The organism is Neobacillus ginsengisoli (assembly GCF_030813055.1).
The window spans coordinates 173,015-229,548 of record NZ_JAUSTW010000007.1 but is presented as its reverse complement, the minus strand read 5'-3'; the positions used below and the strand labels follow the sequence as shown (position 1 = coordinate 229,548).

Genomic DNA, 56,534 nt, shown 5'->3' with positions numbered 1-56,534 from the left:
ACCGGGGTATTTTACGGCTGCATGGTTTATTGAAAAATTCGGGCGGAAATTCGTATTAGTTGTTTATTTAATCGGTACCGCTATCAGTGCCTATTTCTTTGGTACCGCTAATTCAACCTCTTTATTAATGGTAGCGGGAATTCTTTTGTCCTTCTTTAATTTAGGGGCCTGGGGCGGCTTGTACGCCTACACACCGGAGCAGTACCCGACCATGATCCGCGGTACCGGTGCCGGTTTGGCTGCCTCATTTGGACGTATTGGCGGCGTACTGGGACCGCTTGTAGTCGGTTATCTGGTAGCGCAAAAAACATCAATTTCTATCATTTTTACAATCTTTTGTATTTCCGTTCTGGTAGGAGCATTCACGGTTCTATTTTTAGGAAAAGAAACAAAAAGAAAAGAATTAGTATAATTTTTTTCATGCGGGATTCCTATTCAGGAATCTCTTTTTTTTCTTATCAATGTGAAAAAAATTTTTTTCACAAAAATGTTTTAAAATGTGAAAATCCTCAAGGTCAACCATTTTTTTACACTAACCCAGGATATATTCACTATAGGGGTAGTAAAAAACGAAATATTTATTTTTTTCTAAATTATATTAAAATAGTGGAGAATACTACTAGACGAATAGGAAAATAATTTGGTACAATGTTTTCAGAATATTATCTTTTTTTAAAACAGTAAAATAATTGGAAGCAGATTTTACTGTAAAATCTATTAAAAACAAACAGGGGGTTAAACATGAGAAAGAAGAAGGTAGCTAGTATCTTTGCATCACTTTTGGTTACAGCTGGTGTAATGGCAGGATGTAGTTCTGCGACAAGCGGAAGCAGCAGTAGCAGCGGTAAGGATGGCGGAACGATTAAAATCGGGGAAGATCTTGAACTTTCCGGCGGGGTTGCTTCTTACGGACAATCCATTGAAGAAGGAGTCCAACTGGCTTTGGATGAAATCAATAAAAAAGGTATTAACGGAAAGAAAATAGAATTGGTCAAAGTTGACAATAAGTCAGATGCAGCCGAAGCAACAAACGGTGCAATCAAGCTTGTCAGCCAGGATAAAGTTTCAGCGATTATCGGTGCCGCTACAAGTACAAACACATTGGCACAGGTGCAAATTGCTCAAGATAACAAGGTTCCTTTATTGACTCCAACAGGAACAAACCCGACAGTAACAGTTAAAGACGGCAAGTTAAATGATTATGTTTTCCGTACTTGCTTCATTGACCCGTTCCAAGGTACGGTTGCAGCTAACTTTGCAACAAATAAATTAAATGTTAAGACTGCTGCAGTATTAATTGACAGCTCAAGCGACTATGCGAAAGGTCTTGCAGCTTCTTTTAAATCTGCATTTAAGAAAAACGGCGGAAGCATCGTTTCTGAAGAAGCATATGTTGCGAAGGATACTGATTTCCATGCAACGTTAACACGTATTAAGGCGCAAAATCCTGCGTTTGTGTACCTACCGGGATATTACGAAGAAGTAGGCTTAATTCTTAAGCAAGCCCGTGAAATCGGCTTAAACGTTCCATTTATGGGCGGCGACGGCTGGGATTCTCCTAAACTGGTAGAAATCGCCGGTAATGCACCATTAAATAACACCTATATCACGAACCACTATTCTTCAGGAGACTCCGATCAAAAGGTACAAGATTTCGTAAAAGCTTTCAAAGCGAAATACAGCGATAAATCACCGGATGCGTTCAATGCTTTAGGTTATGATTCCGCTTACTTACTTGCAGATGCAATCAAACGTGCAGGTTCAAGCGATCCGAAGAAAATTCAAGAAGCTCTTGCGAAAACAGATGGTCTTCAACTTGTTTCTGGAACGATGAAACTTGACAAAAACCATGACCCGATTAAATCTGCTGTAATTCTTGAATACAAAGACGGCAAACAAGTATTTAACACAAAGGTAAACCCTTAAATTTTATAGCGGACAAAATGAATAGGGAGAATCTATGTCTCCCTATTCCAATTTATAGAAAAAGGTTAAGCGCTCCGGTCGATGGAGAGCTTAAGCCGAATAATGATCAAAGTTAAAGATGTAAACATCTTTTTCAGCCCTTTCATAAGGAGTGTAGGACATGGAACTGATACAGCAGCTAGTCAACGGGGTTTCCCTTGGCAGTATTTATGCGTTAATTGCCCTTGGTTATACAATGGTTTACGGTATTGTAAAATTGATCAACTTTGCCCATGGAGACGTCTTCATGGTTGGTGCATTTATAGGCTTTTATTGTATTTCTGCATTACATTTGAATTTTTTCCTGGCTTTAATCATCTCGATGGTAGTTTGTGCCTTATTAGGGGTTCTGATTGAGAGGATTGCCTATAAGCCTTTACGGAATGCAACTAGGATTGCTGCTTTGATTACGGCAATTGGCGTTTCATTATTTATCGAATATGGAACCATTTATGTTCGCGGTGCGCAGCCAAATGCTTACCCAAGCAATGTTGTTCCCGATACAAGCTTAAATCTTTTTGGGGTAAAAATTAGCAGCCAATCGTTATTGATTTTAGGGATTTCTGTTTTCTTAATGATTTTACTGCAGTTTATTGTTCATAAAACAAAAATCGGAAAAGCAATGCGCGCCGTATCACACGATATGGATGCAGCGAGATTAATGGGAATTAACGTAAATAATACGATTTCTGCAACATTTGCAATTGGTTCCTCCCTTGCAGGCGCAGCTGGAGTTATATTTGGAATGTACTATACGAAAATTGAACCGTTAATGGGAATTATTCCGGGGCTTAAAGCCTTCGTTGCCGCTGTTCTAGGCGGTATCGGTATCATTCCGGGCGCAATGGTAGGCGGCCTGGTATTAGGTGTCATTGAGTCCCTTGTCAGTGCACTGGGCTACTCGCTATGGCGTGATGGCGTAGCGTTTGTTGTACTGATCTTAATTTTAATTTTCCGCCCGGCAGGATTATTCGGTAAAAATGTCAGGGAAAAGGTGTAGGGGAGGCTTAAGCGATGACTATTATCAAAAAAGCAAAAGGGTTTTGGGGCTCAATCGTTTTAGCCGTTATTTTTTCAGTAGTGGTGCAATTTCTAATCACAGGAGAAATACTGAACCCCTTTTATGTAAATACGCTGATTTTTATCGGAATTAATATTATTCTTGCTGCCAGTCTTCATTTAATTATTGGAATTACAGGGCAATTTTCAATTGGACATGCAGGCTTTCTCGCCGTTGGGGCATATGCCTCCGCTATAATGACAATGAAATTGCAGCTGCCCTTTCCGGTGGCATTATTGGCAGGCGGGGTAGCAGCTGCGGTTGCAGGTCTTATCATCGGGATCCCATCCCTTCGTCTAAAAGGAGATTATCTTGCCATTGCTACTCTTGGCTTTGGAGAGATTGTTAGAATTGTATTTTTAAATATTGATTATGTAGGCGGAGCCAGCGGTATGACGGTATCCCATCTAACTACATGGCCATGGCTCATTGCATGTGTAATCATAACCCTCGTTGTAATTGTGAACTTTACGAATTCAACACATGGACGCGCCTGTATCTCGATCCGTGAGAATGAAATTGCGGCAGATGCCATGGGAATCAACACGACGTATTATAAAGTAGCAGCCTTTGCGATCGGCGCATTTTTTGCCGGGATTGCGGGCGCCTTATATGCACATAACTTTTATATTATTCAACCGACAAACTTTGGCTTCTTAAAATCATTTGATATTTTGATTTTTGTTGTCCTTGGCGGTTTAGGAAGTATGTCAGGTGCAGTTATTGCTGCTATTCTATTAACAATTATTTCAACGTACCTGCAGGATTTCCCTGGATTACGGATGATAATCTACAGCCTTGTGCTGATTGTTATGATGCTTTACCGTCCGCAAGGATTGTTAGGGACAAAAGAATTGACCTCATTCTTTAAAGGTGGTAAATCCGTTAAAGGAGGAGCGCAAAATGAAAGCAAACAAACCGTTGCTTAAAGTTGACAATGTTGGAATTCGCTTTGGCGGATTAAAGGCTGTCTCTGATGTAAATCTTCATTTAAATCAAGGGGAATTGATTGGCCTTATCGGTCCGAATGGTGCCGGTAAGACGACATTTTTCAATTTACTAACAGGTGTTTATGTACCTACTGAGGGAAGCATTGAGTTAGACAATGAAAGATTAAACGGCTTGGCACCATACAAAATTACCAAAAAAGGAATTAGCCGTACGTTCCAAAACATTCGTTTGTTCAGTGAATTATCTGTTCTTGATAATGTAAAGGTTGCTTACCATTCTCTTGCTAAGCATTCAATGATTAGTTCCATTTTTCGCCTTCCTCCTCACTTTTCCGGTGAAAAGGAAATGGAGGAAAAGGCAATTGAATTCCTGAAAATTTTCAAGCTCGAGCCATTCATGCATGAAAAGGCGAAAAACCTGCCATATGGACAGCAGCGCCGTCTTGAAATTGCCAGAGCCCTTGCAGCAAACCCTAAATTGTTGCTGCTGGATGAACCTGCAGCAGGGATGAATCCGCAGGAAACAGAAGAATTAATGAACTTAATTGCGTTAATTCGTGAAAGATTCTCCTTAACGATTCTTTTAATTGAACATGACATGCCTCTGGTTATGGGAGTGTGTGAACGAATATATGTACTTGATTCCGGCCAGTTGATTGCCGAGGGTACTCCGGAGCAGATTAGGAATAATCCAAAAGTCATCAAAGCGTACCTTGGCGAGGAGGTCTCATAATGCTAAAAATAAATGATATCAATGTCTACTATGGAAATATTCATGCATTGAAGGGTGTTTCCCTTGAGATAAATGAAGGTGAAATTGTTACCCTTATCGGTGCGAATGGTGCCGGTAAAAGTACGCTGTTACAAACAATCTCCGGATTACTTAAACCGAAGAATGGCGAAATTACCTTTGAAGGACAATCGATTTCCGGAAAGGTTGCACAGGCAATTGTAAAACAGGGATTATCCCATGTTCCTGAAGGCCGCCGTGTTTTTTCCAATATGACGGTTGAGGAAAACCTTGAATTAGGGGCTTATTTACGAAAAGATAAGCAAGGCATCCGTGAGGATTTTGAAAAGGTCTATCAGCTCTTTCCGCGCCTTCTTGAGCGAAAGAAGCAGTTATCAGGTACTCTATCAGGCGGTGAACAGCAAATGCTTGCTATGGGCCGTGCCTTGATGGCACGCCCGCGGTTATTGCTGTTAGACGAGCCTTCAATGGGTCTTGCGCCGCTTTTGGTTAAAACTATTTTTCGGATTATTGAAGAAATCAATAAAAGCGGAACAACGATTCTTTTAGTGGAGCAAAACGCAAACATGGCACTATCGATTGCCGACCGTGCCTATGTCATTGAAACCGGAAAAATTGTGTTATCCGGAACATCAGAAGAGCTTAATCAAAGCGACCAGATTAGAAGTGCATATCTGGGCGGGCATTAAAAAAAGAGGCTGCATACAGCAGCTTCAGATTGTCGAGAAAGGATATTTTTCTCGGCAATTTTTTATTTTGTCTGAATCTAAATTATGGAATTTTTATTAATTTATTGTCTCTGCTAACTGGCCTGTTGAAAACTATATATTAATAATATTATAACAAATTAACGCGGTGAATTATTATAGAAAATGGATAAAATAAAAGGCTATCGAAAGTTTTTCGACAGCCTGAGGCTGCATACTGCAGCTTCTTTTTTTGTTCAAAAATCCAGTTTTGAATCTCCTTAGAACATCACTCGGGTTCATCCTTTTTGAGTTTATCTTGTTATAATTAGTGGAGATAATCTTTTTGTGAAGGATGATGGACATGGCACAAATCAAAACGAATGCAATACGAATTCTTGATGCAAAAAAGATCTCATATGAGGTGCTTACATACGATAACAAGGATGGAAAAATTGATGGAATTTCTGTTGCCGGGAAAATCGGCAGGAATCCAAAAGAAGTTTATAAAACGCTGGTTGCTCAAGGGGCGAGCAAAAACCTATTTGTCTTTGTTATCCCTGTGGAGGCGGAATTGGATTTAAAAAAAGCAGCCAAAGCCGCCAGTGAAAAGAAAGTCGAAATGATTGCCGTCAAGGATATCCAAAAATGGACGGGGTACATCCGCGGCGGCTGCTCCCCCATCGGCATGAAAAAGGAATATCAAACCTTTCTTGATGAAAGCAGCCTGCAGCTTGATTCAATCGTCGTCAGCGCCGGGAAAATTGGCATTCAAATGGTTATTAACCCTGAGCATTTAAAAGAACTTACCAAAGCTGAATTCGCCGACCTCCTAAAGTAAGATGTTCCATGGGCATTCACCTATGAAAGACAGTTGCATATGATAGGGAAACCTCACCAATTTAGGCGTTTTGCATACATTAGAGGGATAACATATAGAAGGAGGATTTTTTCCTTGGCTTATTACAATTATCCTTATGGTTATGTATGGACGCCTGAATTAGCATCTGAAAATTATCTGCGGCAAATGCAGCATGGACCTCCGGCGCAACATGGTGGAGGAATGCAGCACGGAACACCGCCGCAACACGGTGGTGGAATGCAGCATGGTGGAGGACAACATCATGGATATCCGCCGCCGCCCCCGCACGGTTATCCGGGAGATCACGATCACCATGGGTATCCGCCATATGGAGGGGGACAGTACCACGGAGGTCCGCCAACCGTGCCGCCGCCATCCATTATACCGCATGAGACTGTAGGGTTATATGCGGTAGACCCTGGAGGAATTCGCCACTGCCTTTATCGATACACCTATATTTGGTTAAATAATGGCAGGAGCTTCTGGTATTATCCAACCTATGTCGGTAGAACATCTGTGGCAGGTTACCGTTGGCGGGGATACAACTGGGAATATTACGGTATGGACTTAAGCAGGATCCGTTCCTTTAGCTGTCATTAAAGAAGTCAAAGGGTATAATTAAGATAATGTCAGTAAAAAAACACCATTGAGAAATGGTGTTTTTTGGTGATAATTTACCTAATTACTGTTCCATTAGGCTTGAAATAGAAACATTTTGTTTCTTATTTGGTTCATCGAGTGGATGAATGGTAGCAGTCCCATTTTGTTGATCTATATGCTCAATGTAAATCCTTGTTCCATTACACATCACATTCGCCATTGTCGATGAATTAGCAATTTCCTGTGCTCGTTGAGCGTCCATATTCACAACTCCCTTTTTAGTTAATAACAATTACATTATTTGCTTTGAATTTCATAATATACATTCGCTTTAGACATTAGGAAGAGGAACTCCAAAAAATATGAAGAGTGCCGCAATTTTTATGAAACCCCCTTTTTGATTACAAAAGAAGGCAAAGGGAACAATATACATAATAAATATGGAAGGGGTATGTTGAATGGGAAATGAAAAGGAATTTTCAAATGATACCGTCGAAGCAAATATAAAAATTAATAAGCAGCTGGAGGATGGAAAGGTTCATGCCTCAACACGGGGACGCTCTGAAGCCGAAAGTGCCAATCTTGAAATGCAGGACCGATTCAGAGGTGAGAATGCCCAGCCTGCTGAAGGAATTTCATCGGCATTTGTTTATGCTCCGGCTATCGATTTAACTTCAGAAAATAAAGATTAACAAACGGAGACTGACTGTTAGCCTCCGTTTGTTATGCGTTTTACTTTTTACCTTTCTGAGTCCGATTGTGTTTATTCCCCTTGCTATTATCACCGCTTACAAACTCACTGGCAAATTCAGCTTCTGCATTTCCTGATTGTGGTGAATTTTGATTTCGGCTTCCTTTGTTAAACTTTTTTGTCATGGATTTAGCTCCTTTCCTCTATGCTGTCTTTAGTTTGGCAAAGTCTTAATTCTTTATACAAAATCACAATTCAGTGGAAACTCCTTTTTCAACCAACTAAAATAAAAAAATGAAGTACTGAAGGGGCTGTTTCCGTGCAAGAAAAAATAGCAAAATTAACGAAGCTATTCGAAGAAAACCGTAACGAGGCAAATGCAGGACCGATGGAAAAGTATATGAAAGATCAATTTCCTTTTTTAGGGATTAAAACCCCATTAAGAAGAGAGCTTGAAAAGCGATTTTTCAATGAAACCGGCATTTTAAAAGATCCCTTTAATCAAGAATTTGTTTCAGGACTTTGGGAGAAGAAAGAACGGGAATATCAGTATACGGCCTTGGATTATCTAGAAAAATCGCTAAAAAAACTTGAAAAAAGTGACTTACCGTTCCTGGAGTCCTTACTCACAACGAAATCATGGTGGGATACCGTTGATGCGCTGGCTCCAAAGCCGGTCGGGCAAATTGCTCAAAAATACCCTGAAGTAATTGGCGAGACAATTGAGAATTGGGCAAATCATGATAATTTGTGGCTGCGAAGAGCAGCGATACTTTTTCAGCTGAAATATAAACAAGAAACGAATGAAGAGATTTTGTTTCAATACATACTAAAAAATGCCGATAGCAAGGAATTTTTTATCCAAAAGGCAATTGGCTGGGCATTGCGGGAATATTCGAAGACAAGTCCGACTTCAGTAAAGGGTTTTATCAGGAATTCTCCATTGGCCCCATTAAGCATTCGCGAAGGCAGCAAGTATTTAACATGAGCAAATTGGCAATAATGTCCCAACAATCATGTTAAAATAGCATAATAACAAGAAAGAGAAGGTAAATAACATGATTAAGTGTATTGCGACAGATATGGATGGAACATTATTAAATTCGATTCAGCAAGTCAGTAAGGAAAACAAAGATGCAATAGTAAAAGCGCAAGCACAAGGAATTGAGGTTGTCGTGGCTACGGGACGGTCGTATCAGGAAGCAACCTATGCACTAGCCGGAGCGGGGTTAAAATGCCCGGTAATTGGTGTCAACGGAGCGGAAGTTCGAACTAAAGAGGGAGACGTCATTTCTGCTATTTCCATCGATAAACAAATGGCAAGAAACGCGGCGAAAAAACTGCTTGAAGAGGAAGTCTATTTTGAAGTCTATACCAATGATGGTGCCTATACGATTGATGGCGATAAAGCCGTTTCGATTATCGTAGACATTATCGTAAGTGCCAATCCGGATGTAAATGTAGAAGCGGCAGCAACGGCAGCGGAAAAGAGAGTTCACGAGGGCAGGATACATATCATCGACAATTATGACATTCTCTTTGATGATGAAAACTATCAAATATACAAATTCCTAGCGTTCTCCTTTGATTCAGAAAGACTTGACGCGGCAAGCAAGGCGCTTAGCGATTTCACGGATTTAAACATAACCGCTTCAGGTCATGAAAATTTGGAAATTACCCATAAGAATGCGCAAAAGGGAATCGCCCTTGAAGCATTTGTTAAAGCAAAAGGGATTGATTTATCTGAGACGATGGCAATTGGTGACAATTTTAACGATGTCTCAATGTTTGAGCGGGTCGGCAGGGCCGTTGCCATGGGAAATGCCGGTTTTACAATCAAGTCTCTGTGTGATGTCGTTACGGACACAAACGACGAGAGCGGCGTGGCAAAGGCAATTTTAGAAGTCCTATAAAATGGATAAAGCAGTGTGCGTTGTTATATAATTTTTTTAAAAAGGCAGGTAAAGGATGAGTACAAAAAGTAACCCGTTACAAAATGGATGGACTCTGATTGCACACACATCGTACCAAATTTACGCTAATAAACATTCTTATATCCTAATCGATGACGAAAGTGATGTCGTTCTTCGCTTTGCCGTACAAGAAAATGAAATTGAGATTTTCAGCAGTAACTGGAATTTAAACTATAAAGTAAATCTTGGCTTTAAAACGATTAAGGTGATGAACTCACCTGAGGAATAAAAAAGGCGCTGAGCATCAGCGCTCAGATTGTCGAGAAAGGATATTTTTCTCGGCAATTTTTTATTTTGTCAGAATCATACCAAATTTATTGATTGTCCCTGCAAATGGGCCTGTTGAAAAGCCTATATATCAATAGTATTATAACAAATTAACGCGGTGAATTATTGAAGTAAACGAATAAAATAAGAGGCTGTCGAGGGTTTTTCGACAGCCTGGGCGCTGAGCATCAGCGCTTTTCTTAGGTTATAGGAAAGTATAAATTTTGACTTTGAGAATTGTCCAGCTCCAGCGCCCAGCGACTAGTGTACTTCGCGCATCTCCCTACGATAAGTCAACATCGAATCGCAAAAAACGCGATTCGTGTTTCCTTTATCTCAGTCGAAGCGCTCCAGTCCTGTCGTGCGCTAAACAGGGGCTTGCGCTTTTCCTATAAAATTTCAACCTTTAATGAATTCATTTGGGAAACAAGTAAATCCTCAAACGATTGTTGGGCTAAATAGTTAACTTCTTGAATACCGACAGTGGGATTTTCTTTTTTCGCTTGGGCAACCAGGTCTGCTAAGATTTGATTAGAAAGAATGATATAAGGATATTCCTTTTTTTCCAACTCATGAAACTTCGATTCTCCAAACGCTTGGATCAGTTTTTTAGTTGAATCATATTGATTATACTGGTCATGGTCTTTATTAATCGCATTCTGGATTGTCTCAGCAGTAGCTTTATGTTCCTTTTCTTCAGCGAGCAGCGCCATCGCGCGAATTCTAATGATTTGGGTCAATAATCGGTTTTTGTCTTTAGCCGTTTTTTCTTGGGAGTCTAAGTAGGATAATTCCTCTTCGAGCTGTGGACCGCTGTACTTTTTTTGGGCAGCTTCACGGTCAATCGTAAGCTGCAGCTTACTGATGAGCTCATAAAACTTTAAGTCCTCGTTTTTAATCCATTTGCCATTAATTATCGCAACGCCTGCCGCTTTTTTGACGGTGTAATCAATGGTATTCTCCGATTTTTTTCCATCCTTTTGGATCGTAACGTTTATTTCATATTTGCCTTCCATCGGAAGTTTCACTTTCCCGCTATAGGCGCCATTTTGTCCCTCTGCTAATTTCACCTGAGAGGTGCCATGATCCATATTCGCCATCGATAGCTCAGCGGAAATCGTTAGACCCTTAACGGGCTTGTTCTTTTCAGTGACCTTTATTTCAAAGGGGACGGCAGTATCCTTTTGGAAATAGAGCGGTTTTGAAATGTTTACCTTATAGTCAGAGCCGTTGCTGCAGCCTGCGAGCACGATAGCAAGTATAAAGAACATGGCCATTAAACATTTTTTAATCATGATCCAAATCCTCCTAAATTTTGCGTTTGTAAAAAGCTTTCAACCGTGTATTTTTCCATTTTTCCATTCGTTAAGTAAGCCACATGCGTACAGATTTGTTTGATTTCATCCAGATGATGGGAAGAAAGCAGGATAGTTTTATTTTCAAGGAATTTCAGCACTTCTAAAATTTCCTTCCTCCCTATGGGGTCAATGCCGCTTGTGGGCTCATCTAAAATTAAAATCGTTGAATCCTGATAAAGCGTAATCGCTAAGCCTAACCGTTGGAGCATCCCCTTTGAATACTTTTTAACCTGAACATCGCGGTCATCCCATAATCGAACAGCTGTAAGAATCTGTTCGATTCGTTCTTGATCGGCCGTTTTCGAAACAGCTTCGGCAAAGAATACGATATTTTCATAACCTGTCAGCATCGGATAGAGCATGAATTTTTCCGGCAGGTAGGCAATCTCTTTCTTCCATTCATGATTGTTTTTTGTTACTTCATGGCCATTTATCGAGATGGTACCTTGTTTAATCGGTAGAAGACCTAAAAGACTATTAATAAAAGTCGATTTTCCGGCACCGTTTCTTCCGACAAGGGCGCAGATTTCATTTTTATTGATTTCGATGTCAATATTATCTAAAACGGTCTTTTTCCCGAAGGATTGGTTTAAATTCGTCACCTTAATCATTCGTAACCCTCCTTACGATGGAAAACTACAGCGGCTAAAATCGATACAAGCAACCAGAATGCTACATTCCCAAAAAGAAAGAATGCGGGTTTTGTCCACATAAATTCCTGTAAGAGCCGTGACATATGACCGAAGGAGTATACGCCCATGCCTGTTTCTAAAAACATCCTTACCGCTTCAAGCGGATTTAAAAAATAGGCAATCGAAAACACCTGGACATTATCGGTAGTGACATTGGGAAGAAACGATAGCAAAATAAAGTCGTGCATAAAAAACAAGTAGAACCAGATAAAAATCGTATAGCCGATAATTTGCATTCTTGAGCGGCTAAAGCTGCCGATTGCCGCTCCCATTTGTAAGAAAATCAGCGAAAGGCAAATGAGTGCGAAAACAAATAGAGAATAGCTTTTGGCATCAATCTGAAAATAAAATTTGAGCATCAGCAAATAGATGAAAAACCAGACAATCAGCGGCAGGAGCACGACTGTATACAAACCAAGGCTTTTCTTGAACAAAAAGCTTGAATAACGATCCCTCTTTGTCAGCAGCATGATTAAGGTTTTTTGTTCTTTCTCTTGGAATATGGAAAAGGCACCGATAAACAAGCAAAGAATCGGGATAAAATAGCTAACCGTATCGAATAAGTTAATCAAGAGGACTAGGAAGCCTTTGTCAAAAGAAAGAACAGAAGAGCGAAATAAAATGCTGACAGAAATCAAAACGATAATGCTGAGTGATAGCCACAAGCCTTTTCCTCTTATATTTTCCTTCCATTCTTTCCAAATGTAATGCATAGTCGTTGTCTCCCTTTTAATAGAATCAGCACGGCCAGAATTCCAACCCCAATGAGGACGTCCTCTCGTGTTTGCCGGCCATTTTTGCTAACCAATGGATGCGGATCGTTAAACATGACTTCATCGTGTTCAAGCAGGGCATTCATTTTTTCATAAATTTTAATCGCAGGGCTTTTTAAAAATAGATTCGTTAATTCTTGATCCTCAATCAATTGATGGAGGGAAGAATGATAGGTTACAGGAAAATCGCCAATCCCGTCTTGGTTTAAATCGGTGAGCGGGAAGGCGCTGCCCCAATCATTTCCTTTGCCATTTTTACTCCAGGCATTGCCTTCTCCCTTACCGCCAATAGTAACGGCAGGAATCGTATTTTCGGTAATTTGGTTTAATGAAAAGGTTTGTTGGTTGGAGCTGGCCCAAAGCTCAATCCCGATTTGGTTCTGAATGATTTTGTTATTCTGATAGGTATTTCTCGTTGCTTGGTCAATATAAATCCCGCGCTGGTTCATATAAAACGTATTATTTTCTATATTGTTGTCATTGGCTTGCAGTAGTAAGAGGCCAAATGATTGATTTCCATAGTTAAAAATAAATTGATTATCTTTTAGTTTGAGATGATTGGAGTTCATTATGGCGGCACCGCCGGCATTCATCGTAAAGATATTTTTTTCAAACGTATTATTGTCAGAATACATGTAATGGAGCCCGTATCTTGTATTGCTAATCTTATTACTGTGACTATAGTTATTATTGGCGTAGTCGAAGAACATCCCGTCGCGGGTTCCTTCAATCGTATTGTTTTCTAAAAGATTATCATTGGCATAAAAAACATGAAGGCCATTTCCTTGGGAAGCAATTTCCCCCTTACCCAGGCCTTTAATGTTATTGTCGCGAATCGTATTATGGTGTGCCTGGCTTAAATAGATACCGTGAAAAGAGTCACGGATCGTAACGTGGTCCACAACATTATCATTTGTATAAATTTTAATGGCTGCATATTCTTCGGCAGAGTCCCGGTTCATACTGCTGTGCGTTACGGTCAGATGGCTTAAGGTTACATGCGCGGCCTTAATGGATATCACGTTTCCTGTTCCGTCCCCTTTAATCACGGTTTTACCGGAGCCAATAATCGTTATCCGTTTATGAATAACGATATTACCCTCATACGTTTGATTTCCAAGCTTCAATACCGCTCCCTCTTTCATGGAGTCGATCATTGATTGCAAGTTTTCGGCTGCCATATTTTTCTCAGGACAAATGATGAAAAAAAGAGAAAAAACTAAAGAAAAGAGCGTCCACTTTTTCATTTTTTTCGATCCTTCCATAACGGAATCAATAGTAAAATAAAGGCGGCAATTAGAAAATAGGCGCCGGTGCCAAGAAGGCTGTGCGTCGTAAAATTGGCGACCCGATTTTGCCCAAGAATCGGCGGTACAAATGGTGCAATTTTTATCGGTGCATGCGGATCTAAATGAGTTCCATAATCATGCAGTGCCCGGTGAAGGTCATAGATGCCGAGTAATCCGCCAAGAGTAATCAGGCCGATTAGCCCGTAAAGAACTGCTTTTTTTCGGATAATCGCGGTCAAGAGTGTAATGAAAACTAAACCAACCACAATATATTTAAGGTAGGATAATTCAGAAAAATTGCTTTCACCGAAATTGGCCATTCCGATATAGTGGTTCAGTCCGTTGATAATATCCAGCTGTCCTTCAAGCTTATTCGGGTAGACAATAATATTTAAGCCTTCAGGATACTGGGGTGCATAAAAGACCATTTTCCACCAAGGGAATAAGACCGAGATGCCCATTAAAACTGCTGATAACGTGATAAGTAAAGAAGATCCGAGAGATAGATTTTTACTTTTCAAATTAAACAAGACCTTTCGTTTGAATTAGATGGCGGGGCCGTCTCATTGTTTTTGAGAAGGCCCCTGTTACCATTTATTAATTCTTAGGTTTTACTAGGAGGTAACCAGTCATCTCCTGATGCAGTGCTGAACAGAAATTCGTACAATAAAGCGGATAGGTACCTGCTTTATTGGCAATAAAATCAATCGTATTGGTTTGGCCCGGCTGAACTTCCATGTTTAGATTGTAGCTATTGATCGCAAAGCCATGGGTAATGTCTTCATCAAAGTCAATATTGGTTAAATGGATAAAGACATGATCACCTTGATTTACTTCAATCGAGTCAGGGCGTTTTGCCGTATGATCGAAGGTGAATCTAGAACGCACGGCTGTTCCATAAACATGAACCTCGTTACCATTACGGACAATTCTCGTGTCAGTCTGTTTATAGACGGCATCAGGATTTTTAGGATCTTTCGGATAAACGTTAATGGTATGGATTTTATCCGCTTTAATCATTTGTGCATAGTGAGGCTCTGGGTTCACTGGAACGGTATCCAGTACATGCATTTTCTTGCCGCTGATATCAATTAGCTGCATCGTTTCCGGATGGGACGGACCGACAGATAAGAAGTTGTCCTTCGACATTTTGTTTAACGACACAAGGTATTTCCCTTGCGGTGAAGCTGTGTCGCCTTCAGCGGCAACAGAGTGACCGGGTGCATATTGAACAGGGACGCGATCTAATACTTCCCCGGTTTTATAATTCCATCTCACGACCTCAGAAGAGATAAACATCGTTGTATAGGCATAGCCTTTTTCATCAAATTGGGTATGAAGCGGACCAAGCGCATTTTCAGGGTTTACTTCTCTTTCGACGACAGATTTGTATTTAAGAATTGGAATCCCATTTCTTTCCCCTGCGAAATCTTTATTTTCGATCGCTTTAAAGGCTTTTTCAAATGAGAAAACCGTCATCATAGGAGCTAACTTTCCGGAAGCAATGAAATATTTGCCATCCGGAGTCACGTCAACACCATGCGGCGACTTTGCAACCGGCACTAAGTAAATTCCGCCTTTTTGTTTTTCAGGGAAAATCATTTTTTGGCCGTTCACATTTTCATACTTACCGTCCTTAACCATTTGCGCAAGCTCTTTCCAGTTAAATAAAACGATATAGTCACGGTCAGCCTGTGAGGCATTGATTTCAAGGGTAGTGGTTGCTTCTTCGGTATTATAGGAAGTTAAAACCGCCCAGTCCCCGGAACTCTTTTTACCGGCATCTGATAAGTCATAGGACCATGGCGGCAGGGCAACCTGATATGCGATGTTTAATTTTTCCTTGCTTTCATTAAAAGTCAGCGCTGACATTACACCGCGATATTTCGTGCTGTATTGGTCTAATGGCTGGTATTCCTGGCCTAACGGCACAGCAAAGCGCGTCGGTAAAAATAAATACTCCGTATTTTGGGTAACGAACGCCGCACAGTGCGGGCCGCTTGTATTTGGAACATTAATAATATCCTTTGTTGTAAAGGTACTGAGGTTTACGACGGCAGCCCGGCTGTTTCCTACATCGGTAGCAAATAAGTACTTGCCGTTGTAGTTCCCGTTTGTTTCGGATATCGCCGGGTGATGGAGGTCACCCCATGTATAGCCGCCAAGCATTTTTTTCGATTCGGTATCAAAACCATATCCTGTTGCCGGGTCCGGTGAGAAGACCGGAATCGTACGAATTTCCCTCATTGAAGGAACACCGTAGACAAATAGCTGCCCCGAATGTCCGCCGGAATCAAATAAGTAGTATTCATCCTTTTGTCCATAAGGGACATAAACTTTTTCGGCATCGCTTTTCGTATTGCTATTCGCCGCTTGGGTACTCGAGCTGGACGAAAAGTTTCCGAAGGCAATTGTTGCCGCCACAAAACCGGCTGCTAAACCGGTAGCAATGGGAATCCATTTCTTCATTCGTTTGCACCACCTTATTTTTTATTTTGTTTCAGATGCTTTTTTTAGTAGATCCAACACTTGTTTGCGTTGATCATCTGTTAATGGGTTATTGCCAAGGACGCCTGACATAACCGCTGAATTTGGTTTTTTCAAAAATTCCTCAATGGGCATGCTGTGTTTACTTTCTACTTCAACAAAGGCATGCGATAAATCGGGACCGACCTGTCCGCCCTTCAGGTTTAAAGCTGATACAGAGTGACAGCCAAGGCAGCCTCTTTTTGAAAGGATGTTGTCTGATTCAGCAGGAGTCGTCGCTGGTGTCGCTGTTGCTGATGCTTGTTTGGAATCAGTTTTTTGGTCTTTTGTTGCTGCTGTTGTATCGGTGGCTTGTGCAGTTTGCGGCTGCTTGCCGGAATCATGCATAATCACTTCAAACACTAAGTAACCAAGACCAAAGCCAAGTACTGCACTTATTGCAAAGCTGATTATTGCCTTCTTCATACTTACCCTCCTTTTAATCTCTATTGAACAATTTAATCCTAATTGGAGAAGGACTCTAAAAATGTGATGAAATGCACACCCTTATACTTGTTCTGTGAACGTTCTGTGAAGCGACTTGTCACCGTGCGGTTTTGAAAAATGAACGTTTTGTGAATCTCGTCACTGCTTTCGATTGGGAAGTTGTTTACAATGAGTAAAAGGGAAATTTGCCAAGCGGGCATTAAAATTTTGCTTAAGGCGGTGGAAAAGTGATTCGCGTCGATTGTTTAAAAGATCCGCATTTAATGGTGTTACAAGAGGTAAAAACGGAGGATTTTTTGCGGAAGATTGTGATTTTCAAAGATTTGTCGCAACAGTCCCTCGATGTGATTGAAAAACGGATTCAAACATTTTCTTTTAAGAAAGGGGATCGGGTCATATCAGAGGAAGCGGTGGCAGGAGGCGTTTTCTTTGTTCATTCCGGAGCGGTGAAGCTGACAAAGAAAGATGATAGCTGCAATGAAATCATTGTTTGTATCAAACAAAAAGGGGACATTTTTGCCGAAGCCTGTTTGTTTACGCAAAAAACAGAGAACTATCCGGCAACAGCCACGATGCTACAGGACGGCACGATCTTATTTTTAGACAAAATGGACCTTGAGAGGGATTTATATGAGTATCCTGAACTCGCCATTCAAATGATTCGTTACATGAGTGATTCATTGCGGGAAATGACGTCCCAATTACGAGATGTGGCCCTGCTTGATGTCTATGCGAAAACCGTTAAAACACTCGAACGCCTTGGGAAAAAATTCAATACCGGTCAAAATAGATGGGATATTGAAATCCCCTTGACAATTCAAGAGTTTGCCACGGTTGTAGGGACTACACGGGAAAGTGTAAGCCGTGTTTTTTCGAAATTAAAAAAGCAGGAAATGATCGATATGAAGTCAAGGAAAATTATTATCCTCGATTGGTGTAGGTTTTGTACGTTGCTGCATCCGCACATTTAAAAGCGGAAGCGCCCGTTTAGCGACGTACGCGCCGGAACTAGCTAGTTATCTAGGTTCAAAAAAAGCCCATCATCGCGAAGGGCTTTTCGTCTATTTTTCAAATCTATACGTCCAAAAGCGTTCGTTGGTGATCCACTTCATGACTTGCGGATCCTTACTTTTCAGTTTTTCTGCCATATTATTAAACATTTGCTCCGTTTGCGAACGGTGCGCCCTAATAGCCGCAAGCTTTTTCTCTGCTACCGGGCTGATATTGTTGAGAATGTTTGGTTCGCCGATCTCCTGCTCGCAATTATTGGAAAAAGCAACACAGTGTAAGGCAGGCCGCGCGGCAGCAGGGATTTTTTCCACCGCACGAACGACGGCCGCACCGGTCGCATCATGGTCGGGATGGACGCTGTAGCCCGGATAAAAAGTAATAATAAGTGAAGGATTTAACTCATTAATTAAACCGGAAATCACATTCGTAAGTTTTTCCTCATCCTCAAATTCGATCGTTTTATCGCGAAAACCAAGCATTCTTAAATCCTGGATTCCTAACACGCCGGCAGCTTCCTTTAATTCTTCTTTTCTTATTTTAGGCAGGTTTTCTCGAGTGGTAAATGGGGGATTCCCCATGTTACGTCCCATTTCCCCTAAAGTTAAACAAGCATAGGTGACAGGAGTTCCATTCTTTACATGGGAAGCGATTGTCCCCGATACACCGAATGCTTCGTCATCCGGATGGGGAAAAACAACCAATACATGGCGTTCTTTTTCCATTATTCATGCTCCTTTCCAATCTTTTCTTTACTTTGAGAATTGTCCAGCTCCAGCGCCCAGTGTACTTCGCTCTTCTCCCTACGATAAGTCAACATCGAATTGCTATCGCTCTTCGTGTTTCCTTTATCTCAGTCGAAGCGCTCCAGTCCATACGCCGCTAAACGGGGCGCTTGCGCTTTTCTTATTCGAACGGGCTTGTGCTAATTTCTAAAGCAACAGCCAGTTTACCATTATGATCATGTCCTGCCATTAGCAGGCGGTTTTGTTCATCAATTTCAAAATGGGTGATGCCTTCTGCATATACCCATCCAAGGTTTATTTTCAAGCCAACCCGGTAAGGGCCATTTCCTGTTATTTTTCCTAACTCATAGCGCACAAGGGCATTGCGGATATACGCACCTGCTGAAAAGAAGGATTGATCATTATGTGAGGCGTAGGCACCGTTTGTGGTCTCAAGGTGAATGTAAACATCTTTATTGGCAAAGCGGTTAATAGCTTCTTGAACGTTTTTTATATCAATTGCTTCCATAGACACAGTCTCCTTTCCATTCATATAAAATATATGATATCTAAAGTACTAGTGTAATTAATAATGTAATAATCATACTAAAATCGTTTCGAAAAAGCGAAAGCAATGCTTAATACTTAAAATGGCGAGGTTTATCTGAATACTAACGGCTGTTCGTGGTAAGATGAACGGAGGGGGTGCTTCTTGTGAAAGCAGCGGCAATTATCTTATCTGGTGGAAACTCGAGAAGAATGGGAACGAATAAAGCTCTTCTCAAAATAAACGAAAAAACGACGATTGAAAGAATTGCGGGGGAGCTAAGGGGATTTTTTGATGATATCCTTCTTGTTACTAATGAACCTGAAGTCTATCGTTTTCTAGGTTTGAAAATGGTTCCCGACCATTATCCCGGCAGGGGTCCGCTTGCAGGGGTCCATGCAGGTCTCACGGCTTCAGAGTGTGAAGTGAATTTCGTTGTCGCATGTGATATGCCGTTTGTTTCCGGGCAGCTTGCAGCGTCCCTTGTAAACAAAGTACGTGAGTATGATGCGGTCGTCCCAGTCATTTCAGGAAAGCAGCATCCATTATATGCAGTATATAATAAGAAGATTGCCGGACGGGCATCACAATGCATTGTGAATGGGCAGCTTCGGATGAAGAAAGTGCTTGACCAGCTAAATGTTCTTTTTGTAACAGAAGAAGATTTACAAACAGACAGTTCAATTACTCTTGATCATTGTTTTTTCAATATGAATCATCCCGAAGAATACGAAGAGGCAAAAAAATGGGCAGAGTTTACATAGCGATACTAGCTGAAGAGGTGAAAAAATGAATTACGCAATATCAAAAGAACCAATCGATATTCAAGAAGTAATTAATAAAGTGATTCAACGCGAAGCCGGGGCGATTACAACCTTCATCGGGACGGTCCGCGAGTTAACAAACGGAAAGAAAACCTTGTTCTTAATTTATGAAGCATATGAAGCCATGGCAGTAAAAAAGCTCGAGCAAATCGGTACCGAGATTGAACAGCGCTGGGAAGGCTCCAAGGCGGCCATTACCCATCGTGTCGGGAAGCTAGATATTACCGATGTTGCCGTTGTAATTGCTGTTTCGACTCCCCACAGGGCAGATGCCTATGAAGCGAACCGCTATGCGATCGAACGGATTAAAGAGATTGTCCCAATTTGGAAAAAAGAGCATTGGGAAGATGGCGAAGAGTGGATGGGAAATCAACTGGAAACGGTTGCTTATCCTAACGGGCGGCCGGAGGAGGGTGATTTGCATGAATAAGGTGCTATTTTTTGCCCATCTACGCGATTGCTTAGGCGAGGAATTTTTGATGGTCGAGGCAAAAGGAAAAACAGTTGCCGAGTTAAAAACAGAACTAAACGCGAGCTACGATCTGCCAAAAATGGATACGGTGATGACAGCGATTAATGAAGAGTTTGCAGCGAACGATGAGGTCATTCAAGACGGTGACGTGATTGCATTTATCCCGCCGGTAAGCGGGGGCTGAGAAAAGGTTAGCGGTTGGCAGAAGTCACTGACGCAAACTATTTTTCTGTTTGCAACTTGCGTTTGTTTTTATAGGCGGCTGATTTTTGAAAAGGGGAAATTAAAATGAACGAGCGGTATTCACGGCAGGTCCTCTTTCCGGGAATCGGTAAAGTGGGACAGGAGAAAATCAGCCGTAAATCGGTGCTAATTATTGGCGCCGGGGCTCTTGGCTCAGGGAACGCTGAAGTGCTTGCCAGGGCCGGGGTCGGAAAAATCACAATCATCGACAGAGATTATGTAGAAGCGAGTAATCTCCAGCGCCAGCAGCTTTATACGGAAGAGGATGCGGCGGAAAAGCTCCCGAAGGCTGCTGCCGCAGAGAAACGCTTAAAGGCGATCAACTCAGAGGTAAAGGTGGATGCAATTATCGGCGACGCTACACCGATTTTGTTAGAAGAGCTGGCTGCCGACGTTGATTTAATGATCGATGCTACCGATAATTTTGAAACCCGGATGGCGATGAACGATGTCTCACAAAAATACAATGTTCCTTGGATTTATGGAGCTTGTGTCGGCAGTTTTGGAATGAGTTTTTCGGTGATCCCCGGGAAGACCCCTTGTTTAAATTGCCTGCTGCGAGCAATTCCATTACAAGGAATGACCTGTGATACGGGCGGGATTATCTCGCCTGCGGTACAAATGGTCATTGCCCATCAAACAGCGGAAGCGTTAAAAATTTTAGCCGAAGATTGGGATGCTGTAAGGACTACGTTTGTCAGCTTTGATGTATGGCGAAACCAATACACCGGTTTAAAAATGTCAAAGGCAAAGTTTGCCGGCTGTTTGTCATGCGGTTCGGAGCGGACGTATCCGTATCTTGACCATGAAAACATGACAAAAACAACGGTGCTTTGCGGAAGGGACACGGTGCAAATTCGTCCTTCCGTTCAAGGTGAAATTTCATTGGAGCGCTTGGCTGGCCAGCTTAGCTCCCTTGGATATACAGTAAAAGGAAATCCTTATTTGTTATCGGTTGAAATGAGCGGAGAACGGATGGTTATTTTTAAGGACGGCCGTGCATTAATTCATGGCACAAAAGATTTGACTCATGCTAAGTCGCTTTATCAGCGGATTTTGGGATGAGATTTGTATTAGGCCCGTACCCGGCGGTGGTACGGGTTTTTTGTATGACAATACTTGACATGTTTCACGTGGAACAAAGTGAAGATTGTCGAGTGGCTAATAGCTCGAAAAATAGGTAATACTCATGTAAGATGAGAGTGAGTCTAATTTCAGGGGTGCCATAAACGTGAATATATCTGTTCAAAAACTATTATCGAAAATAGAAGAAGAATTAAAACGTGCAAAAAACAGTCCTAAGGAAGAAAGCTTGCGGGAAAAGGTGTACTCTATTAAAATATTATGCGAGCTCATCCTTGAGGAAAAGGGCGGACAGTCATGGGAGGCTGCTGTCACTCAGCCGCCGGTAATCACACAACAGCCATTGGTTATCCAACAACCGATTGTCCAGCAGCAAGCAGTTTATCAGCCTGCTGCATTAAATCAACCGAAAAAAATGGATTTAGGCGAAGAAGCCAACGGAGATTCGTTATTTGACTTTTAAGAAAAGCTGAAGCTAGACAAAGAAAAGCTGAAGCGCCAGTCTTAGCCCCGACAAGCATAAGACGAGTCCTGTAAGAAGGCGCTCTTTTTGCCTTCTTACAGGGATTGGCTTAGACCAAAGAGGGGCTTGGCGCTGAAGCTAGACAAAGAAAGGAGAGAGAACATGAAAGTTTTTATTATTATTGGCGCGATTAACGCCTTTTTGGCAGTCGCCCTTGGTGCCTTTGGCGCACACGGCCTTGCAGACAAGTTAGGGCCAAAATATTTGGAGATCTGGAAAACGGGGGTCACCTATCAAATGTTCCATGCAACGGGAATTTTAGTCATCGGCCTTCTTCTCGGCAAGGTATCCGGCAGCTCCCTATTCACATGGTCAGGATGGTTAATGTTAATTGGAATTATCCTCTTTAGCGGCAGTTTGTACATGTTAAGCGTAACAAAAATCGGCATTTTGGGTGCCATCACACCTCTTGGCGGGGTCAGCTTCTTAGCGGCATGGATCCTAATTGTGATTGGTGCTGTTAAACACTTATAAACAGACAAAAAGGCATGGGATAGCCCAATGCCTTTTTTAAAAGATAGGAAAGTATATTTTTGAACTAAGATAACTGTCTAGCGCAAGCAGCCCAGCGACTAGTGTACTTCGCTAAACGGGCGCTTCCGCTTTTCTTAGTTTACCTCGGAGGATAAGTACCTAAACTCGGAGCACTTGCAAATGGATATTCATACTCGATTTGTTCATCAAAGGTAATGTAATCAACAGCTACCATTGGAATGAGGAAACGCATGCCTGTTTGCGGATCACTTAAGATAACATGGTCACGTCCAGCAGCTTCAATAATCCCTTTAAAGGTTTTGGCATTCCATTGGCTATTGCCCTCGAATGTCGCATACACAGTAACCATCTTTCCTTTGTTTAACCGTAAAATATTTTCGATATAGGATTGCTCAATTGGCAGCTGCCCCGGCAAACTACTGATTGGTGCAGATGGCGGTTTTGAAGCTGCTGCTCCGGGACTTACCGGCGGAAAAGCGGGTTGAGTCGGATAATAGGCTTGCTGCCCGGGAACAGGCTGAGCCCCGCCGGCTCCGGTATACGGCTGAAATCCTTGTGGATTATAATATTGATTCATCTTTTTCCCTCCTGAAAAATGAAGTAAACGTCTGGCCCAACATTCTATAAATACTCCTTTAACCCCCAAATGGTTACTGCGGCGAAGGAATAATCCCCATCCCACCTCTCTTTGATGAGACCCATCGGAGCTTTTGCTTAGACTCGCTGTTTTAATAGTATGAGGGAATGTACGAATATATGACTTGAGGAAAAGGGAGAAAAGAAAAAAGTCCTCAGAACCGACTGAGAACTTTTTAATGGCAGATTTTAAACATGAAGAAAGCTTGAAACTCGTTCTTCTTCTAATAGGTTACCAACAAAGAAAGCTCCGAATTCACCATATCGGGCACTTACTTCATCAAAACGCATTTCATATATTAACTTTTTAAATTGAAGGACATCATCAGCAAAAAGGGTTACGCCCCATTCATAGTCATCAAAACCAACGGAGCCAGTGATGATTTGCTTGACCTTTCCTGCGTATGTACGGCCAATCATTCCGTGGCTGCGCATAAGGCTGCGGCGCTCTTCCATCGGCAGCATGTACCAGTTATCATTGCCCTGACGACGCTTGTCCATTGGATAGAAGCAAACATGCTTTGTTCTTGGTAGTGTCGGATAAAGGCGTGCCAGGATTTGCGGATTTTGGTATGGATCTTCACCTGCAGGTAAATAGTTGCTAAGCTCCACAACAGAAACATAGGAATGTGCTGGAATCGTAAATTCCGCCAGCTTCGTCTTGTTAAATTCTGTTTCAATTTGATTGAGCTCTTCCATTGTTGGACGTAAAATCATCATCATAAAATCAGCTTTTTGACCAACGATTGTATGTAAAGCATGACTGCCTTCTTTACGCTCCTGCGTTGCGTTCCACTTTTCAACTAGACTTAAAAACTCGTGGATTGCTGCTTGGCGTTCGTCGCTTGAAAGCATTTTCCATGTAGTCCAATCAACAGTACGGAAATCGTGCAAACAATACCAGCCATCAAGCGTTTGCGCTGCTTCACTCATTATAATCACTCCTAAATAATAATTCCCCTCATTAACAATCATAACTATAACATAGTTTGACCAAGTGATGCCTGAATAAAACACTCGGACAAGTGAGAAATGGATAATTTTAAAAAAGTAGCAAATAGTAAAAACTAGTGAAAATGAAATGAAATTTTTTGAAAACAAAAACATTTTAATGTAACCGCTATCTGTGAGGGATATCCTTGAATTTTTATACAGGTAAAGTATGCTAGTAGAGGTAGATTGATTAAGGGAGGATTTAATCGTGAGTGATTTATTCGAAGGATTAAAGCAAAAAATTTCTGGCCGCGAATTGAAAATTGTTTTTCCAGAAGGATTAGATGAGCGGATTTTGAAAGCAGCAGGCCGTCTTGCTGAGGAAAAACTATTGACACCGATTCTAATCGGAAACATTGAACAGCTTCAAGCGAAGGCCCGGGAACTTGGCGTTTCTTTAGATGCGGCTGAAATTTATGATCCAAACAGCTTTGCGGGAATGGATGAACTTGTAGCGGCATTTGTTGATCGCCGTAAAGGCAAAGCAACCGAAGAAGATGCCCGCAAAATTTTATTAGACGAAAATTACTTTGGCACGATGTTGGTGTATTTAAATAAAGCAAACGGTCTTGTCAGCGGTGCGGCGCACTCCACGGCCGATACCGTTCGCCCTGCATTGCAAATCATCAAAACAAAACAAGGCGTATCAAAAACTTCCGGTGTATTCATCATGGTTCGCGGCGATGAAAAATATGTTTTCGCCGATTGTGCGATTAATATTGCTCCGGATAGCAATGATTTAGCGGAAATCGCGATTGAAAGTTCGAAAACAGCGAACATGTTTGATATCGAGCCGCGCGTAGCGATGCTCAGCTTTTCAACGAAGGGTTCAGCAAAATCACCTGAAACGGAAAAAGTGGCGGAAGCAGTAGCGGAAGCAAAACGCCGCGATCCATCACTGGTTTTAGACGGTGAGTTCCAATTCGATGCGGCATTCGTTCCATCTGTTGCCAAAAGCAAGGCACCGGATTCGCCAATTCAAGGGGATGCAAACGTATTTGTTTTCCCTAGTCTTGAAGCGGGAAATATCGGCTATAAAATTGCCCAGCGCTTAGGCGGATTTGAAGCGGTAGGACCAATCCTACAAGGATTGAATCGTCCCGTAAATGACCTTTCCCGCGGCTGTAACGAAGAAGATGTTTACAAGCTTGCATTGATTACTGCAGGGCAAGGATTGTAATTTTGAGAGGGCTGGTCCGAGGTGGCCGGCTCTTTTTGCTTCCCCTCCGTTTTGTACTTTTATACATTAATTGCTAGGAAGAATAAACCTTAACTGTTTAAATTGACATCATTTTGATAAAATAAGCTTAAAAAATCGCTAAGGAGCAAAAATCATGGAAGGTTTACTGCGTCAGCCAGAGTGGCGGATTCTCGATCAGTCTGCGGTGGGCATACATTTTCAAGCGTTACAGTCGTTTGGCACAGATGATACCTTATGTGCCTCGGTTGGGGCAGGAAAAGCACCGGCCACAGCGCGAACATGGGTTCATCATAACACTGTGGTTCTGGGAATCCAAGATACAAAACTGCCATTCTTACATGACGGGATTCAATTTCTTGCAGAACAGGGCTATCAGTCTATTGTTAGGAATTCGGGTGGTTTAGCGGTCGTCCTCGATGAAGGCGTGCTGAATATTTCCTTGATTTTGCCGGAAACGGAAAAGGGAATTGATATAAACCGAGGCTATGATACAATGTGGCTGTTAATCCAAAATATGTTTTCAGGCTTCAATAAACAGATTGAAGCACGTGAAATTATCGGTTCTTATTGTCCGGGTAGCTACGACTTAAGTATTAACGGTAAAAAATTTGCCGGTATCTCGCAGCGCCGGTTGAAAAATGGTGTCGCCGTCCAGATTTATCTTTGCGTTAATGGCAGCGGCAGTGCTCGGGCCGATCTGGTAAAACAATTTTACGAGATTGCCAAAAACAGTGAACAAACAAAATTCAGCTTTCCCGAAATTGTCCCTGAGGTAATGGCCTCCCTTTCAGAACTGCTCGGTGAAGACCTGACGATCGCAGACGTAATGCTGCGCCTTTTAAATCAGCTAAAAATGAGCAGCGATTTCCTCTATGCGGGGCAGTTAAATGAATATGAGCTTGAATTATTTCCCGGTTATTATCAGCGGGTTGTTGATCGGAATGAAAAAATTAAAGAAATGTAAAAAACCGTAAATCCGGGTGGATTTACGGTTTTTTTTAACGAGATGCTGCGCTTTTCTCTTCTCCCAATGCTTTTCTCTCAAACATATTGACATTTATTAAACTTTGAGAATTGTCTAGCGCAAGCAGCCCAGCGACTAGTGTACTTCGCTCTTCTCCCTACGGTAAGTCAACACGAAAAAGCTAACGCTCTCCGTGTTTCCTTTATCTCAGTCGAAGTGCTCCAGTACTGTCGTGCGCTAAACGGTCGCTTACGCTTTTCTTATTCAGCTACTTTTTCCAGGTTTCCGTTACGGTCCATTTTGAATTTTGTAGCGGGACGTTCTTCTTCTTCGAATAAAACAAGCTTACGGGCACGGTTCATGATTTTCATTAAGGTCTCGTAATCCTCCTGAATGGTTTCGGAGTTTTGCTCAAGTCCCTCAATTTTTGCCGTCATTTCTTCATTTTGCTTTCGTAATTCGGCAATTTCTCTTTTCAATCTTTCATTCTCACTTTTTAGTGCTTCATTTTGCAGATTGGAATGATTGAAGTTTTGCAAATAATCAATCACGCTATCAAGTGAAAGCCCCGGCCCTGCGGTTGATGATCTATAACTTTGCACAATAGGTTTTACATACGTTTCCACTGCCGCTTCTGTGGTCATATCGGACATTTCGACTGTCTCTAAAGGCATTTCAATTTGCATTGGGACTACTTCCATTTCTTCAGTGCCGGTGGCAGGTGGATTGTAAAGTAATTTTTTCTTTCCGCCTTGATCTTTTCCTAAAATTCTTTGTCGTTGTTTCCGTTGTTTTTTCGATAATTGTAACGCTTTTTCATAGCGGTGGCGCACTACTGCATTCCATCTGAAGCCACAGGCTGCAGAAGTCCGGTTAAGCTTGTCCCCAACCTCCTCGAAAGCATTTAGCTGCGTACTGCCTTCTCTTACATGACGTAGGACTGTCTCTGCCAAAAGTAGATCGTTCTCATCTGTCCATGCATCTTGACGAACTTTCATATTATCAACTCCCTTAAAATATTTACGATTAACTGTGCCAGCTGGAATTCCGGCGAGATTTTAAAAGTTCTAGTCTTATGATGGACAAGTTTTGCAAGCTTTATACCAAAATGTCTGCAAGGATAGTAGATTTTTTTAAAGAGTTTACTAATGCAGTTTGCACCTTGCATTCAAAGATAAGAAAATGTAAAATACCTAAGGAGTTAAATCGTAAAATACATGGATAAAATAGTGAATAGTAAATAGATTGACCGTAGAAAGGGTTGTAAGAAATGTCCAATGAATTTCGCGTTTGTGATGATTGTCAGGCCGTAAATTTGAAGACATTAATCCCTCGCTTAAAAGAGCTTGATCCCGATGCTGAAGTCAAAGTTGGCTGCCAATCCTATTGCGGCCCCGGCCGGAAAAAGACCTTTGCATTTGTTAATAATCGTCCAATAGCTGCATTAACCGAAGAGGAATTAATGGAGAAAATTAATAAAAAGATAAAGTAGTCACCTTAGATAAAGTACTTAGGTGATTTTCTTTTTTTGCAAACCAAATGTCGAAAACTCCTGCAGAATTTTGCTGAAAAATGAGTGATTTTTGGGATATAATAGAAATTAGTAAAAGAGATAGAGGGTAGGGTAACCAATGGCATATTCGGCGGAAAAACTGAGTGAAGAAAAAGTTTTTAAAGACCCCGTACACCGCTACGTCCACGTTCGTGATCGGGTCATCTGGGATTTAATAGGGACGAAAGAGTTTCAGCGTTTGCGTCGGATCAAACAGCTGGGAACGACCTTTTTGACCTTTCACGGAGCAGAACACAGCCGATTCAACCATTCTCTCGGAGTTTATGAGATCGTCCGCCGCATCGTCGACGATGTGTTTGCCGGCAGACCGGAATGGAACAACAATGAACGCCTCTTGACCCTATGTGCGGCTCTTCTCCACGATTTAGGACACGGTCCTTTCTCCCATTCCTTTGAAAAAGTGTTCGGCTTTGACCATGAGGATTTCACACGGGCGATTATTTTAGGAAATACCGAAGTGAACGGAATACTATCAAAGGTGAGTCCTGATTTTCCTGAAAAAGTAGCCGAAGTCATCGCGAAAACCTCTGAAAAAAAGCTCGTCATTAGTTTAATTTCAAGTCAAATCGATGCCGACCGGATGGATTATTTGCAACGGGATGCCTATTTTACAGGTGTCAGCTACGGACAATTTGATATGGAAAGAATTTTACGTGTGATGCGGCCGCTTGAAGATCAGGTTGTGATTAAAAAGAGCGGAATGCATGCGGTTGAGGATTATATCATGAGCCGCTACCAAATGTACTGGCAGGTCTATTTCCATCCTGTATCCCGCGGTGCCGAGGTTATTTTGACAAAAATCCTCCACCGGGCCAAGCATTTATATGAGCAAAAATATGCATTTAAACACGAGCCGTTTCACTTTTACTCGTTTTTTACGGAACAAGTGACATTAGAAGACTATTTAAAATTAGATGAGTCTGTTATTTTATATTATTTTCAAATTTGGCAGGAAGAGAAAGACCCGATTTTAAGCGACCTTTGCCGGCGTTTTGTGAATCGGAATCTGTTCAAGTATGCCGAATTTGATCCTGCGAAAGAATACAAAAAGCTTGCCGAACTGACGTCCCTTTTTAAAAAAGCAGGAATAGACCCTGAATACTATTTAGTTGTCGATTCATCTTCGGATTTGCCGTACGATTTTTACCGTCCAGGTGAGGAGGAGGAGCGGCTGCCGATTCATTTGCTAATGAAAAATGGAGAGTTAAAGGAGCTTTCCCGCGAGTCGGAGATTGTTGATGCGATTTCGGGGAAAAGGAGAACCGACCATAAGCTGTATTATCCGGCCGATTTTCTTGAGGATGATTCTTCGAAAAAGAATGTGAAGAAGCAAATTCGTGCTCTTTTGGAATTGAATGAGAGATCTGTTTAGATGGAGTAGGAGATGACGAACATTGTTGAATGATCATGCGAAGCTGATGCAGGCTATTTTGGTTTCCGGTGAAATTATCGGGAGAAAAAAGCTGCAAAAGATGATATATATTGCCAAAAAAGTTGCTTTTCCTTTCCAAGAGAGGTTCCAGTTTCATTTTTACGGCCCTTATTCCGAGGAATTAACCTTACGGGTGGAGGAGCTTTGTAATATGGGGTTTTTGAATGAAGTGAAGGAGAAAAAGGGTGGATATTTCCAATATCGCTACACGCTGACCGAGCCCGGAAAAGAGTTTTTGAGTTTAAACGAGATCGAAATGCCGTTTTTACAAGATTGCCTGGAGGACATGAACAGCCAAAATGCTAGATTTCTGGAGCTGGTTTCCACGATTTTATATTTTGATAATCTTGCGAAGGATGAAGTGGCGAACAAGGTGTTTACGTTAAAAAGCAGCCAGCGCTATACAGAGGCGGAAATTGATGATGCCTATCGGTATATTGAAGCGTTAAAGGAAAAAGCTAAGCTCCAGTAAGAAAAGCGGAAGCGCCTTGATCAGCCCCGACTAGCATAAGACAAGCCCTGAAGGAAGGCGTTTTTTGCCTTCTGTAAGGGATTGGCTTAGACCAAAGAGGGGCTAGGCGCTGGAGCTGGACAATAAGGGGCTTAGCTTTTTAGTTTATTTATCACTAGCTCTAACTCCGCCCACCGCGTAATGGTTTTTGGACATTTCTTCGATAAATACCGTGATATTGGCCTTCGGAGCACCCGTTGTTTCGCTGACAGCGTCAGTCACCTTTTCAACCAACGATTTTTTCTGTTCATCAGAACGTCCTTCAAGCATTTTCACTGTAACATATGGCATCCTATTTCCTCCTTTTTATGTAACTGTCTGTAGTTTTTCACAAAATAGAAAAAAGTGCAAGAACGGATCATACAGTTAACGTTTTCACTTCACAGGCGGTTTCATGTATACTTAAAGGAAAGATTTCACTGTTTTGCAGTAAGTTAGTAACGTTGAAAATAAAGAAAAAAGCGGTGTAGCTTGTCGCTCGTTAAGGAAGGAGATACGCGTATTGAACCAATTTCTAGCATATCCTTTGCAGGAAATTCCCTATGTGGCGATCACGTTAATGGTGGCATTTACGTGTCACGAATTTGCCCATGCCTATGTGGCTTATAAGTTCGGTGATCCGACTGCCAAAAAGCAAGGGCGTCTGACGCTAAATCCGCTCCAGCATCTAGACCCAATTGGGACGTTGTTAATTTTTATCGCGGGATTTGGTTGGGCCCGTCCTGTGCCGGTAAACAGACATTTTTTTAAAAAGCCGCGCCTTGCCGGCATTCTTGTTTCCATTGCCGGTCCGCTAAGCAACCTGATTTTGGCTTCACTTGGGTTTATCATTTGGTATGGAATGAGAAAAGCAGGAATGGAGCTGACAGGTAACTTTCAGGAATTTCTTAACTTGTTTATTCAATTAAATATTGTCTTGTTTATTTTTAACGTCCTGCCATTTCCACCGTTGGACGGATACCGAGTAATTGAAGATTTAGCTTCGAACAAGCTTCGGGCAAAAATGACACAGTATGAATCTTACGGGGCGTTAATCTTTTTAGTTTTAGTGATAACACCGCTTGGTAACTATACAATTCAGCCAATTTTCAATTTTGTGGTTCCGTGGCTTGCAGGGGGATTAAATAATTTCTTTTCTCAATTGTTTTACTAGGAAACTAATTTGTTGATGGCTGGTTTCATGTGACAAAGGGCAGATCAAGGAGGTTACTGATTTTCTTATGGAAGAAAAAAAGAAAAAAGTAGGTTTTAATATAATAAAAAGCGACCCCACCGATGGGCATAAAGGCTATGGGAAGGGTGCACTGAGTCTAGATAATGTTTCACCTGTTATTATTGACGTGGAAGCCGGCGAGGCGGAGATCGATGTTGGCGCCATGCACGCCAGAAGTGCGGTTGAGAAAGGGATTAAATTTCTTGCAGTGAAAGAGGATGTGCCGAACGGTAAACCGTATTGGCTTGTCTGGGTGACGGTTGACCGAGATGAGCGGGGTCCGTATTATGCAGGGGTGACGGCGTGTGAAATGACCGTTGACCGCGAAATCCGCCGCGGCTACAAATCACTTCCCGAGCACGTGAACCGTATGGATAAATCGATAAAACGCCATATTATCGTCGACCATATGGATGAGAAATCGAAAAAAGTCTTAGCTGATTTTTTGCGCGCTCACAATGAAGTCCTATGGAACAATTCATCTGAAGAATTGAAAAAAGGCTTATCGGCAGAATAACAATTTTGTATGCTCATTTTTAAAATTACGCTAGTATTCTATTGTAAATTTTGGTGAAAATGGGTAAAGTTAAATAGTGTGAATACACGTAAAACTAGGACACGAAAAGCTCCGGATGAATATCCGGAGCTTTTCAATTTGTCCGCGGGCTTCCCCTTCGATAAGGGCCGCCCCGCCTTAGCGTTACCGCAATCTAGTTACCCCATTTGAAGATCCGCTTGTACCAAGGTACTTTCGTGCCCGCCTTTTGTTTGGATGGGTGGAAGTCGGAATGCATTAGATGGTCGGTGCAATATTCCGTCGGTTCTGTCCCGGCAACAAAATAGGTAAACCGGCGAACGGGACAGTCGGCCGTAGCCAGCTTTCCGTTAGTTGGATCCACATAAACGCCGACAACTCCTTCTTTTGGCGCCTTGAACGCTTTAACCGGCTTATCCTTTAAGGCTTCCTCCATAAAATTGGCCCAAATGTTTTTAGCATAGGTTTTTTCAGCCGGCATATCAATCGGTTTTCCAACATCGTAGCCTGCCCAAACGGCAGTAACGAGCTGCGGTGAAAAGCCTATCATCCAGCTGTCCGTTTCCGTGGAGCCCGATTTTCCTGCATAGGGACGCGTAATGTCCTTTGCCACTGTACTACCCGTAACAGTTGCATAGCCGTTTAGCTTCGGATCGAAAATCCCTGTCATCATTTGTGTCATCACATAGGCTTTTGCGGGATCCAAAACCTGTTCATCTGTTTTTTCATTTTCATATATCACATTTCCATTGTAATCTTCGACTCTTGTAATTAAGGTTGGATTAACTTTTTTTCCGCCGTTATCAAACAGGCTGTAGGCGCCGGCCATATCAATCACGCGAACACCTGAAGTGCCGAGTGCAAGGGATGGAACCTTTGCCATCTTCGTTGAAATCCCAAATTTTTTCGCCGTATCAATTAAGCTTTCTTCGCCTAAATACAAGTGTGTTTTTACGGCAAAAATATTATCAGATACTGCAAGCGCTTGTGCCAGCGTGATTTCACCGTCTGCATACTTATTGTTAAAATTATGCGGCGTATAGTCAGGAGTTCCATCATCAAAATGGAAGGTCGTAAACTCACTCCTCATGGTCGTGGAGGGTGTAAAGCCCTCCCCGAGTGCTGCATAGTACAAAATTGGTTTAATGGTAGAACCGGGCTGTCTGATTGCCTGAACGGCGCGGTTGAAAGGGCTTTTTGCATAATCCCTGCCGCCGATCATGGCTTTTACATAGCCATTCTTGGGGTCCATGGCGACGAGTGCAGTCTCGATTTCTGATGTGCCGGACACATATTTCTTCACTTGTTCTTCAGCAGCTTTCTGCTGTTTGATATTAAGTGTTGTAAAAACTTTTAAGCCGCCGAGAGCAATCGTGCGGTCATCTAAATGCAATTGATTTTTCAATGCATTTTTTACAGCATCCTGGAAATAAGGGGCCACTTTCACTTCTTGATTGGAATGAACGCCCACAATCGAAAGGGCCTTTTGGGCTGCTGTTCTTGCGGTGTCTTCCTGAATGAAGCCGTTTTTCACCATACTTTGCAAAATAATCGACTGGCGGGCCTTGGCGTTTTTCATCGACGCAAGCGGAGAGTATATCCCCGGACCCTTTGGGATCCCGGCAAGCATAGAGGCTTCGGAAAGGGTTAATTTAGATGCATCCTTGCCGAAATAATAGCGACTGGCTGCTTGCACACCATAGGCTCCGTTTCCGTAATAAATCGTGTTAAGGTAGCCCTCAAGGATGTCCTTTTTGGAATAATTCATTTCGAGACGGATCGTATAAAACGCCTCTGAAAGTTTCCGTTTCCATGTTTTATCATGTTCAAGGAACAGGTTCCGCGCGTATTGCTGTGTAATCGTACTGGCGCCTTGCACCTTTCCAAAGGCCCGAATATCCGCGATCATTGCACCGGCAATTCGTTTATAATCAAAGCCGTTATGATCGTAAAAATTTTTATCCTCAATTGAAATCGTCGCATCCACCAAGCTGGGTGAAATTTCATCTAATGGCACCCAGTAGCGTTTTTGACCGCTATTACTTTCGCCGATCAACGTTCCATTATCAGAAAAAAATAACGTCGATTGCGGCACTGCGAGCGGCGGCGCACCTAATAGTTTGGCATAGGCAAGAACGCCAAAGAAGAGAATCAGCATACAAATCATGCCTATCAAACTGATGATAATTAACGCACGCAAATATTTTATTGTTTTTCGAAACCCTTGATCAGTCATGATTTCCACTAATATCACCCCTTTGTTTTTTTCAAATTCTAAAAAAGTTTATAGTACTAGTATGAAAAAAATGGAACTGTTTTAAACATTTTCCTTAGCGAAATGAAAAAATTCTTGTAATTTTGCTAGATTTCTCTAGACTTTTTCTCATGTTTGTAATTCAATAGTTTGGGTAGTATAAAAATGAAATGAAACGAATTTCATATGCAAGGATGCATTGTGGGGACATTCCCCATTTTTAGTTTGGAATAAAAATGAGATAAAGATGGAAGGAAGATGAACATGGGAATTTGGTTCACAGAAAAGCAAACCCAAAATTTTGGGATCACAATGAAAGTAAATAAGACTTTACATACAGAGCAAACGGAATTTCAAAAGCTTGATATGATCGAAACAGAAGAGTGGGGCAACATGCTTTTACTTGACGACATGGTGATGACATCCGTAAGAGATGAATTTGTTTACCACGAAATGGTGGCACACGTGCCGTTATTTACGCATCCAAACCCTGAAAACGTCCTTGTTGTCGGCGGCGGCGACGGAGGCGTTATTCGTGAAGTATTAAAGCACCCAAGTGTGAAAAAGGCTACTCTTGTTGATATTGACGGAAAAGTAATTGAGTACTCTAAAAAATTTCTTCCTGAAATTGCAGGTATGCTAGATGATCCGCGTGTTGATGTTCAAGTTGACGACGGCTTCATGCATATCGCAAACAGCGAAAACGAGTACGATGTCATCATGGTTGACTCAACAGAACCGGTCGGTCCTGCAGTAAACCTATTTACAAAAGGATTCTACGCTGGTATTTCAAAGGCATTGAAAGAAGACGGAATCTTTGTCGCTCAATCTGACAACCCATGGTTTAAAGCCGATTTAATCCGCAACGTGCAAAGAGACGTTAGGGAAATTTTCCCGATTACAAGCCTGTATGTAGCAAACATCCCTACATACCCAAGCGGCTTATGGGCATTCACAATCGGTTCAAAGAAATACAACCCATTGGAAGTAAGCGAAGACCGCTTCCACGAAATTGAAACAAAATACTACACAAAAGAACTCCACAAAGCAGCCTTCGTACTGCCTAAATTTGTTGGCGATTTAGTGAAATAACACTTGACAAAAATAGGTGCCTGTCTCCGATATGGAGTAAAGCGGTGAAGTGATGCAGTAATCGTTGTCCTTTACACGCGGACAAAATAGGCATTTTGTCCACGAACGGTGCCTGTCACCGAAAAGTGTCACCGAAAAAGGAGGAAGTTTGATGCGTTTTGATGAGGCTTATTCGGGGAATGTGTTTATTAAGAGCCACCCGAGTTTTGAGGAGAGTAAGGCGGTTTTGTACGGGATGCCGATGGATTGGACGGTTAGTTATCGTCCGGGTTCGCGCTTTGGTCCTACGCGTATCCGCGAGGTGTCGATTGGCCTAGAGGAGTATAGCGCCTATCTCGACCGTGAGCTCGAGGATGTAAAATATTTTGATGCGGGCGATATTCCGCTTCCATTCGGAAATCCTCAAAAAAGCTTGGATTTAATTGAAGAGTTTGTTACGAAGCTGCTTGATGCAGGGAAGTTCCCGCTTGGCATGGGTGGCGAACATTTAGTTTCATGGCCTGTTATGAAAGCTGTCTATAAGAAATACCCTGACCTTGCGATTATCCATATGGACGCTCATACCGATTTGCGCGAGCAATACGAAGGTGAGCCGTTGTCTCATTCGACGCCGATTCGCAAAATTGCCGAGTTAATCGGGCCAAAAAATGTCTATTCTTTTGGAATCCGCTCCGGCATGAAGGAAGAATTTGAGTGGGCGAAAAGCGTCGGCATGCATATTTCCAAATTTGATGTCCATCAGCCATTGAAGGAGATTCTTCCGGATCTGGTCGGCCGGCCGGTGTATGTAACGATTGATATCGACGTATTGGACCCGGCACACGCACCTGGAACAGGGACAGTTGATTGCGGCGGAATTACATCCAGAGAGCTGCTCGCTTCGATTCATGAAATTGCCCGCTCAGGTGTGAACGTGGTCGGCGGCGACCTTGTTGAAGTTGCGCCAATTTACGATTCTTCTGAGCAAACAGCAAACACTGCCAGCAAATTGATCCGTGAAATGATTCTCGGCTGGATAAAATAAATTCTTTTTGGTGCCTATCCCGCTTTAGGGTAGGCACCTTTTGAATTGTTACAGCTAAATGGTTATAATAGATGAAGCGTCTTCTAGAGCCCGCAGATAAGTTGTAGGACATTTAACAGTTCAGGAGAGCTTTACGGAGTTCCTTTTTATAAAGAAGGCTATGTTAAAGCTCATTTTTGATTTAGCTCACTATGTTGATTGGAGCGGAAGGCGCGAGACTCCTGCGGGAAAAGCAGGTCAAGGGAGACCCCGCAGGCGCGTCATGCGCCGAGGAGGCTCCCTGACTGCCCGCGGAAAGCGAGTGCCTGGAGCGGAAATCAACAGGCAAGTTTAACAGAGCCATATAGAAAAAAATAAGGGAGTGCTGATGTTTGTCGATCCCTGAAATACCTGTGAAAATCAAGGTGAAAACGACGATTGATCAACAGGATAGTTTTGAGTTAACAGTTTTTGGCCGTTATTATAAAAAAAATAATGCTGCTTTTCTTCAGTATGAGGAAGTGACGGAAGAGGGAAGTGTCCGCACGATTGTTAAAACGGCAGCTGATGAGGCGCTGATTTTACGAAGCGGCGCTGTTAAAATGCGATTGCCGTTTAGGTTGCATAAGAAGATGAAGGGCAGCTACGAGATGCCGTTTGGTCGCTTTGAAACAACGACAACTGCGAAAAAAATTGAACATTCCGATGGTTCAATTGACATCCTTTACGATTTTGCGCTGCAGGGAAGTCAGGCAGGTACATACCATTTAGAAATTACCTTTCAGGAGGATAAAAAATGAATATTGTTGAGCAGGTCCAAAGTAAAATAAAGGAAGAAATTCGAGCGGCTGTCTTGAAGGCGGAGCTTGCAACGGAAGAGCAAATTCCCGATGTGATTCTTGAAACTCCGAAGGAAAAGGCCCATGGCGACTATTCTACGAATATGGCGATGCAACTGGCGCGCGTGGCTAAGAAGGCACCAAGAATGATAGCTGAAGCCTTGGTGAACAACTTTGATCGTTCGAAAGCATCAATTGAAAAAATTGAGTTAGCCGGTCCCGGGTTTATCAATTTTTACATGGATAATAGCTATTTAACGGAGCTGATTCCGACTGTCCTTAAAGCAGGGGAAAAGTATGGGGAAACAGATGCGGGCAACAAGCAAAAAATTCAAGTGGAGTTCGTGTCCGCGAATCCAACGGGTGACCTGCATCTTGGCCATGCCCGCGGTGCTGCCGTCGGCGATTCGCTTTGCAATATCTTAGCAAAAGCAGGCTACGATGTTTCCCGCGAATACTATATTAACGACGCCGGAAACCAGATTAACAATCTCGCTCTTTCTGTGGAGGCGCGTTATTTCCAGGCGCTTGGTCTTGAAAAAGACATGCCGGAGGATGGCTACCATGGAGCTGATATTATCGGCATTGGAAAAACTCTTGCTGAGGAGTTTGGCGATAAGTATGTGAATGTTGCCGAAGAGGAACGATTTGAATTTTTCCGCGAGTACGGCCTGAAGTACGAAATGGAAAAGCTGAAAATGGACCTTGCGGATTTCCGCGTGGCTTTTGATGTGTGGTTCTCGGAAACGTCTCTTTATAAAAATGGCAAAATTGATGAGGCACTGAAGGCATTACGCGCGAGTGGCTATATTTACGATGAAGAGGGCGCAACATGGCTTCGCTCTACCGATTTCGGTGATGACAAGGACCGCGTGTTAATTAAGCAGGACGGCTCCTACACGTATTTGACGCCGGATATTGCCTACCATAAGGACAAGCTTGACCGCGGCTTTGAGAAATTAATCAATATTTGGGGCGCGGACCATCATGGCTATATTCCGCGGATGAAGGCGGCGATTCAGTCATTGGGCTATGATAAAGATGCCCTCGAGGTTGAAATCATTCAACTTGTTCACCTTTATAAAAACGGTGAAAAGATGAAAATGAGCAAGCGGACCGGTAAAGCTGTAACAATGCGTGATTTGGTCGATGAGGTCGGCCTTGATGCGGTGCGTTACTTCTTTGCGATGCGCAGCTCGGATACCCACATGGACTTTGATTTGGATTTAGCCGTTTCTGAGTCTAATGAAAACCCTGTTTATTATGCGCAGTATGCGCACGCACGGATTTCCAGCATTTTGCGCCAAGGTGTGGAGCAGGGTGTCGGAGTCGATCCGCAAGCTGATTTTACGTTAATCCAATCGGAAAAAGAAATGGACTTATTGAAGAAACTAGGTGAGTTTCCACAGGCGGTCGGTGAAGCAGCATTGAAGCGCGTGCCGCACCGCATCACTAATTATATCTTTGAACTGGCGTCTACGTTCCACAGCTTCTATAATGCCGAAAAGGTGCTCGACGGCGAATATCCGGAGCGCACCAAGGCCCGCCTCGCGATGGTCAAGGCGGTACAAATCACGTTGCGGAATGCGCTGGCGTTGATTGGCGTTTCTGCTCCTGAAAAAATGTAACTATAAGCGGCCTCCTTCTTTAATGGGAAGGGGGCCTTTTTCCTAAAAAAAATCATACGGTTCAACATGAAAAAACTTGAATAGTACCATAAAAATGGTAAATATTAAAAAAGAACTATTCAAGAGGAGTGGACCGAATGAATGTAGGAAGAGCAAAGGAAATAGCGGAGTCCTCGGAAATCATAAATGTTACGTATGATGGAAATCCGGTGATTATTCAACACGTCGATGAAGCATCGAAAATGGCAAGGATTTATTCACGGACAAAGCCGGAGGATGAACGGGATGTGCCGGTTTTAAACTTAATTGAGGAAGTCTAAAAAAGTCTCCAAGTCCGGAGACCTTTTTTATGGCTGCAAAAAAGCATCGGCGCTGAGTCCGATGCTAACCCTTTTTAAACTATCCCCTAGAGTGCTTTCCATTAGGTAACTTTTTCTCAGGATGGCCATTGCCATTCTGCTTTTTATTTTGTTCCTGTTTCTTCTTGTCTTCGTTAAATTTTTCAACAAACTCGTGTGTATTCTCCATCCTATTCCCTCCTTGGCTATTGTTACTTTAACCATTCCGCCGTAAAAAAATGCATCCGTTATTTCACTTCAATCGTCATTTGCGAAACCCCCGGAATCTTAATGAAAAGAGTCTATAAAAAAAAAGAAACAGCACCGGCAATACTTTCTTTTAACGATCTCAACAAATTAGGCTTACTTAAATCGGCCAATGTCAATGGTTTGGAATCGAGAATGTCCCTTCGTAAAACGTCGGTCAATCGGCCGATAAATTCACGGTCGTAGATCAGGCAGTTAATTTCCTTGTTTAAAAATAAACTTCTTTTATCAAAATTAGCCGTTCCGATATCACAAATTTTGTCATCGATTACAATTGTTTTGGCATGGTAAAAACCGTTTTTGTATTGAAAAACCTGGATGCCTTCCTTCAAAAGCCTGCGCAAATAGCGGAATGAAGCCTCCTGGACGAGCATATGATCAGCAGTATAAGGTACAACGACCGAAATCCTTATACCTTTCCGGGCAGCCAGAATCAATTCCTGCAAAAGCCGATTGCTCGGAATAAAATAGGGGGTGCCGATCGTAATGGAAGTGGTTGCTTTTTGAATCAGGTTAATAAACGACGCTTCGAGATGATTTGCCTCAGTGGGGATGAATTGGTGGCGGACATCCCCCTTCGGCAATTTCGGGAAATAGAAGGAAGAACCGAGTAAATCTTCCTGTGCGTATTCCCGCCAATCAATCAAAAACTCACTTTGTAAGAAGGTCACGCTTTCGCCGGTGATTTTTAAATGATAATCACGCCAGGGGCTTAATTTCGGGTCTTCGTCAATATATTCTTTCCCGACATTAAAGCCGCCGAGATAGCCGATTTCACCGTCGATGATCGAAATCTTGCGGTGATTGCGCACCTGGGAGGAATAAAACAGAAACGGAAACTTAAGAGTATTGCTAAAAGAAAAACGAACACCCGCTTCCTGCAGTGACAACACTATTTGCTTTGTGATCTGATAGCTACCGATCCGATCAAGCAGCATCCGGACTTCAATACCCTCAGCCGCTTTTTCTTTTAAAATATGTAAAAATTCATGGCTGAAAGCATCCGTTTTAACAATGTAAAATAACACGTGAATATGTTTTTTGGCTTTTCTCAATTCGCCGAAATAATCGGCGAACAGTTCCTTGCCATGAGGAAAAATATCAAAATTGCCATGGATCATCGGAGTTTCACTTTTTCTGACAAGGGAAAGATGCTTCCTCCTTCCTAACGTAAAATCTATGTAAAACCATAAAATGATGAGAAGTATCAGTCCGAAAAAAATGAGTGCGAAATTCATGTGAACCTTTTCCTCCTATCCGTTCTGTTAGGTTTGCCAAAAGCAATCCGTTCTATGAGTTGACACAACTTTGAAAAAAAGTAGTTGACTGAATGCTCATTCATCATATAATAGAGATAAGTATATGTTCAGAAAATTTAAAAACGATTTAATTTTCTTCAACTTCACAAAGGGAGAACAAGAACTTAAGGGGAAGGGGCGTTTTGAATGAACGGGCTTTTGTGGGTAAACCTCATTGCATTTTTGTTTGTAACCGCTTACGCGATTAGTTTGTTCGTTTATGTGGTAAAAACTCGAATTGCATTCATTAAGCTTGGTAAAAAGGTCGAGTTTGACAACAATGTCAAAGAGCGGCTGCAAAAAATTTGGGTCAATGTGTTTGGACAAAAGAAACTTTTAAAAGATAAAAAAAGCGGCGCGATTCACGTCATGTTTTTTTACGGCTTTATTCTTGTCCAATTTGGCGCGATTGATTTTATTTGGAAGGGGATCCATCCGGGTTCACATCTTCCGCTTGGGCCATTATATTCAGGGTTTACATTTTTCCAGGAAATTGTCACGCTTGTCATCCTGGTAGCGGTAGTCTGGGCGTTTTACCGCCGTTATATCGAAAAACTTGTCCGTCTAAAGCGGAATTTTAAATCAGGCCTTGTGCTGCTGTTCATTGGCGGCTTGATGCTATCCGTCCTTCTGGGGAATGGAATGGGAATCATCTGGCACGGTGATGAAGCTTCTTGGACAGAACCTGTTGCCTCGTTAATTGCAATCGCTTTCATGGGGATTGGAAAATCAGCATCCATTGCAATTTTCTACGTTGCCTGGTGGATGCACTTACTATTCTTGCTGTCATTTTTAGTGTATGTACCGCAATCAAAGCACGCGCACTTAATTGCAGGTCCTGCCAATGTTTATTTTAACCGTTTGGAAAACCCGGGGAAATTGAAAAAAGTCGATTTTGAAGATGAGTCGCAGGAATCCTTTGGGGTCGGTAAAATTGAAGATTTTACCCAGCTGCAAATGATTGACTTCTATGCCTGCGTGGAATGCGGCCGCTGTACCAATATGTGTCCCGCAACAGGAACAGGCAAAATGCTTTCACCGATGGACTTAATTGTGAAGCTTCGTGATCACTTAACTAATTACGGTGCTGCCGTTACCTCGAAACAGCCGTGGGTGCCGACATTTGCGTTTGCCAATACAAAAGGTAATCAAATTGCCCTAGCTGCAAGCGGTCGGGGTGCGGAAGAAGCAGCGGCAACGCTCGCGTACAATCCAAGCTTGATTGGCGAGGTCATTACCGAAGAGGAAATTTGGGCCTGTACAACCTGCCGTAACTGTGAAGATCAATGTCCGGTTATGAACGAACATGTCGACAAAATCATCGATCTCCGCCGTTACCTCGTGTTAACGGAAGGAAAGATGGACGCGGATGCCCAGCGCGCGATGACAAACATCGAACGTCAAGGCAACCCGTGGGGCTTAAACCGTAAGGAACGTGAAAACTGGCGTGAGGTACGCGAGGATGTTCATATTCCGACGGTAAAAGAAATGAATAAGGCAGGCGAAGAGTTCGAATACCTCTTCTGGGTCGGTTCAATGGGCTCTTATGATAACCGCAGCCAGAAAATCGCGCTTTCATTTGCAAAATTAATGAATGAGGCCGGAGTGAAATTTGCCATCCTTGGTAACAAAGAAAAGAACTCAGGTGACACACCGCGCCGTCTCGGAAATGAGTTCCTGTTCCAGGATCTTGCTGCCAAAAATATTGAGGAATTTGAAAAGGCTGAGGTCAAGAAAATCATTACGATTGACCCGCATGCCTATAATATTTTCAAAAATGAATACCCTGATTTCGGCTTGCAGGCTGAAGTATTCCACCATACAGAGATTCTTTATCAGTTGGTGAAGGAAGGGCGACTCGTTCCAAAACATGCAGTCAACGAAACCATTACTTTCCATGATTCCTGTTACTTAGGACGTTACAATGATGTATACGACCCACCGCGGGAAATCCTAAAATCCATCCCGGGCGTCAAGCTTGTCGAGATGGAAAGAAACCGCGAAAAAGGGATGTGCTGCGGTGCAGGCGGCGGCTTGATGTGGATGGAGGAAGAAACAGGACATCGCATTAACGTGGCGCGGACCGAGCAGGCACTTGCCGTCAATCCTTCGGTGATCAGTTCCGGCTGTCCATACTGCTTAACAATGCTTTCAGACGGAACAAAGGCGAAGGAAGTGGAAGAAAAGGTTTCCACTTACGATGTAGCAGAATTGCTTGAAAAAGCGGTATGCGGGGAACCAACAGCATTAGTTTCGTAAAAATGGTAATAGCAGAGGTTGAGTACTTTTTCACGAATTCATAAAATTTTAGGAATTTTGTGTAAAACAGTTCAACTTCTGCTCTTTTTTTTGTAAAATAGATTGTGGAGATAAAACGCTTACATTTTTCTTGCACGTGGGCTTTCATGCCCGCGTTCATTTTTCAATCAATCTCGAGCGAGCGTTCAGTCGGCTCGACTTGAAAAGAATGGAATACCTTTATTTTTTTGTGACTGAATATTAAGAAAAGGGAGAGTGTTTTGAATGGGAAGAACGGTTATTTTAAGCGGGGTAAGAACACCTTTTGGAAAGTTTGGCGGTACTTTAAGTAACTTTAGTGCTTCAGAATTGGGCGGAATGGCAATTAAAGAAGCGTTAAACCGTGCGGAGGTAAAGGGAGAGGACGTACAGGAAGTTCTTATGGGCACTGTTTTACAAGGCGGACAGGGGCAAATTCCATCACGCCAAGCTGCAAGACATGCCGGGCTGCCGTGGGAAGTAAAAACCGAAACAATTAATAAGGTCTGTGCCTCCGGCATGCGCAGTGTTACGTTGGGTGACCAAATTATCCGTGCCGGTGATGAAGAGGTCATTGTAGCAGGGGGAATGGAATCGATGAGCAATGCGCCGTACATCCTGCCAAAAGCAAGATGGGGCTTACGGATGGGTGACTCACCTGTAAAGGACTTAATGATCCAAGACGGTTTAAGCTGCAGCTTTACCGGCGCCCATATGGGAACGTACGGTAACTCTACGGCAAAAGAAATGGAAATCAGCCGTGAAGAGCAGGACCAATGGGCATTCAGAAGCCACGACCGTGTGATTGCTGCAATCGAAAGCGGAAAATTTGCGGAAGAAATCGTTCCTGTTGAAGTACCGCAGCGAAAAGGGGCGCCAATCGTGATAGAGCATGACGAATCACCGCGTAAGGACACTTCGGTGGAGAGACTTGGAAAATTAGCGCCTGTATTCAATCATGATGGAACGATCACAGCGGGCAATGCCCCAGGTGTCAATGACGGTGCGGCTGCCCTCGTGCTGATGAGCGAAGAGCGTGCTGTTCGTGAAGGAAGAACACCTGAAGCTTACATCATTTGCCACACAGCTGTTGCCGTGGAAGCAAAGGACTTCCCGCAAACTCCGGGCCTCGTCATTAATGAATTATTGAAGAAGACAGGTAAAAGTCTTGAAGAAATCGATTTGTTTGAAATTAACGAAGCGTTTGCCGCTGTTGCCTTAGCAAGCTCAAAGATTGCCAATCTCGACTATGAAAAGGTCAATGTCAACGGCGGTGCGGTCGCACTCGGACACCCGATCGGAGCAAGCGGTGCCCGCATCATCATTACGTTAATGCATGAATTAAAGCGCCGCGGCGGCGGAATCGGAATTGCAGCGATCTGCAGCGGCGGCGGCCAGGGCGATGCGGTGATGATTGAGGTTCCGAAAGCGTAATTTTAAAAGGGGTTATAGTTTTGTACTTTTAGACATTATTTAACTATGTTGATTGGAGCGGAAGGCACGAGACTCCAGCGGGATAAGCAGGTCAAGGGAGACCCCACAGGCGCAAAGCGCCGAGGAGGCTCCCGGACCGCCCGCGGAAAGCGAGTGCCTGGAGCGGAAATCAACAGGCAAGTTTAACTTAGCCTTAAAAATAAACGGGGTTTTGGCCCCATGATAGATGAGCGGAGGGGAAAAGATGAAAGTTGAAAAAGTAATGGTCATCGGTGCAGGACAAATGGGCTCCGGAATTGCCCAGGTTTGTGCCCAGGCAGGCTATCAAGTGTTATTAAATGACATGAAAGGGGAATTCGTTGAACGCGGCTTAGGGGTAATTAATAAAAATCTTTCCCGAAATGTAGAGAAAGGGAAGCTGACCGAGGAGCAAAAACAGGCGGTACTAACGAACATCACACTTTCTGTTGATTTGAATGATGCCCGTGAGGTCGACCTCGTGATCGAAGCGGCCGTTGAAAATATGGAAATCAAAGCGAAAATTTTTGCACAGTTGGATGAAATCGCACCGCCTCAAACAATCCTTGCAAGCAATACGTCTTCCCTGCCAATCACGGAAATTGCAGCAAGCACCAAGCGTCCCGAAAAAGTAATCGGCATGCATTTTATGAACCCGGTGCCGGTGATGAAGCTGGTGGAAATTATCCGCGGCCTGGCAACAGCCGATGAAGTATACCAAGTGATCGAAGACATGACAAAAACATTGAGCAAGGTACCTGTCGAAGTGAACGATTTTCCGGGCTTTGTTTCCAACCGTATACTTATGCCGATGATCAATGAAGCGATTTACACCCTGTACGAAGGTGTGGCCACGAAGGAAGCCATTGATGAAGTGATGAAACTAGGAATGAATCACCCGATGGGGCCGTTAACATTAGCTGATTTTATCGGCTTAGATACATGTCTTTATATTATGGAAACACTGCACGAAGGCTTTGGCGATGATAAATACCGCCCATGTCCGCTTCTGCGCAAATATGTTAAAGCAGGCTGGCTCGGCAAGAAAACCGGGCGCGGTTTTTACACATACGAATAATCGAGCATTTACATCATTCCTTCAAGGGGAGATTAACGGTGAATCTTACTTTTACACAAGAACAAGAAATGATGCGAAAAATGGTTCGCGATTTTGCCACTGCTGAAATTGCGCCGTTTATTGAAAACATGGAAAAAGGCGAGTTTCCGCGGGAAATAATCCGCAAAATGGGCGAGCTCGGCCTCATGGGTATTCCCGTTCCTGAAAAATACGGCGGGGCGGAAATGGATTTTACGTCTTATATTATCGCCATCCATGAACTTTCCAAAGTCAGCGCAACCGTGGGTGTTATTTTATCCGTCCATACATCGGTTTGCACAAATCCGATTCTTTATTTTGGGAGTGAGGAACAGAAGCAAAAATATGTACCAAAGCTAGCTTCAGGCGAATATTTGGGTGCCTTTTGCTTAACAGAAGCTAGTTCAGGGTCTGATGCAGCCAGCTTAAAATCACGAGCTGTTAGAAAAGCCGATCATTATGTGATTAATGGTTCTAAGGTGTTTATTACTAATGGCGGAGAAGCGGATGTGTATATCGTCTTTGCCTCCACCAATCCCGAACTGGGCAGCAAAGGAATATCCGCCTTCATTGTTGAAAAAGGAATGCCGGGTCTGGTCATCGGTAAGGATGAAAAGAAAATGGGCTTACACGGTTCAAGGACTGTGCAGTTAACCTTTGAGGATATGATGGTGCCGGTCGAAAACCTTCTCGGCCAAGAAGGCGCGGGCTTTAAAATTGCCATGGCCAACCTCGAAGTCGGCCGAATCGGCATTGCTACCCAAGCGCTGGGGATTGCCGAAGCCGCCCTTGAGGCTGCAATCGCCTATGCGAAGGAACGCCGGCAATTTGGAAAACCGATTGCATCTCAGCAAGGTGTTGGCTTTAAGCTAGCTGATATGGCGACAAGCGTTGAGGCAGCGAAACTATTAATCTACCGCGCCGCCGATTTACGGACGAACGGCTTGAAATGCGGGATGGAAGCATCAATGGCAAAATTGTTTGCTTCAAGAACAGCGGTCGAAGTAGCGACGGAAGCGATCCAAGTGTTCGGAGGCTACGGTTATACAGAGGATTACCCGGTAGAGCGCTACTTCCGTGATGCTAAAATTACGGAAATCTATGAAGGTACAAGTGAGATTCAGCGGATTGTGGTGAGTAAGCATCTGTAAAGGTATGAATCTTAATACATCAATTTAATGGAGGACAAAGCAATGAACTTTAGATTATCCGAAGAGCATGAAATGATCAGAAAAATGGTTCGGGATTTTGCACGGAACGAAGTAGCGCCTACAGCGGCTGAACGTGACGAGGAAGAACGCTTTGACCGTGAAATTTTCGACAAAATGGCGGAGCTTGGCTTAACCGGAATTCCGTGGCCTGAAGAGTATGGCGGCATCGGCAGTGATTATTTAGCTTATTGTATCGCTGTCGAAGAGCTTTCCCGCGTCGACGCTTCTACAGGGGTAATGCTTTCCGCTCACACGTCCTTAGCCGGCTGGCCTATCTACAAATTCGGTTCTGAAGAACAAAAACAAACCTATCTTCGCCCGATGGCAGAAGGAAGCAAAATCGGAGCTTACGGCTTAACAGAGCCTGGCAGCGGCTCGGATGCAGGCGGAATGAGAACAACAGCCCGTCTTGAAGGCGATCATTACGTCCTAAACGGCTCAAAAATTTTCATCACAAACGGCGGTGTGGCCGACATTTATGTGGTTTTTGCGTTAACCGATCCGACCAGCAAGCAAAAAGGAACAACCGCCTTTATTATTGAAAGCGATTTCCTTGGCTTCTCCGTTGGGAAAAAAGAAAAGAAACTCGGCATTCGCTCGTCACCGACAACCGAAATTATTTTTGAAGATTGCAAGGTGCCGGTAGCAAACCGACTTGGCGAAGAAGGCGAAGGCTTTAAAATTGCGATGATGACCCTTGATGGCGGCCGCAACGGCATCGCCGCCCAAGCAGTCGGAATTGCGCAAGGTGCGCTCGACGCAGCGGTCGATTACGCAAAAGAGCGTCACCAATTTGGCAAGCCGATCGCGGCCAACCAAGGAATCAGCTTTAAGCTTGCGGATATGGCCACAGGCATCGAAGCTTCAAGACTATTAACCTATCAGGCTGCATGGCTTGAATCAAACGGTCTGCCATACGGAAAAGAATCGGCAATGTCCAAATTACTCGCCGGTGACACGGCAATGAAAGTAACAACCGAAGCTGTCCAGGTATTTGGCGGCTACGGCTATACAAAGGATTATCCGGTTGAACGATTCATGCGTGATGCGAAAATCACGCAAATTTACGAAGGAACACAGGAAATCCAGCGTCTTGTCATCTCAAGGATGCTTACAAAATAATAACTTGATTAACAAAGGGGAAGGCGGTATCAAAAATCGCCTAATATGGAAAAGGCGGTAAAGCATGATAAAAAAACGGGAAGTACAGGCATCTGTCAAAGATGAAAAGCTCGTGCAAAAAAGGCGCGACCAGATGATCAAAGGGGCGGTCACCCTTTTTAAGGAAAAGGGATTTCACGGGACGACGACAAGAGAGATTGCCAAAGCGGCCGGCTTTAGCATTGGTACACTGTATGAATACATCCGCACCAAGGAAGACGTCCTCTACCTTGTTTGCGATAGCATCTACGACCATGTCCGCGAGCGGCTGGAACAGGGCCTTGACCAGGAAAAAGGTACACTCGCGAGCTTGAAGCTTGGGATTGCCGATTATTTCCGGGTTATGGATGAATTGCAGGCCGAAGTGCTGGTTATGTATCAAGAGGTTAAATCGCTCTCAAAGGATGCACTTCCATATGTACTGAAAAAGGAAATGGAAATGGTCGGGATGTTCGAAAATCTCCTGACCCGATGTGTTGAAAATGGGGAACTGACCTTATCGAAAAAGCAAATTGAAATCATTGCCCATGACATATTTGTCCAAGGTCAAATGTGGGGATTCCGCCGCTGGGCATTACGGAAATTATTTACCTTGGACGAATACATTGACCTGCAAACGGATCATTTGTTTGCAGGGTTAAATCAATATCGCGTATGAAAAATGACTACCTAAACGATGAAAAGCGGAACGGAAGAACAGGGTTTATTTTTACTTTGATTAATGTCAAGCTCCAGGCGCCATCGGCTCGTTTCATAAGCCAATCTGTCAGGAAGGTTAAAAAACAACCTTCCTGCCGGCTCGTCTTATGCTGGTCGCTGATAAGCGGGCGCCTTGCGCTTTTCTAAGAACGGGGGAGAACGATGGGAATTTATCGGCCAAAACATCATATTCGGTTTGTGACAGCATCGAGTTTGTTTGACGGGCATGATGCTTCAATTAATATCATGAGAAGAATCCTGCAATCGAGCGGGGCGGAGGTGATTCACCTTGGTCATAACCGTTCGGTGGAAGAAGTGGTGAATGCGGCGATTCAGGAGGATGCGCAGGGGATTGCGATTTCTTCCTATCAAGGCGGACACGTTGAATACTTTAAATATATGTACGATCTTCTAAAGGAAAAGGGCGCACCGCATATTCGCATTTATGGCGGCGGGGGCGGCGTTATTATCCCTCGGGAAATAAAAGAGCTTCATGACTACGGGATTGCCTGGATTTTCTCACCTGAGGATGGCAGAACGATGGGGCTTCAAGGAATGATTGACCGAATGCTGGAGGAATGCGATTTTCCTACGGTGACCACCAATGCCGCCGAGCAAATTGAAAAGCTGACAACGGGTGATGTTAACGCAATTGCCAAGTTAATTACGCTGGCCGAGCTTCATGTTGACGATAACAAAGAAGTGGCCGCTGCCGCCGAGCTTGTGCTTGATCAAGTGAAAACATTGTCGAAAACGATTCCGGTTGTCGGAATCACCGGTACAGGGGGAGCGGGAAAAAGCTCGCTGACCGACGAACTAATCCGCCGCTTTATCAATGAGCTGCCTGATAAAAAGGTGGCGATTCTTTCAGTTGACCCGACGAAACAAAAAACGGGCGGCGCGCTGTTAGGTGACCGGATTCGCATGAATGCGATTTTTTCACCGAATGTGTATATGCGCAGCCTGGCAACAAGATCCTCGAAAACAGAGCTTTCGCTCGCGATCAAGGATGCGGTTGCCGTTACGAAAGCGGCCGGATTTGACCTTGTCATCGTCGAGACGAGCGGGATCGGCCAAGGCGATGCGGGGATTACCGAAATTTGCGATGTGTCAATGTACGTAATGACTAGTGAATTCGGGGCGCCGTCCCAGCTTGAAAAAATCGACATGATCGACTTTGCCGATTTAATCGTCATCAATAAGTTCGAGCGCAAGGGCTCCGAGGATGCTAAGCGCCAAGTGCAAAAACAATACCAGCGCAGCCATATGCTGTTTGAAAAAGAAGCTTCCGAAATGCCGGTTTACGGTACGATTGCCAGCCAGTTTAATGATCCGGGCACCAATGCTTTGTTTGCGGCGTTGATTGAAAAAATTAATGAAAAAATGGCGACGGATTGGCTGACTTCTTTTACGAAAAAAGCCCTTGTGGAAAAGCAAAATGTGATTATTCCGACGGATCGCCGTTATTATTTACGGGAAATATCCGATACGGTCCGCAGGTATCATAAAAAAGCGGAGGAGCAAGCAAATATTGCCCGGAAATTATTCCAGCTCGAGGGTGCGATGACGCTTGTTAAGGACGATGCTGTTCTTGCAACACTCGCATCCATTAAACAGGAAGTTGAAGCGAGGTTAACACCGGAATCGAAGAAAATTCTTACTAGCTGGGATAAAACGATGGAAGCGTATTCCGCCGAGCAATTCGTCACCAGAATTCGCGATAAAGAAATTATCACAGTGTTAAAAACAAAAAGCTTATCAGGTCTGGATATTCCAAAGGTGGCGCTGCCAAAATATAAGGATTACGGTGAAATCCTCCGCTGGGTCTACCAGGAAAATGTACCTGGCTCGTTCCCGTATACAGCAGGTGTTTTTCCGTTCAAGCGCGAAGGGGAAGATCCGAAACGGCAATTTGCCGGCGAAGGCACACCGGATAGAACGAATCGCCGCTTCCACTATTTATCAAAGGACGATTCAGCGAAGCGTTTAAGTACAGCGTTTGACTCGGTTACCTTGTACGGCGAAGACCCGGATTACCGACCTGATATTTTTGGAAAAATCGGCGAGAGCGGCGTCAGCGTTTGTACGCTTGATGATATGAAAAAACTATATGCAGGCTTTGATTTATGTCATCCGTCCACATCGGTATCGATGACAATTAATGGTCCCGCGCCAATCATTTTGGCAATGTTCATGAATACGGCGATTGACCAGCAGGTAAAGAAGAAAGAATCGGAGCTTGGCCGTGTCCTAACGGTTGAGGAGTTTGCCGAAGTAAAGGCCTATACGTTAAAAACCGTCCGCGGTACGGTGCAGGCTGATATTTTAAAAGAAGACCAAGGCCAAAATACGTGTATTTTTTCAACGGAATTTGCTTTACGGATGATGGGCGATATTCAGCAATATTTCATTGACAAGCAGGTGCGCAATTATTATTCCGTCTCGATTTCCGGCTATCATATTGCCGAGGCGGGAGCGAATCCGATTTCGCAGCTGGCGTTTACGCTGTCAAATGGCTTCACCTATGTGGAATATTACTTAAGCCGCGGCATGAAAATTGATGATTTCGCACCAAATCTTTCGTTCTTCTTTTCCAATGGATTGGACCCTGAATATACGGTGATCGGCCGTGTGGCGCGCCGCATTTGGGCAACGGTAATGCGCGATAAATATGGCGCAAATGAACGGAGCCAAAAGCTGAAGTACCATGTTCAAACATCAGGGCGCTCGCTGCATGCCCAGGAAATCGACTTTAATGATATCCGTACGACCCTTCAGGCGTTGATGGCGCTGCAGGATAACTGTAATTCGCTTCATACGAATGCGTATGATGAGGCAATTACGACGCCGACGGAAGAGTCCGTGCGCCGGGCGATGGCGATTCAGATGATTATTACGAAAGAGCACGGGTTAACGAAAAATGAAAATCCGCTTCAAGGCTCATTTATCGTCGAAGAGTTAACCGAGCTGGTTGAAGAAGCGGTTCTTCAGGAATTTGAACGCTTAAACGACCGCGGCGGTGTCCTTGGCTCGATGGAGACCCAGTATCAGCGCGGAAAAATCCAAGATGAATCAATGTACTATGAAATGAAAAAGCATACGGGTGAATTGCCAATCATCGGGGTTAACACGTATTTGAATCCGAATCCTCCATCTGAGGAAGCTGTAAACAGCATGGAACTGGCAAGAGCCTCCTATGAAGAAAAAGAATTGCAAATTCATAATTTGCTCACCTTCCAGGAAAGTCATGCCGATGCGGCCGCGGAAAAATTAAAGAGCTTAAAAGAGGCGGCTGTCAACAACGGCAATATTTTTGCCGAGTTAATGGAAACGGTAAAAGTGGCGAGCCTAGGGCAAATCACCAGAGCGCTTTACGAAGTCGGCGGTCAGTATCGCAGAAATATGTAGCAAAACAGGTATCTGGCAAAGTTTAATTTGATAAAAATTTTATTAATAGAACAATGGCTTTAAAAGCTCCTGCTTTTGAGCCATTGTCTTTTTCTGTTATAATTATTTTTCAACTTATTATTAAAAATTAGCTATTATCTTATATAATCAAAAGTAGCAAACAAACTATGAGGTTTATCGGGCAGGTGTAAACAAATGAAAATTAGCCGCATGATTATTGTTTTACTTGTGTTTGCATGGCCGTTATATTATCTCTATCAGCTTCAATTAGGGGCGGTTTCATTTTTGCTGCTGGCCATTTTCTTCTTGGTAGTGTCAATTAAGGAGATTAAAAAGCACAACGCACAAAAGGAAACGGAGAAAGAACGGTCTCGACCTGAAAAAATCAAGCGAAACGGCAGATAGCACTAGCATAAACGGGAAAAATTTGTTTATAATGAAGAATATGTATTCTGGGGGAAATCCCTCTAAATGCCCGTTATTCACTCTTTTTAGGGTGTTAAATAGAGAAAGGAAGTGCCAAAATTGAGTCTAGAAAGTTACTCAAAAGAGCAATTAAAAGAGTTATCCCTCATAGAAATGGCTTACGAGTTTTTAAAAAATAGAAAACAAGCTATTTCCTTTAATGAATTAGTAAGTGAAATCGCTGCAGCTGCAGATATTTCGGAACAAGAAATCAGATCACGCTTGGCACAATTTTATACTGATATGAATATCGATGGCCGTTTCCTATCATTAGGTGAAAACCGTTGGGGACTTCGCGTTTGGTATCCTGTTGATACGGCTGAAGAAGAAGTGGCTTCTGTCGTTAAACCTAAGAAGAAAAAGGCTAAAAAGGTTGTCGATGAAGAGGATCTCGATCTTGACGATTACGATGAAATCGATGAAGAAGAAGAATACGATGATCTTGATGACTTTGCAGATGATGAAGATGATCTTCTGGAAGATGATGAAGATTTACTTGAGGATGACCTTGAAGAAGATGAAGATCTTTTGGACGACGATGACGATGTCATTGAGGACGAAGAAGAATTTGATCTTGGCGATGAAGAAGATTTAGATGACGAAGACCTCGAAGAAGAAGAAGAGTTCGAGGAAGAGGAAAAAGATAAATAATCAGCTTGACTTTTTAATCCTGCCCTTGTAGAATCTTTTTTGGGCTCCTTTTAAAAGGAACGATTCGATATTTACTAATATGCGCTCCCTTACATTAAGTAAGCGGAGTGCTTTTTGCTTTTTCATGGAATGTTGATTTTCCCCGTCGAAAGAGGAAAGATTGCAACTATGATCCGAGTTTCTTTATGGATAAGGTGTTTGAAAAAATTTTAGAAAAACGCCTTAAACAAAATGAATAATGCACAAACTGTATAAGAGGGGGATTATTTATGACAAAGTATATTTTTGTAACAGGCGGTGTGGTTTCATCGCTCGGAAAAGGAATTACCGCTTCATCTTTAGGGCGCTTATTAAAAAATCGCGGACTTAGCGTGACGATTCAAAAGTTTGATCCGTACATTAACGTGGACCCGGGAACAATGAGCCCGTATCAGCACGGCGAAGTGTTCGTCACCGATGACGGCGCTGAAACCGACTTGGACCTAGGTCACTATGAGCGTTTTATTGATATTAATTTAAGCAAATATAGCAACGTTACGACCGGGAAAATCTACTCGACCGTTTTACGAAAAGAACGCCGCGGCGACTATTTGGGTGGTACGGTTCAGGTTATTCCGCATATCACGAATGAGATCAAGGAGCGCGTGTTCCGTGCCGGCAAAGAAACAAATGCCGATGTTGTCATTACGGAAATTGGCGGAACCGTCGGGGATATTGAGTCATTGCCATTCCTTGAAGCGATTCGTCAAATCAAAAGTGATATCGGCCGTGATAACGTGATGTACATTCACTGTACGCTTATTCCGTATATTAAAGCTGCGGGAGAAATGAAAACGAAGCCGACCCAGCACAGTGTAAAAGAGCTGCGCAGTCTTGGAATTCAGCCAAATATCATCGTTGTTCGGACGGAAATGCCGGTTTCACAGGATATGAAGGATAAAATTGCGTTGTTCTGTGATATTGATGCCAAGGCGGTCATTGAATGTCAGGATGCAGATACGCTTTACTCGATTCCGCTTTCGCTTCAAGAGCAAAACATGGACCAAATTGTCTGCGATCATTTGAAATTAGATACGCCTGAAGCGGAAATGTCAGAATGGAAAGAATTGGTCGGCCGTGTCCTCAATCTTTCTAACAAAGTGCGCATTGGGCTTGTCGGTAAATATGTTGAGCTGCAGGATGCCTATATTTCCGTTGTTGAAGCGATGAAGCATGCCGGTTATGCATTTGACACGGATGTGGAAGTAAAATGGATCAATTCCGAAGAGGTAACTAGTGAGAATGTGGCTGAGTTATTGAATGATGTTGACGGAATTCTTGTACCTGGAGGGTTCGGTGATCGTGGAATTGAAGGCAAAATTGAAGCAACCCGTTACGCACGTGAACAGAAGAAGCCATTCCTTGGTATTTGTTTAGGTATGCAGCTGGCGACGATTGAATTTGCCCGTAATGTCCTCGGCTACAATGGAGCACATTCTGCTGAATTCCAGCCGGACACGGAATATCCAATTATCGATTTGCTTCCGGAACAGAAGGATGTTGAAGACTTGGGTGGAACATTGCGTTTAGGACTATATCCTTGCCGCCTTGCTGAGGATACGAAAGCGTTCGCTGCTTATGAAGAAGAAGTGGTTTATGAGCGTCACCGTCACCGTTATGAGTTTAACAATCATTATCGTCAAGAGATGGAAGAGGCAGGATTTATTTTCTCCGGTACAAGTCCTGACGGCCGCTTGGTGGAAATCATCGAACTATCCGATCATCCATGGTTCGTAGCGTCTCAATTCCATCCTGAATTCGTATCAAGACCAACGCGCCCGCAGCCGCTTTTCCGCAACTTTATTAAGGCGTCAATTCAAAAATAAATTTTTCAGGGTCAGTTCCGTTTTCATGACAGGATTGGCTTTTAAAAAAAACGACCTGAACCCAGGTCGTTTTTTTACTCCTCATATTCAGCAATAATCTCCTCAATCGTGAACTTCAAGCCGTAATAAACAAATAATCCCGCCATTGCCGTCGGAACCCCGTAGCGATTTCCTAAATCGTCCGGAAGCAAGCCTTTTGACAACAACAAATCAATATGAACGTCCGCCAGCTCCGTCAACTGACCCGCAGCAGCATCTAAAGTGGAAACGGCCACAAACGGGATTTCTTTTTCCTGCAGCTTTAACGCAAGCTCCACTGCCTCGCGATCAGCCGAAGACCTTGTGAAAATCAACACTCGGTCTGCACGCTTAAGTTCATTCCAATTCTCAGCTGCAGCTGCCAATATTTTCGCACCGGCAAGCGGCTCTGCACCCTCTGAGGCCTCAAACTCCACAGCCTTCATTTCCTTCGTTCCAAAAATGTAGATGGAGCCATCCCCGATGGGAGCCTGAGCAAGCAGCCGTGCCCCATCCTCGAATGAAAACTCTGCTTTTTCCTCTATTCTTTTAAACAAACCGGTTAGCTGGGTGGTAAACATTTTTAGCAAAATAAACCCCTCCTTATCGGATTTATTATAAACTTTTTCAATTAAATGCAAAAATAGCCCCGATATTATCGTAAAATAACATGAAAACATTTTGCGAAAAGGCAGGAATTTTTAAAAAGATGTAGAACTATAGTAAGTGGGATAAAGGGAAAATGGATCGAATTTAACAAAATGGGAAGAGGTGGAGTTATGAAAGAGAAAATTTTAATTGTTGACGATCAGTTTGGAATTCGGATTTTATTAAATGAGGTGTTCCAAAAAGAAGGGTATCAAACATTTCAGGCTGCAAACGGCATTCAAGCCCTTGATATTGTTACAAAGCATGACCCAGATCTTGTCCTTTTGGATATGAAAATACCCGGAATGGATGGTATTGAAATATTAAAAAGAATGAAGGTTATTGACCCGGACATCCGTGTCATCATTATGACGGCATACGGTGAATTGGATATGATTCAAGAAGCGAAGGATCTTGGGGCCATTACGCACTTTGCCAAGCCGTTCGATATTGATGATATCCGGGCAGCAGTAAGAAAACATTTGCCGCAAAAAGCAAATTAACACTTTACATCATAACAATGAACAAATATTCGTATGTTTACGCTTTCAATATGACAGTTTACAAAACTGTGCTAGATTAATGGCAATTCCTTATTTCTTTTGGTATGATACATATTGAAAAATCAATGGTTGCTTATTCTTTTCTGGTTATACATATTCGCGAAATGAGCAGGAAATCCTTAAAGAGGAAGTCCTGTTTGAAAAGAGTTCAACCTAAAACAAGGAGGAAGAGAAATGCCTTTAGTTTCAATGACAGAAATGCTAAAAAAAGCAAAAGCGGAAGGCTATGCTGTTGGGCAGTTTAACCTTAACAACCTTGAATTTACACAAGCAATCCTTCAGGCTGCTGAATCAGAAAAATCACCTGTTATCCTTGGTGTATCTGAAGGTGCAGGACGTTATATGGGCGGATTCAAAACCGTTGTTAAAATGGTAGAAGGATTAATGGAAGATTATAAAGTGACTGTTCCGGTCGCTATTCACTTGGACCACG

63 protein-coding genes (2 of these 63 running past the window's edge) are annotated in these 56,534 nt (G+C 43.0%); 44 read left to right on the top strand and 19 right to left on the bottom strand.

What is annotated here, in order from left to right:
- From J2S10_RS20485 to J2S10_RS20450, 8 genes are all read left to right on the top strand, one after another.
- Positions 1-412: the end of an MFS transporter gene (locus J2S10_RS20485; protein ID WP_307411617.1), read on the top strand. The gene continues 794 nt to the left of window position 1, outside the view; only the last 412 of its 1,206 coding nucleotides appear in the window; its start codon lies beyond the left edge, outside the window; the stop codon is at positions 410-412.
- A 329-nt stretch (positions 413-741) separates the two neighbouring features.
- Positions 742-1,926, top strand: coding sequence for an ABC transporter substrate-binding protein (locus tag J2S10_RS20480; protein WP_307411613.1), 1,185 nt, complete (start codon positions 742-744; stop codon positions 1,924-1,926).
- 160 nt (positions 1,927-2,086) lie between these two features.
- Positions 2,087-2,965 (top strand): branched-chain amino acid ABC transporter permease, encoded by an 879-nt coding sequence (locus J2S10_RS20475; protein ID WP_307411610.1) that lies wholly within the window; start codon positions 2,087-2,089, stop codon positions 2,963-2,965.
- 14 nt (positions 2,966-2,979) lie between these two features.
- Positions 2,980-3,954 (top strand): branched-chain amino acid ABC transporter permease, encoded by a 975-nt coding sequence (locus J2S10_RS20470; protein WP_307411607.1) that lies wholly within the window; start codon positions 2,980-2,982, stop codon positions 3,952-3,954.
- Positions 3,929-4,708 carry an ABC transporter ATP-binding protein gene (locus J2S10_RS20465; RefSeq protein WP_307411604.1) on the top strand — a complete coding sequence of 260 codons (780 nt, stop codon included), beginning with the start codon at positions 3,929-3,931 and terminating at the stop codon, positions 4,706-4,708. Before J2S10_RS20470 ends, J2S10_RS20465 begins: the two co-directional genes overlap by 26 nt.
- Positions 4,708-5,415 carry an ABC transporter ATP-binding protein gene (locus J2S10_RS20460; protein WP_307411601.1) on the top strand — a complete coding sequence of 236 codons (708 nt, stop codon included), beginning with the start codon at positions 4,708-4,710 and terminating at the stop codon, positions 5,413-5,415. The genes J2S10_RS20465 and J2S10_RS20460 overlap by 1 nt, the downstream gene beginning before the upstream one ends.
- A gap of 361 nt (positions 5,416-5,776) precedes the next feature.
- The gene (gene ybaK, locus J2S10_RS20455) at positions 5,777-6,253 is read left to right on the top strand and encodes a Cys-tRNA(Pro) deacylase (RefSeq protein WP_307411598.1); all 477 of its coding nucleotides are present in this window, start codon (positions 5,777-5,779) and stop codon (positions 6,251-6,253) included.
- A gap of 114 nt (positions 6,254-6,367) precedes the next feature.
- Positions 6,368-6,874: a hypothetical protein gene (locus J2S10_RS20450; protein ID WP_307411595.1), complete on the top strand. Its 507-nt coding sequence runs from the start codon at positions 6,368-6,370 to the stop codon at positions 6,872-6,874.
- A gap of 82 nt (positions 6,875-6,956) precedes the next feature.
- Here J2S10_RS20450 and J2S10_RS20445 read toward each other — a convergent pair whose 3' ends face one another.
- A complete protein-coding gene (locus J2S10_RS20445; RefSeq protein ID WP_307411592.1) occupies positions 6,957-7,136 on the bottom strand; it encodes a small acid-soluble spore protein H in 180 nt (59 codons plus the stop codon).
- A 196-nt stretch (positions 7,137-7,332) separates the two neighbouring features.
- Between J2S10_RS20445 and J2S10_RS20440 the strand changes: the two genes are divergently transcribed.
- Complete coding sequence (locus J2S10_RS20440) at positions 7,333-7,566, top strand: hypothetical protein (protein WP_307411589.1); 234 nt, start codon at positions 7,333-7,335, stop codon at positions 7,564-7,566.
- Positions 7,567-7,606: 40 nt separating this feature from the next.
- Here the strand turns inward: J2S10_RS20440 and J2S10_RS20435 are convergent, their stop codons facing one another.
- Positions 7,607-7,750: a hypothetical protein gene (locus J2S10_RS20435; protein ID WP_307411586.1), complete on the bottom strand. Its 144-nt coding sequence runs from the start codon at positions 7,748-7,750 to the stop codon at positions 7,607-7,609.
- 134 nt (positions 7,751-7,884) lie between these two features.
- Here J2S10_RS20435 and J2S10_RS20430 point away from each other — a divergent pair, with 134 nt between their 5' ends.
- The 3 genes from J2S10_RS20430 to J2S10_RS20420 all read left to right on the top strand — a co-directional run bounded on the left by J2S10_RS20430 (position 7,885) and on the right by J2S10_RS20420 (position 9,767).
- The gene (locus J2S10_RS20430; protein WP_307411584.1) at positions 7,885-8,553 is read left to right on the top strand and encodes a DNA alkylation repair protein; all 669 of its coding nucleotides are present in this window, start codon (positions 7,885-7,887) and stop codon (positions 8,551-8,553) included.
- A gap of 70 nt (positions 8,554-8,623) precedes the next feature.
- Entirely contained in the window at positions 8,624-9,478 is an 855-nt protein-coding gene (locus J2S10_RS20425) for a Cof-type HAD-IIB family hydrolase (RefSeq protein WP_307411583.1), read from the top strand.
- A gap of 55 nt (positions 9,479-9,533) precedes the next feature.
- Positions 9,534-9,767 carry a hypothetical protein gene (locus J2S10_RS20420; RefSeq protein WP_307411581.1) on the top strand — a complete coding sequence of 78 codons (234 nt, stop codon included), beginning with the start codon at positions 9,534-9,536 and terminating at the stop codon, positions 9,765-9,767.
- A 427-nt stretch (positions 9,768-10,194) separates the two neighbouring features.
- On the opposite strand, the gene J2S10_RS20415 is transcribed toward J2S10_RS20420, so the two are convergent.
- The 7 genes from J2S10_RS20415 to J2S10_RS20385 all read right to left on the bottom strand — a co-directional run bounded on the left by J2S10_RS20415 (position 10,195) and on the right by J2S10_RS20385 (position 16,869).
- Positions 10,195-11,100, bottom strand: coding sequence for a FixH family protein (locus J2S10_RS20415; RefSeq protein ID WP_307411577.1), 906 nt, complete (start codon positions 11,098-11,100; stop codon positions 10,195-10,197).
- A complete protein-coding gene (locus J2S10_RS20410; RefSeq protein ID WP_307411576.1) occupies positions 11,097-11,774 on the bottom strand; it encodes an ABC transporter ATP-binding protein in 678 nt (225 codons plus the stop codon). The genes J2S10_RS20415 and J2S10_RS20410 overlap by 4 nt, the downstream gene beginning before the upstream one ends.
- Complete coding sequence (locus J2S10_RS20405) at positions 11,771-12,568, bottom strand: ABC transporter permease (RefSeq protein WP_307411575.1); 798 nt, start codon at positions 12,566-12,568, stop codon at positions 11,771-11,773. The genes J2S10_RS20410 and J2S10_RS20405 overlap by 4 nt, the downstream gene beginning before the upstream one ends.
- Positions 12,532-13,875, bottom strand: a complete 1,344-nt coding sequence (gene nosD, locus J2S10_RS20400; protein ID WP_307411574.1) for a nitrous oxide reductase family maturation protein NosD — start codon at positions 13,873-13,875, stop codon at positions 12,532-12,534. The genes J2S10_RS20405 and nosD overlap by 37 nt, the downstream gene beginning before the upstream one ends.
- Entirely contained in the window at positions 13,872-14,438 is a 567-nt protein-coding gene (locus J2S10_RS20395; RefSeq protein WP_307411566.1) for a hypothetical protein, read from the bottom strand. The genes nosD and J2S10_RS20395 overlap by 4 nt, the downstream gene beginning before the upstream one ends.
- A gap of 76 nt (positions 14,439-14,514) precedes the next feature.
- On the bottom strand, positions 14,515-16,386 hold the full coding sequence (gene nosZ, locus J2S10_RS20390) for a Sec-dependent nitrous-oxide reductase (RefSeq protein WP_307411562.1): 1,872 nt from the start codon (positions 16,384-16,386) through the stop codon (positions 14,515-14,517).
- Positions 16,387-16,407: 21 nt separating this feature from the next.
- Positions 16,408-16,869, bottom strand: a complete 462-nt coding sequence (locus J2S10_RS20385; RefSeq protein ID WP_307411560.1) for a cytochrome C — start codon at positions 16,867-16,869, stop codon at positions 16,408-16,410.
- Between the two features lie 248 nt (positions 16,870-17,117).
- Between J2S10_RS20385 and J2S10_RS20380 the strand changes: the two genes are divergently transcribed.
- Positions 17,118-17,861: a Crp/Fnr family transcriptional regulator gene (locus J2S10_RS20380; RefSeq protein ID WP_307411559.1), complete on the top strand. Its 744-nt coding sequence runs from the start codon at positions 17,118-17,120 to the stop codon at positions 17,859-17,861.
- Positions 17,862-17,951: 90 nt separating this feature from the next.
- Here the strand turns inward: J2S10_RS20380 and bshB2 are convergent, their stop codons facing one another.
- Both bshB2 and J2S10_RS20370 read right to left on the bottom strand, forming a co-directional pair.
- Entirely contained in the window at positions 17,952-18,623 is a 672-nt protein-coding gene (gene bshB2 / locus J2S10_RS20375; RefSeq protein WP_307411558.1) for a bacillithiol biosynthesis deacetylase BshB2, read from the bottom strand.
- A 181-nt stretch (positions 18,624-18,804) separates the two neighbouring features.
- Positions 18,805-19,152 (bottom strand): YojF family protein, encoded by a 348-nt coding sequence (locus tag J2S10_RS20370; protein ID WP_307411557.1) that lies wholly within the window; start codon positions 19,150-19,152, stop codon positions 18,805-18,807.
- 185 nt (positions 19,153-19,337) lie between these two features.
- Between J2S10_RS20370 and mobA the strand changes: the two genes are divergently transcribed.
- The 6 genes from mobA (at position 19,338) to J2S10_RS20340 (ending at position 22,789) form a co-directional block, all read left to right on the top strand.
- On the top strand, positions 19,338-19,934 hold the full coding sequence (gene mobA, locus J2S10_RS20365) for a molybdenum cofactor guanylyltransferase (RefSeq protein WP_307411556.1): 597 nt from the start codon (positions 19,338-19,340) through the stop codon (positions 19,932-19,934).
- A gap of 25 nt (positions 19,935-19,959) precedes the next feature.
- Positions 19,960-20,424: a molybdenum cofactor biosynthesis protein MoaE gene (locus tag J2S10_RS20360; RefSeq protein WP_307411555.1), complete on the top strand. Its 465-nt coding sequence runs from the start codon at positions 19,960-19,962 to the stop codon at positions 20,422-20,424.
- Positions 20,417-20,650 carry a molybdopterin converting factor subunit 1 gene (moaD, locus tag J2S10_RS20355; protein WP_307411554.1) on the top strand — a complete coding sequence of 78 codons (234 nt, stop codon included), beginning with the start codon at positions 20,417-20,419 and terminating at the stop codon, positions 20,648-20,650. Before J2S10_RS20360 ends, moaD begins: the two co-directional genes overlap by 8 nt.
- Positions 20,651-20,754: 104 nt before the next feature.
- Entirely contained in the window at positions 20,755-21,774 is a 1,020-nt protein-coding gene (locus J2S10_RS20350) for a thiazole biosynthesis adenylyltransferase ThiF (protein WP_307411553.1), read from the top strand.
- Positions 21,775-21,940: 166 nt separating this feature from the next.
- Complete coding sequence (locus J2S10_RS20345) at positions 21,941-22,255, top strand: YwdI family protein (RefSeq protein WP_307411552.1); 315 nt, start codon at positions 21,941-21,943, stop codon at positions 22,253-22,255.
- A 162-nt stretch (positions 22,256-22,417) separates the two neighbouring features.
- Positions 22,418-22,789 carry a DUF423 domain-containing protein gene (locus J2S10_RS20340; protein ID WP_307411549.1) on the top strand — a complete coding sequence of 124 codons (372 nt, stop codon included), beginning with the start codon at positions 22,418-22,420 and terminating at the stop codon, positions 22,787-22,789.
- A 139-nt stretch (positions 22,790-22,928) separates the two neighbouring features.
- Here the strand turns inward: J2S10_RS20340 and gerQ are convergent, their stop codons facing one another.
- Both gerQ and hemQ read right to left on the bottom strand, forming a co-directional pair.
- Positions 22,929-23,387 carry a spore coat protein GerQ gene (gerQ, locus tag J2S10_RS20335; RefSeq protein ID WP_307411547.1) on the bottom strand — a complete coding sequence of 153 codons (459 nt, stop codon included), beginning with the start codon at positions 23,385-23,387 and terminating at the stop codon, positions 22,929-22,931.
- A 248-nt stretch (positions 23,388-23,635) separates the two neighbouring features.
- The gene (gene hemQ, locus J2S10_RS20330) at positions 23,636-24,379 is read right to left on the bottom strand and encodes a hydrogen peroxide-dependent heme synthase (protein WP_307411544.1); all 744 of its coding nucleotides are present in this window, start codon (positions 24,377-24,379) and stop codon (positions 23,636-23,638) included.
- 268 nt (positions 24,380-24,647) lie between these two features.
- Between hemQ and pta the strand changes: the two genes are divergently transcribed.
- On the top strand, positions 24,648-25,619 hold the full coding sequence (gene pta, locus J2S10_RS20325) for a phosphate acetyltransferase (protein ID WP_307411541.1): 972 nt from the start codon (positions 24,648-24,650) through the stop codon (positions 25,617-25,619).
- 154 nt (positions 25,620-25,773) lie between these two features.
- Complete coding sequence (locus tag J2S10_RS20320) at positions 25,774-26,604, top strand: lipoate--protein ligase family protein (RefSeq protein ID WP_307411537.1); 831 nt, start codon at positions 25,774-25,776, stop codon at positions 26,602-26,604.
- Between the two features lie 260 nt (positions 26,605-26,864).
- Here J2S10_RS20320 and J2S10_RS20315 read toward each other — a convergent pair whose 3' ends face one another.
- Positions 26,865-27,602: an RsfA family transcriptional regulator gene (locus J2S10_RS20315; protein ID WP_307411534.1), complete on the bottom strand. Its 738-nt coding sequence runs from the start codon at positions 27,600-27,602 to the stop codon at positions 26,865-26,867.
- 272 nt (positions 27,603-27,874) lie between these two features.
- Between J2S10_RS20315 and J2S10_RS20310 the strand changes: the two genes are divergently transcribed.
- From J2S10_RS20310 to J2S10_RS20300, 3 genes are all read left to right on the top strand, one after another.
- Positions 27,875-28,096, top strand: a complete 222-nt coding sequence (locus J2S10_RS20310; protein WP_307411530.1) for a YuzB family protein — start codon at positions 27,875-27,877, stop codon at positions 28,094-28,096.
- Positions 28,097-28,235: 139 nt separating this feature from the next.
- Positions 28,236-29,549, top strand: a complete 1,314-nt coding sequence (locus J2S10_RS20305) for an HD domain-containing protein (protein WP_307411528.1) — start codon at positions 28,236-28,238, stop codon at positions 29,547-29,549.
- Between the two features lie 22 nt (positions 29,550-29,571).
- Positions 29,572-30,081 (top strand): YwgA family protein, encoded by a 510-nt coding sequence (locus J2S10_RS20300; RefSeq protein WP_307411524.1) that lies wholly within the window; start codon positions 29,572-29,574, stop codon positions 30,079-30,081.
- Positions 30,082-30,225: 144 nt separating this feature from the next.
- On the opposite strand, the gene J2S10_RS20295 is transcribed toward J2S10_RS20300, so the two are convergent.
- Positions 30,226-30,411, bottom strand: coding sequence for a 2-hydroxymuconate tautomerase (locus tag J2S10_RS20295; protein WP_307411521.1), 186 nt, complete (start codon positions 30,409-30,411; stop codon positions 30,226-30,228).
- Between the two features lie 211 nt (positions 30,412-30,622).
- On the opposite strand from J2S10_RS20295, the gene J2S10_RS20290 reads away from it, so the two are divergent.
- Together J2S10_RS20290 and J2S10_RS20285 are read left to right on the top strand one after the other, a co-directional pair.
- Positions 30,623-31,273 carry a site-2 protease family protein gene (locus J2S10_RS20290; RefSeq protein ID WP_307411518.1) on the top strand — a complete coding sequence of 217 codons (651 nt, stop codon included), beginning with the start codon at positions 30,623-30,625 and terminating at the stop codon, positions 31,271-31,273.
- A 67-nt stretch (positions 31,274-31,340) separates the two neighbouring features.
- Positions 31,341-31,850, top strand: a complete 510-nt coding sequence (locus tag J2S10_RS20285; RefSeq protein ID WP_307411515.1) for a YwhD family protein — start codon at positions 31,341-31,343, stop codon at positions 31,848-31,850.
- A gap of 193 nt (positions 31,851-32,043) precedes the next feature.
- Here the strand turns inward: J2S10_RS20285 and J2S10_RS20280 are convergent, their stop codons facing one another.
- Positions 32,044-34,113, bottom strand: coding sequence for a transglycosylase domain-containing protein (locus J2S10_RS20280; protein ID WP_307411512.1), 2,070 nt, complete (start codon positions 34,111-34,113; stop codon positions 32,044-32,046).
- A gap of 273 nt (positions 34,114-34,386) precedes the next feature.
- Between J2S10_RS20280 and speE the strand changes: the two genes are divergently transcribed.
- The 6 genes from speE (at position 34,387) to J2S10_RS20250 (ending at position 39,004) form a co-directional block, all read left to right on the top strand.
- Complete coding sequence (gene speE, locus J2S10_RS20275; protein WP_307411509.1) at positions 34,387-35,214, top strand: spermidine synthase; 828 nt, start codon at positions 34,387-34,389, stop codon at positions 35,212-35,214.
- Between the two features lie 151 nt (positions 35,215-35,365).
- A complete protein-coding gene (speB, locus tag J2S10_RS20270) occupies positions 35,366-36,238 on the top strand; it encodes an agmatinase (RefSeq protein WP_307411863.1) in 873 nt (290 codons plus the stop codon).
- Between the two features lie 160 nt (positions 36,239-36,398).
- Entirely contained in the window at positions 36,399-36,572 is a 174-nt protein-coding gene (locus J2S10_RS20265) for a hypothetical protein (RefSeq protein WP_307411507.1), read from the top strand.
- A 37-nt stretch (positions 36,573-36,609) separates the two neighbouring features.
- On the top strand, positions 36,610-37,017 hold the full coding sequence (locus J2S10_RS20260) for a YwiB family protein (RefSeq protein ID WP_307411504.1): 408 nt from the start codon (positions 36,610-36,612) through the stop codon (positions 37,015-37,017).
- Positions 37,014-38,684, top strand: a complete 1,671-nt coding sequence (gene argS, locus J2S10_RS20255) for an arginine--tRNA ligase (protein WP_307411501.1) — start codon at positions 37,014-37,016, stop codon at positions 38,682-38,684. The genes J2S10_RS20260 and argS overlap by 4 nt, the downstream gene beginning before the upstream one ends.
- Before the next feature lie 137 nt (positions 38,685-38,821).
- Positions 38,822-39,004, top strand: coding sequence for an H-type small acid-soluble spore protein (locus J2S10_RS20250; protein WP_307411497.1), 183 nt, complete (start codon positions 38,822-38,824; stop codon positions 39,002-39,004).
- Positions 39,005-39,083: 79 nt separating this feature from the next.
- Here J2S10_RS20250 and J2S10_RS20245 read toward each other — a convergent pair whose 3' ends face one another.
- Both J2S10_RS20245 and cls read right to left on the bottom strand, forming a co-directional pair.
- A complete protein-coding gene (locus tag J2S10_RS20245) occupies positions 39,084-39,212 on the bottom strand; it encodes a DUF4023 family protein (RefSeq protein ID WP_307411494.1) in 129 nt (42 codons plus the stop codon).
- Between the two features lie 112 nt (positions 39,213-39,324).
- The gene (gene cls, locus J2S10_RS20240) at positions 39,325-40,527 is read right to left on the bottom strand and encodes a cardiolipin synthase (RefSeq protein ID WP_307411491.1); all 1,203 of its coding nucleotides are present in this window, start codon (positions 40,525-40,527) and stop codon (positions 39,325-39,327) included.
- Positions 40,528-40,734: 207 nt separating this feature from the next.
- On the opposite strand from cls, the gene J2S10_RS20235 reads away from it, so the two are divergent.
- The 10 genes from J2S10_RS20235 to J2S10_RS20190 all read left to right on the top strand — a co-directional run bounded on the left by J2S10_RS20235 (position 40,735) and on the right by J2S10_RS20190 (position 54,872).
- Positions 40,735-42,846: a (Fe-S)-binding protein gene (locus J2S10_RS20235; protein ID WP_307411488.1), complete on the top strand. Its 2,112-nt coding sequence runs from the start codon at positions 40,735-40,737 to the stop codon at positions 42,844-42,846.
- 264 nt (positions 42,847-43,110) lie between these two features.
- Positions 43,111-44,298, top strand: coding sequence for an acetyl-CoA C-acetyltransferase (locus J2S10_RS20230; protein WP_307411484.1), 1,188 nt, complete (start codon positions 43,111-43,113; stop codon positions 44,296-44,298).
- Between the two features lie 244 nt (positions 44,299-44,542).
- Positions 44,543-45,394, top strand: coding sequence for a 3-hydroxybutyryl-CoA dehydrogenase (locus tag J2S10_RS20225; RefSeq protein WP_307411860.1), 852 nt, complete (start codon positions 44,543-44,545; stop codon positions 45,392-45,394).
- Positions 45,395-45,432: 38 nt separating this feature from the next.
- A complete protein-coding gene (locus J2S10_RS20220; protein WP_307411481.1) occupies positions 45,433-46,563 on the top strand; it encodes an acyl-CoA dehydrogenase in 1,131 nt (376 codons plus the stop codon).
- Between the two features lie 42 nt (positions 46,564-46,605).
- Positions 46,606-47,745 carry an acyl-CoA dehydrogenase gene (locus J2S10_RS20215; RefSeq protein ID WP_307411478.1) on the top strand — a complete coding sequence of 380 codons (1,140 nt, stop codon included), beginning with the start codon at positions 46,606-46,608 and terminating at the stop codon, positions 47,743-47,745.
- 67 nt (positions 47,746-47,812) lie between these two features.
- On the top strand, positions 47,813-48,442 hold the full coding sequence (locus J2S10_RS20210; RefSeq protein WP_307411858.1) for a TetR/AcrR family transcriptional regulator: 630 nt from the start codon (positions 47,813-47,815) through the stop codon (positions 48,440-48,442).
- A 203-nt stretch (positions 48,443-48,645) separates the two neighbouring features.
- Positions 48,646-51,891 (top strand): fused isobutyryl-CoA mutase/GTPase IcmF, encoded by a 3,246-nt coding sequence (gene icmF, locus J2S10_RS20205; RefSeq protein ID WP_307411477.1) that lies wholly within the window; start codon positions 48,646-48,648, stop codon positions 51,889-51,891.
- Positions 51,892-52,086: 195 nt separating this feature from the next.
- A complete protein-coding gene (locus J2S10_RS20200) occupies positions 52,087-52,296 on the top strand; it encodes a hypothetical protein (RefSeq protein WP_307411475.1) in 210 nt (69 codons plus the stop codon).
- Between the two features lie 120 nt (positions 52,297-52,416).
- On the top strand, positions 52,417-53,007 hold the full coding sequence (rpoE, locus tag J2S10_RS20195) for a DNA-directed RNA polymerase subunit delta (protein ID WP_307411472.1): 591 nt from the start codon (positions 52,417-52,419) through the stop codon (positions 53,005-53,007).
- A 269-nt stretch (positions 53,008-53,276) separates the two neighbouring features.
- Entirely contained in the window at positions 53,277-54,872 is a 1,596-nt protein-coding gene (locus J2S10_RS20190; RefSeq protein ID WP_307411470.1) for a CTP synthase, read from the top strand.
- A 74-nt stretch (positions 54,873-54,946) separates the two neighbouring features.
- Here the strand turns inward: J2S10_RS20190 and J2S10_RS20185 are convergent, their stop codons facing one another.
- The gene (locus tag J2S10_RS20185; RefSeq protein ID WP_307411467.1) at positions 54,947-55,480 is read right to left on the bottom strand and encodes a DUF2529 domain-containing protein; all 534 of its coding nucleotides are present in this window, start codon (positions 55,478-55,480) and stop codon (positions 54,947-54,949) included.
- Between the two features lie 171 nt (positions 55,481-55,651).
- On the opposite strand from J2S10_RS20185, the gene J2S10_RS20180 reads away from it, so the two are divergent.
- Together J2S10_RS20180 and J2S10_RS20175 are read left to right on the top strand one after the other, a co-directional pair.
- On the top strand, positions 55,652-56,041 hold the full coding sequence (locus tag J2S10_RS20180) for a response regulator (RefSeq protein ID WP_307411464.1): 390 nt from the start codon (positions 55,652-55,654) through the stop codon (positions 56,039-56,041).
- 234 nt (positions 56,042-56,275) lie between these two features.
- Positions 56,276-56,534, top strand: the start of a protein-coding gene (locus tag J2S10_RS20175; protein ID WP_307411462.1) for a class II fructose-bisphosphate aldolase. It continues 599 nt past the right edge of the window; only the first 259 of its 858 coding nucleotides appear in the window; its start codon is at positions 56,276-56,278; the stop codon falls past the right edge of the window.

Excerpts from the sequence above, each read along its gene's own strand:
- J2S10_RS20480 (WP_307411613.1), top strand. The coding sequence starts at position 742 with ATGAGAAAGAAGAAGGTAGCTAGTATCTTTGCATCACTTTTGGTTACA.
- J2S10_RS20475 (WP_307411610.1), top strand. The coding sequence starts at position 2,087 with ATGGAACTGATACAGCAGCTAGTCAACGGGGTTTCCCTTGGCAGTATT.
- J2S10_RS20470 (WP_307411607.1), top strand. The coding sequence starts at position 2,980 with ATGACTATTATCAAAAAAGCAAAAGGGTTTTGGGGCTCAATCGTTTTA.
- J2S10_RS20465 (WP_307411604.1), top strand. The coding sequence starts at position 3,929 with ATGAAAGCAAACAAACCGTTGCTTAAAGTTGACAATGTTGGAATTCGC.
- J2S10_RS20460 (WP_307411601.1), top strand. The coding sequence starts at position 4,708 with ATGCTAAAAATAAATGATATCAATGTCTACTATGGAAATATTCATGCA.
- ybaK (WP_307411598.1), top strand. The coding sequence starts at position 5,777 with ATGGCACAAATCAAAACGAATGCAATACGAATTCTTGATGCAAAAAAG.
- J2S10_RS20445 (WP_307411592.1), bottom strand. The coding sequence starts at position 7,136 with ATGGACGCTCAACGAGCACAGGAAATTGCTAATTCATCGACAATGGCG.
- J2S10_RS20440 (WP_307411589.1), top strand. The coding sequence starts at position 7,333 with ATGGGAAATGAAAAGGAATTTTCAAATGATACCGTCGAAGCAAATATA.
- J2S10_RS20435 (WP_307411586.1), bottom strand. The coding sequence starts at position 7,750 with ATGACAAAAAAGTTTAACAAAGGAAGCCGAAATCAAAATTCACCACAA.
- J2S10_RS20425 (WP_307411583.1), top strand. The coding sequence starts at position 8,624 with ATGATTAAGTGTATTGCGACAGATATGGATGGAACATTATTAAATTCG.
- J2S10_RS20420 (WP_307411581.1), top strand. The coding sequence starts at position 9,534 with ATGAGTACAAAAAGTAACCCGTTACAAAATGGATGGACTCTGATTGCA.
- J2S10_RS20415 (WP_307411577.1), bottom strand. The coding sequence starts at position 11,100 with ATGATTAAAAAATGTTTAATGGCCATGTTCTTTATACTTGCTATCGTG.
- J2S10_RS20410 (WP_307411576.1), bottom strand. The coding sequence starts at position 11,774 with ATGATTAAGGTGACGAATTTAAACCAATCCTTCGGGAAAAAGACCGTT.
- J2S10_RS20405 (WP_307411575.1), bottom strand. The coding sequence starts at position 12,568 with ATGCATTACATTTGGAAAGAATGGAAGGAAAATATAAGAGGAAAAGGC.
- nosD (WP_307411574.1), bottom strand. The coding sequence starts at position 13,875 with ATGAAAAAGTGGACGCTCTTTTCTTTAGTTTTTTCTCTTTTTTTCATC.
- nosZ (WP_307411562.1), bottom strand. The coding sequence starts at position 16,386 with ATGAAGAAATGGATTCCCATTGCTACCGGTTTAGCAGCCGGTTTTGTG.
- J2S10_RS20385 (WP_307411560.1), bottom strand. The coding sequence starts at position 16,869 with ATGAAGAAGGCAATAATCAGCTTTGCAATAAGTGCAGTACTTGGCTTT.
- bshB2 (WP_307411558.1), bottom strand. The coding sequence starts at position 18,623 with ATGGAAAAAGAACGCCATGTATTGGTTGTTTTTCCCCATCCGGATGAC.
- J2S10_RS20370 (WP_307411557.1), bottom strand. The coding sequence starts at position 19,152 with ATGGAAGCAATTGATATAAAAAACGTTCAAGAAGCTATTAACCGCTTT.
- J2S10_RS20360 (WP_307411555.1), top strand. The coding sequence starts at position 19,960 with ATGAATTACGCAATATCAAAAGAACCAATCGATATTCAAGAAGTAATT.
- moaD (WP_307411554.1), top strand. The coding sequence starts at position 20,417 with ATGAATAAGGTGCTATTTTTTGCCCATCTACGCGATTGCTTAGGCGAG.
- J2S10_RS20350 (WP_307411553.1), top strand. The coding sequence starts at position 20,755 with ATGAACGAGCGGTATTCACGGCAGGTCCTCTTTCCGGGAATCGGTAAA.
- J2S10_RS20340 (WP_307411549.1), top strand. The coding sequence starts at position 22,418 with ATGAAAGTTTTTATTATTATTGGCGCGATTAACGCCTTTTTGGCAGTC.
- gerQ (WP_307411547.1), bottom strand. The coding sequence starts at position 23,387 with ATGAATCAATATTATAATCCACAAGGATTTCAGCCGTATACCGGAGCC.
- hemQ (WP_307411544.1), bottom strand. The coding sequence starts at position 24,379 with ATGAGTGAAGCAGCGCAAACGCTTGATGGCTGGTATTGTTTGCACGAT.
- J2S10_RS20320 (WP_307411537.1), top strand. The coding sequence starts at position 25,774 with ATGGAAGGTTTACTGCGTCAGCCAGAGTGGCGGATTCTCGATCAGTCT.
- J2S10_RS20315 (WP_307411534.1), bottom strand. The coding sequence starts at position 27,602 with ATGAAAGTTCGTCAAGATGCATGGACAGATGAGAACGATCTACTTTTG.
- J2S10_RS20310 (WP_307411530.1), top strand. The coding sequence starts at position 27,875 with ATGTCCAATGAATTTCGCGTTTGTGATGATTGTCAGGCCGTAAATTTG.
- J2S10_RS20305 (WP_307411528.1), top strand. The coding sequence starts at position 28,236 with ATGGCATATTCGGCGGAAAAACTGAGTGAAGAAAAAGTTTTTAAAGAC.
- J2S10_RS20295 (WP_307411521.1), bottom strand. The coding sequence starts at position 30,411 with ATGCCATATGTTACAGTGAAAATGCTTGAAGGACGTTCTGATGAACAG.
- J2S10_RS20285 (WP_307411515.1), top strand. The coding sequence starts at position 31,341 with ATGGAAGAAAAAAAGAAAAAAGTAGGTTTTAATATAATAAAAAGCGAC.
- speE (WP_307411509.1), top strand. The coding sequence starts at position 34,387 with ATGGGAATTTGGTTCACAGAAAAGCAAACCCAAAATTTTGGGATCACA.
- speB (WP_307411863.1), top strand. The coding sequence starts at position 35,366 with ATGCGTTTTGATGAGGCTTATTCGGGGAATGTGTTTATTAAGAGCCAC.
- J2S10_RS20265 (WP_307411507.1), top strand. The coding sequence starts at position 36,399 with ATGTTAAAGCTCATTTTTGATTTAGCTCACTATGTTGATTGGAGCGGA.
- argS (WP_307411501.1), top strand. The coding sequence starts at position 37,014 with ATGAATATTGTTGAGCAGGTCCAAAGTAAAATAAAGGAAGAAATTCGA.
- J2S10_RS20250 (WP_307411497.1), top strand. The coding sequence starts at position 38,822 with ATGAATGTAGGAAGAGCAAAGGAAATAGCGGAGTCCTCGGAAATCATA.
- J2S10_RS20245 (WP_307411494.1), bottom strand. The coding sequence starts at position 39,212 with ATGGAGAATACACACGAGTTTGTTGAAAAATTTAACGAAGACAAGAAG.
- cls (WP_307411491.1), bottom strand. The coding sequence starts at position 40,527 with ATGAATTTCGCACTCATTTTTTTCGGACTGATACTTCTCATCATTTTA.
- J2S10_RS20235 (WP_307411488.1), top strand. The coding sequence starts at position 40,735 with ATGAACGGGCTTTTGTGGGTAAACCTCATTGCATTTTTGTTTGTAACC.
- J2S10_RS20230 (WP_307411484.1), top strand. The coding sequence starts at position 43,111 with ATGGGAAGAACGGTTATTTTAAGCGGGGTAAGAACACCTTTTGGAAAG.
- J2S10_RS20225 (WP_307411860.1), top strand. The coding sequence starts at position 44,543 with ATGAAAGTTGAAAAAGTAATGGTCATCGGTGCAGGACAAATGGGCTCC.
- J2S10_RS20215 (WP_307411478.1), top strand. The coding sequence starts at position 46,606 with ATGAACTTTAGATTATCCGAAGAGCATGAAATGATCAGAAAAATGGTT.
- icmF (WP_307411477.1), top strand. The coding sequence starts at position 48,646 with ATGGGAATTTATCGGCCAAAACATCATATTCGGTTTGTGACAGCATCG.
- J2S10_RS20200 (WP_307411475.1), top strand. The coding sequence starts at position 52,087 with ATGAAAATTAGCCGCATGATTATTGTTTTACTTGTGTTTGCATGGCCG.
- J2S10_RS20190 (WP_307411470.1), top strand. The coding sequence starts at position 53,277 with ATGACAAAGTATATTTTTGTAACAGGCGGTGTGGTTTCATCGCTCGGA.
- J2S10_RS20180 (WP_307411464.1), top strand. The coding sequence starts at position 55,652 with ATGGGAAGAGGTGGAGTTATGAAAGAGAAAATTTTAATTGTTGACGAT.